This is a genomic window from Rhizobium sp. NPDC092011 (assembly GCF_044756305.1).
GTDB lineage: Bacteria > Pseudomonadota > Alphaproteobacteria > Rhizobiales > Rhizobiaceae > Rhizobium.
The window spans coordinates 1-57,671 of sequence record NZ_JBIVSO010000015.1 but is presented as its reverse complement, the minus strand read 5'-3'; the positions used below and the strand labels follow the sequence as shown (position 1 = coordinate 57,671).

50 protein-coding genes, 2 pseudogenes and 1 other annotated feature (1 of these 53 running past the window's edge) are annotated in these 57,671 nt (G+C 56.3%); of the genes and pseudogenes, 39 read left to right on the top strand and 13 right to left on the bottom strand.

From position 1 onward, the window contains the following. The 10 genes from ACIQJ2_RS32555 to ACIQJ2_RS32510 form a co-directional block, all read left to right on the top strand. On the top strand, positions 1-195 hold the final stretch of the coding sequence (locus ACIQJ2_RS32555; RefSeq protein WP_113347119.1) for a class I SAM-dependent methyltransferase. Its footprint begins 492 nt before the window's first position; 195 of the gene's 687 nt are visible here — the last part of the coding sequence; the start codon falls outside the window, past its left edge; its stop codon occupies positions 193-195. Between the two features lie 91 nt (positions 196-286). Beyond that, positions 287-1,093 (top strand): hypothetical protein, encoded by an 807-nt coding sequence (locus ACIQJ2_RS32550; protein ID WP_113347118.1) that lies wholly within the window; start codon positions 287-289, stop codon positions 1,091-1,093. 96 nt (positions 1,094-1,189) lie between these two features. Beyond that, positions 1,190-1,789, top strand: a complete 600-nt coding sequence (locus ACIQJ2_RS32545; RefSeq protein WP_400675330.1) for a hypothetical protein — start codon at positions 1,190-1,192, stop codon at positions 1,787-1,789. Between the two features lies 1 nt (position 1,790). Next, on the top strand, positions 1,791-2,453 hold the full coding sequence (locus ACIQJ2_RS32540; protein ID WP_113347116.1) for an ABC transporter ATP-binding protein: 663 nt from the start codon (positions 1,791-1,793) through the stop codon (positions 2,451-2,453). Next, entirely contained in the window at positions 2,446-3,129 is a 684-nt protein-coding gene (locus tag ACIQJ2_RS32535) for an ABC transporter ATP-binding protein (RefSeq protein ID WP_113347115.1), read from the top strand. Before ACIQJ2_RS32540 ends, ACIQJ2_RS32535 begins: the two co-directional genes overlap by 8 nt. A gap of 98 nt (positions 3,130-3,227) precedes the next feature. After that, positions 3,228-5,780 (top strand): FtsX-like permease family protein, encoded by a 2,553-nt coding sequence (locus ACIQJ2_RS32530; RefSeq protein WP_400675334.1) that lies wholly within the window; start codon positions 3,228-3,230, stop codon positions 5,778-5,780. Between the two features lie 747 nt (positions 5,781-6,527). Continuing rightward, on the top strand, positions 6,528-7,187 hold the full coding sequence (locus ACIQJ2_RS32525) for a response regulator transcription factor (protein WP_113347113.1): 660 nt from the start codon (positions 6,528-6,530) through the stop codon (positions 7,185-7,187). Further along, positions 7,184-8,485, top strand: coding sequence for an ATP-binding protein (locus tag ACIQJ2_RS32520; RefSeq protein WP_162747704.1), 1,302 nt, complete (start codon positions 7,184-7,186; stop codon positions 8,483-8,485). The genes ACIQJ2_RS32525 and ACIQJ2_RS32520 overlap by 4 nt, the downstream gene beginning before the upstream one ends. A 114-nt stretch (positions 8,486-8,599) precedes the next feature. Further along, positions 8,600-8,998: a response regulator gene (locus tag ACIQJ2_RS32515; RefSeq protein ID WP_162747703.1), complete on the top strand. Its 399-nt coding sequence runs from the start codon at positions 8,600-8,602 to the stop codon at positions 8,996-8,998. Positions 8,999-9,093: 95 nt separating this feature from the next. Next, a complete protein-coding gene (locus ACIQJ2_RS32510) occupies positions 9,094-9,699 on the top strand; it encodes a dual specificity protein phosphatase family protein (protein WP_400675338.1) in 606 nt (201 codons plus the stop codon). 388 nt (positions 9,700-10,087) lie between these two features. Here the strand turns inward: ACIQJ2_RS32510 and ACIQJ2_RS32505 are convergent, their stop codons facing one another. Beyond that, positions 10,088-10,426: a hypothetical protein gene (locus ACIQJ2_RS32505; RefSeq protein WP_400675340.1), complete on the bottom strand. Its 339-nt coding sequence runs from the start codon at positions 10,424-10,426 to the stop codon at positions 10,088-10,090. Positions 10,427-10,432: 6 nt separating this feature from the next. Between ACIQJ2_RS32505 and ACIQJ2_RS32500 the strand changes: the two genes are divergently transcribed. Both ACIQJ2_RS32500 and ACIQJ2_RS32495 read left to right on the top strand, forming a co-directional pair. Next, a complete protein-coding gene (locus ACIQJ2_RS32500) occupies positions 10,433-11,818 on the top strand; it encodes a glycosyltransferase family 39 protein (protein ID WP_400675341.1) in 1,386 nt (461 codons plus the stop codon). Positions 11,819-12,078: 260 nt separating this feature from the next. Beyond that, entirely contained in the window at positions 12,079-13,239 is a 1,161-nt protein-coding gene (locus tag ACIQJ2_RS32495) for a glycosyltransferase family 2 protein (protein WP_400675343.1), read from the top strand. Positions 13,240-13,660: 421 nt separating this feature from the next. Here the strand turns inward: ACIQJ2_RS32495 and ACIQJ2_RS32490 are convergent, their stop codons facing one another. Continuing rightward, positions 13,661-14,677: an ABC transporter substrate-binding protein gene (locus tag ACIQJ2_RS32490; protein WP_400675346.1), complete on the bottom strand. Its 1,017-nt coding sequence runs from the start codon at positions 14,675-14,677 to the stop codon at positions 13,661-13,663. A 718-nt stretch (positions 14,678-15,395) separates the two neighbouring features. Beyond that, positions 15,396-15,451: a sequence feature (sul1 is cis-regulatory element that is thought to sense ions involved in sulfur or methionine metabolism; They are found in Alphaproteobacteria), on the top strand. Positions 15,452-16,677: 1,226 nt separating this feature from the next. Here ACIQJ2_RS32490 and ACIQJ2_RS32485 point away from each other — a divergent pair. After that, positions 16,678-16,986 carry a hypothetical protein gene (locus tag ACIQJ2_RS32485; RefSeq protein ID WP_400675348.1) on the top strand — a complete coding sequence of 103 codons (309 nt, stop codon included), beginning with the start codon at positions 16,678-16,680 and terminating at the stop codon, positions 16,984-16,986. A 268-nt stretch (positions 16,987-17,254) separates the two neighbouring features. On the opposite strand, the gene ACIQJ2_RS32480 is transcribed toward ACIQJ2_RS32485, so the two are convergent. Genes ACIQJ2_RS32480 through ACIQJ2_RS32470 form a run of 3 tightly spaced genes read right to left on the bottom strand, consistent with a single transcriptional unit; the run spans position 17,255 to position 20,308 of the window. Then, a complete protein-coding gene (locus ACIQJ2_RS32480) occupies positions 17,255-18,208 on the bottom strand; it encodes an ABC transporter permease (protein WP_113349430.1) in 954 nt (317 codons plus the stop codon). After that, positions 18,198-19,130 carry an ABC transporter ATP-binding protein gene (locus ACIQJ2_RS32475; RefSeq protein WP_400675350.1) on the bottom strand — a complete coding sequence of 311 codons (933 nt, stop codon included), beginning with the start codon at positions 19,128-19,130 and terminating at the stop codon, positions 18,198-18,200. Before ACIQJ2_RS32475 ends, ACIQJ2_RS32480 begins: the two co-directional genes overlap by 11 nt. Continuing rightward, positions 19,127-20,308, bottom strand: a complete 1,182-nt coding sequence (locus tag ACIQJ2_RS32470; protein ID WP_113349432.1) for an NEW3 domain-containing protein — start codon at positions 20,306-20,308, stop codon at positions 19,127-19,129. Before ACIQJ2_RS32470 ends, ACIQJ2_RS32475 begins: the two co-directional genes overlap by 4 nt. A gap of 542 nt (positions 20,309-20,850) precedes the next feature. On the opposite strand from ACIQJ2_RS32470, the gene ACIQJ2_RS32465 reads away from it, so the two are divergent. Continuing rightward, positions 20,851-21,264, top strand: coding sequence for a response regulator (locus ACIQJ2_RS32465; RefSeq protein ID WP_113349434.1), 414 nt, complete (start codon positions 20,851-20,853; stop codon positions 21,262-21,264). Between the two features lie 17 nt (positions 21,265-21,281). After that, positions 21,282-21,578 (top strand): hypothetical protein, encoded by a 297-nt coding sequence (locus tag ACIQJ2_RS32460; protein ID WP_400675354.1) that lies wholly within the window; start codon positions 21,282-21,284, stop codon positions 21,576-21,578. 88 nt (positions 21,579-21,666) lie between these two features. Here ACIQJ2_RS32460 and ACIQJ2_RS32455 read toward each other — a convergent pair whose 3' ends face one another. Further along, positions 21,667-22,137 carry a MarR family winged helix-turn-helix transcriptional regulator gene (locus tag ACIQJ2_RS32455; protein WP_400675357.1) on the bottom strand — a complete coding sequence of 157 codons (471 nt, stop codon included), beginning with the start codon at positions 22,135-22,137 and terminating at the stop codon, positions 21,667-21,669. Between the two features lie 402 nt (positions 22,138-22,539). Here ACIQJ2_RS32455 and ACIQJ2_RS32450 point away from each other — a divergent pair, with 402 nt between their 5' ends. The 3 genes from ACIQJ2_RS32450 (at position 22,540) to ACIQJ2_RS32440 (ending at position 24,528) form a co-directional block, all read left to right on the top strand. Then, positions 22,540-23,889 carry a chloride channel protein gene (locus ACIQJ2_RS32450; RefSeq protein ID WP_400675359.1) on the top strand — a complete coding sequence of 450 codons (1,350 nt, stop codon included), beginning with the start codon at positions 22,540-22,542 and terminating at the stop codon, positions 23,887-23,889. Positions 23,890-23,989: 100 nt separating this feature from the next. Beyond that, complete coding sequence (locus ACIQJ2_RS32445; protein WP_400675361.1) at positions 23,990-24,238, top strand: hypothetical protein; 249 nt, start codon at positions 23,990-23,992, stop codon at positions 24,236-24,238. Positions 24,239-24,387: 149 nt separating this feature from the next. Beyond that, the gene (locus tag ACIQJ2_RS32440; RefSeq protein ID WP_400675363.1) at positions 24,388-24,528 is read left to right on the top strand and encodes a hypothetical protein; all 141 of its coding nucleotides are present in this window, start codon (positions 24,388-24,390) and stop codon (positions 24,526-24,528) included. A gap of 247 nt (positions 24,529-24,775) precedes the next feature. Here ACIQJ2_RS32440 and ACIQJ2_RS32435 read toward each other — a convergent pair whose 3' ends face one another. Then, entirely contained in the window at positions 24,776-25,273 is a 498-nt protein-coding gene (locus ACIQJ2_RS32435; protein ID WP_400675365.1) for an invasion associated locus B family protein, read from the bottom strand. Between the two features lie 280 nt (positions 25,274-25,553). On the opposite strand from ACIQJ2_RS32435, the gene ACIQJ2_RS32430 reads away from it, so the two are divergent. Next, positions 25,554-27,422 carry a chloride channel protein gene (locus ACIQJ2_RS32430; RefSeq protein WP_400675367.1) on the top strand — a complete coding sequence of 623 codons (1,869 nt, stop codon included), beginning with the start codon at positions 25,554-25,556 and terminating at the stop codon, positions 27,420-27,422. Positions 27,423-27,886: 464 nt separating this feature from the next. Here the strand turns inward: ACIQJ2_RS32430 and ACIQJ2_RS32425 are convergent, their stop codons facing one another. Continuing rightward, on the bottom strand, positions 27,887-28,192 hold the full coding sequence (locus ACIQJ2_RS32425; RefSeq protein ID WP_400675369.1) for a hypothetical protein: 306 nt from the start codon (positions 28,190-28,192) through the stop codon (positions 27,887-27,889). Between the two features lie 360 nt (positions 28,193-28,552). Between ACIQJ2_RS32425 and ACIQJ2_RS32420 the strand changes: the two genes are divergently transcribed. From ACIQJ2_RS32420 to ACIQJ2_RS32355, 14 genes are all read left to right on the top strand, one after another. Next, on the top strand, positions 28,553-28,903 hold the full coding sequence (locus tag ACIQJ2_RS32420; protein ID WP_400675371.1) for a hypothetical protein: 351 nt from the start codon (positions 28,553-28,555) through the stop codon (positions 28,901-28,903). Positions 28,904-29,041: 138 nt separating this feature from the next. Then, on the top strand, positions 29,042-29,788 hold the full coding sequence (locus ACIQJ2_RS32415) for a DUF4336 domain-containing protein (RefSeq protein ID WP_400675410.1): 747 nt from the start codon (positions 29,042-29,044) through the stop codon (positions 29,786-29,788). 350 nt (positions 29,789-30,138) lie between these two features. Continuing rightward, complete coding sequence (locus ACIQJ2_RS32410; RefSeq protein ID WP_400675373.1) at positions 30,139-30,465, top strand: phospholipase D-like domain-containing protein; 327 nt, start codon at positions 30,139-30,141, stop codon at positions 30,463-30,465. 540 nt (positions 30,466-31,005) lie between these two features. Then, positions 31,006-31,239: a helix-turn-helix domain-containing protein gene (locus ACIQJ2_RS32405; protein WP_400675375.1), complete on the top strand. Its 234-nt coding sequence runs from the start codon at positions 31,006-31,008 to the stop codon at positions 31,237-31,239. Positions 31,240-32,520: 1,281 nt separating this feature from the next. Further along, positions 32,521-33,315: a DeoR/GlpR family DNA-binding transcription regulator gene (locus tag ACIQJ2_RS32400; RefSeq protein ID WP_400675377.1), complete on the top strand. Its 795-nt coding sequence runs from the start codon at positions 32,521-32,523 to the stop codon at positions 33,313-33,315. Between the two features lie 35 nt (positions 33,316-33,350). After that, complete coding sequence (locus ACIQJ2_RS32395) at positions 33,351-34,415, top strand: ABC transporter ATP-binding protein (protein ID WP_400675379.1); 1,065 nt, start codon at positions 33,351-33,353, stop codon at positions 34,413-34,415. A gap of 12 nt (positions 34,416-34,427) precedes the next feature. Further along, positions 34,428-35,729, top strand: a complete 1,302-nt coding sequence (locus ACIQJ2_RS32390; protein ID WP_400675381.1) for an ABC transporter substrate-binding protein — start codon at positions 34,428-34,430, stop codon at positions 35,727-35,729. Positions 35,730-35,810: 81 nt separating this feature from the next. After that, positions 35,811-36,686 carry a carbohydrate ABC transporter permease gene (locus tag ACIQJ2_RS32385; RefSeq protein WP_400675383.1) on the top strand — a complete coding sequence of 292 codons (876 nt, stop codon included), beginning with the start codon at positions 35,811-35,813 and terminating at the stop codon, positions 36,684-36,686. Further along, positions 36,683-37,504 carry a carbohydrate ABC transporter permease gene (locus ACIQJ2_RS32380; RefSeq protein WP_400675385.1) on the top strand — a complete coding sequence of 274 codons (822 nt, stop codon included), beginning with the start codon at positions 36,683-36,685 and terminating at the stop codon, positions 37,502-37,504. The genes ACIQJ2_RS32385 and ACIQJ2_RS32380 overlap by 4 nt, the downstream gene beginning before the upstream one ends. Positions 37,505-37,540: 36 nt before the next feature. Further along, positions 37,541-38,326: a metallophosphoesterase gene (locus ACIQJ2_RS32375; RefSeq protein ID WP_400675386.1), complete on the top strand. Its 786-nt coding sequence runs from the start codon at positions 37,541-37,543 to the stop codon at positions 38,324-38,326. Positions 38,327-38,338: 12 nt separating this feature from the next. Continuing rightward, entirely contained in the window at positions 38,339-39,106 is a 768-nt protein-coding gene (locus ACIQJ2_RS32370; protein WP_400675388.1) for an inositol monophosphatase family protein, read from the top strand. A gap of 88 nt (positions 39,107-39,194) precedes the next feature. Further along, entirely contained in the window at positions 39,195-40,841 is a 1,647-nt protein-coding gene (locus tag ACIQJ2_RS32365) for a Na/Pi cotransporter family protein (protein WP_400675390.1), read from the top strand. Positions 40,842-41,074: 233 nt separating this feature from the next. Continuing rightward, on the top strand, positions 41,075-41,596 hold the full coding sequence (locus ACIQJ2_RS32360) for an NUDIX hydrolase (protein WP_400675391.1): 522 nt from the start codon (positions 41,075-41,077) through the stop codon (positions 41,594-41,596). Between the two features lie 9 nt (positions 41,597-41,605). Beyond that, entirely contained in the window at positions 41,606-41,788 is a 183-nt protein-coding gene (locus ACIQJ2_RS32355) for a hypothetical protein (protein WP_400675393.1), read from the top strand. Between the two features lie 572 nt (positions 41,789-42,360). On the opposite strand, the gene ACIQJ2_RS32350 is transcribed toward ACIQJ2_RS32355, so the two are convergent. Beyond that, positions 42,361-43,272, bottom strand: a complete 912-nt coding sequence (locus ACIQJ2_RS32350; protein ID WP_400675395.1) for a LysR family transcriptional regulator — start codon at positions 43,270-43,272, stop codon at positions 42,361-42,363. Between the two features lie 102 nt (positions 43,273-43,374). Here ACIQJ2_RS32350 and ilvD point away from each other — a divergent pair, with 102 nt between their 5' ends. The 3 genes from ilvD (at position 43,375) to ACIQJ2_RS32335 (ending at position 47,993) form a co-directional block, all read left to right on the top strand. Further along, entirely contained in the window at positions 43,375-45,246 is a 1,872-nt protein-coding gene (gene ilvD, locus ACIQJ2_RS32345; protein WP_400675397.1) for a dihydroxy-acid dehydratase, read from the top strand. Between the two features lie 121 nt (positions 45,247-45,367). Continuing rightward, positions 45,368-46,324 carry a bile acid:sodium symporter family protein gene (locus ACIQJ2_RS32340; protein WP_400675399.1) on the top strand — a complete coding sequence of 319 codons (957 nt, stop codon included), beginning with the start codon at positions 45,368-45,370 and terminating at the stop codon, positions 46,322-46,324. A gap of 610 nt (positions 46,325-46,934) precedes the next feature. After that, positions 46,935-47,993: a GSU2403 family nucleotidyltransferase fold protein gene (locus ACIQJ2_RS32335; RefSeq protein WP_400675412.1), complete on the top strand. Its 1,059-nt coding sequence runs from the start codon at positions 46,935-46,937 to the stop codon at positions 47,991-47,993. Between the two features lie 1,076 nt (positions 47,994-49,069). On the opposite strand, the gene ACIQJ2_RS32330 is transcribed toward ACIQJ2_RS32335, so the two are convergent. From ACIQJ2_RS32330 to ACIQJ2_RS32320, 3 genes and pseudogenes are all read right to left on the bottom strand, one after another. Continuing rightward, positions 49,070-49,672, bottom strand: a complete 603-nt coding sequence (locus ACIQJ2_RS32330) for a hypothetical protein (RefSeq protein ID WP_400675400.1) — start codon at positions 49,670-49,672, stop codon at positions 49,070-49,072. A gap of 141 nt (positions 49,673-49,813) precedes the next feature. Then, positions 49,814-50,227 carry a SyrB-like regulator gene (locus ACIQJ2_RS32325; protein ID WP_400675402.1) on the bottom strand — a complete coding sequence of 138 codons (414 nt, stop codon included), beginning with the start codon at positions 50,225-50,227 and terminating at the stop codon, positions 49,814-49,816. Between the two features lie 160 nt (positions 50,228-50,387). Beyond that, positions 50,388-51,554 (bottom strand): annotated as a pseudogene (locus ACIQJ2_RS32320) (IS3 family transposase). 1,275 nt (positions 51,555-52,829) lie between these two features. Here ACIQJ2_RS32320 and ACIQJ2_RS32315 point away from each other — a divergent pair. Both ACIQJ2_RS32315 and ACIQJ2_RS32310 read left to right on the top strand, forming a co-directional pair. Next, positions 52,830-54,023: an ImmA/IrrE family metallo-endopeptidase gene (locus ACIQJ2_RS32315; RefSeq protein ID WP_400675404.1), complete on the top strand. Its 1,194-nt coding sequence runs from the start codon at positions 52,830-52,832 to the stop codon at positions 54,021-54,023. 9 nt (positions 54,024-54,032) lie between these two features. Then, entirely contained in the window at positions 54,033-54,527 is a 495-nt protein-coding gene (locus tag ACIQJ2_RS32310; RefSeq protein WP_400675406.1) for a DUF4411 family protein, read from the top strand. 189 nt (positions 54,528-54,716) lie between these two features. Here the strand turns inward: ACIQJ2_RS32310 and ACIQJ2_RS32305 are convergent, their stop codons facing one another. Continuing rightward, on the bottom strand, positions 54,717-57,074 hold the full coding sequence (locus ACIQJ2_RS32305) for a hypothetical protein (RefSeq protein ID WP_400675408.1): 2,358 nt from the start codon (positions 57,072-57,074) through the stop codon (positions 54,717-54,719). A gap of 247 nt (positions 57,075-57,321) precedes the next feature. On the opposite strand from ACIQJ2_RS32305, the pseudogene ACIQJ2_RS32300 reads away from it, so the two are divergent. After that, a pseudogene (locus tag ACIQJ2_RS32300) lies at positions 57,322-57,576 on the top strand (Fic/DOC family N-terminal domain-containing protein); the annotation flags it as partial. Positions 57,577-57,671 lie beyond the last annotated feature (95 nt).

Below are 57,671 nucleotides of genomic sequence, written 5' to 3'. Positions count from 1 at the left end.
GTCTATGCGACGGATAAATCCCATATGTCGTGGCTGCAATTCGAAGGACGGGAGACCAAGCACACTTTCGACAAGAGAAGCCTTTATCGAATTCTTCAAGCCAGCGATTTCGGTGAGGATAAAATCGATATCCGAAGCGTGTGGCTTCCATTCCGGTTCAGAGGAATTCTCGCAAAAATCACGAAATCGGTCTGAATGTCGCATCTGCGCCGAGGGCCAAGGCGGATAAAGTCTCACAGCTTTCTCGAAGGGGGCACTGCCACCCAAAAGCAATTGGAGAGATCTCATGAAAACATTCTCCAGCGAGCCGTACGGGCATAATGATGCTGTTCGTCCCTGGCTTTCAAAGGTTCCCGAAGTCACCGCGATCTTCTGGGTCATCAAAATTCTGACGACCGGCATGGGTGAGACAACCTCCGACTATCTCGTGCATCGCATGGATCCGCCAATCGCTGTGGCCATTGGCGGTGTTTGTTTCCTGATTTCACTGGCGGTGCAATTTCTCAAATCGCGCTTCAACGTCTGGGTCTATTGGCTGGCAGTCGTCATGGTGTCAGTTTTCGGCACCATGGCCGCCGATGTCCTTCATGTTGGCCTTGGTGTTCCATATTGGATTTCAACAGCCTTCTTCGGCACATCTCTTTTAGTCATTTTTTCCGCTTGGTTCTGGGCCGAGCGGACGCTCTCGATCCACAGTATCTACACAAAGCGACGTGAATTCTTCTATTGGGCAACGGTCTTGACGACTTTCGCTCTTGGCACTGCTGCGGGTGATATGACCGCTAGCAACCTCGGACTCGGATATTTCTTTTCCGGGCTGATGTTCGCCCTCGTCATCGCCGTTCCGGCGCTTGCATATTGGAAGTTTCGCCTGCCGGAAGTTCCTGCCTTCTGGTTTGCCTATATCGTAACACGCCCGCTTGGAGCTTCGTTCGCCGATTGGATGGGTGTATCGCATGAGCGAGGAGGTCTCGATTGGGGCACGGGGCCGGTCAGTTTGACCCTTACCATCCTTATCTGCGTATTCGTCGGATACTCGGCTTTTGTCACTCGTCCTGATGCGGCGCTCGCGAGCGGTTCGTCAACCGCATGACCCTTTAACGAAGCTTACGAAAGTGTAAGGCTTCGGACCAGCGAATGTAAGATTTCCAGTGTTTGATCGGGTCATCAGGACGAAATGGAGTGTCCCATGACCCGCAAAGTATCAAATTTCCAAAGAACTCTTGCTCTTGCACTGGTCTCCACCTCAATCGTTGCGGCATCTGCGTCGTCGTTGCTCGTGGAGCCTGCCTTCGCATCGGAAAAAGCTGTTGCGCCGGAAAAAAACCCTCCGGGCGATATTCCCGACACGCAAGTCTTTGTCTCCTATGACGCCAAATCGGGCTACAGCCTAAAAGTGCCCGAGGGCTGGGCGCGGTCGGACCTCGGCAATGGCACAAGCTTCGTCGACAAGCTGGACGGCGTTGTTATCACTGAGCAGTCCGAGAATGCGGCTCCGACAATCGACACTGTGAAAACAAAATTCCTTCCGGACCTGGAGAAGCGTTCCCGAGCATTAAAGCTTGGCAAGGTTGAGCAGGTCAAGCTGCCGGCAGGTGAGGCGATCCGCATTGTCTTTACCTCGAATTCAGAGCCGAATGCCGTCACCAACAAGCAGGTGCGGCTGGAGAACGAAATCTACATCTATCACCGCGGTGGAAAGACCGTGTCGTTGCAGCTCTATGCTCCCTTTGGTGCCGACAACGTCGATCAGTGGAATCTGATGTCGCGCTCTTTCAGGTGGAAGTGACATGGCAGTCCTCGATGCAGTGGAAATCTACCGCTTCTTCCACATCGGTGACGATGAGACTGCCGCATTACGGGGGGTGAGCCTATCCGTCGATGCAGGTGAACTCGTCGCCCTTGTCGGCCCGTCCGGAAGCGGCAAGTCGACCCTGGTCGCCTGTCTGACGGGCCTGGACGAGCCCGATGGTGGCTGGGTCGCTGTCAATGGAAACCGATTGACGCGACGGAGCGAAAGTTTGCGTGCGCGTCTGCGCGCGCAGAACTTCGGCATCATGCTTCAAAGCGACAACCTGTTCCAACATTTGACGGTCGAAGAAAACATTCGGTTTCAGATGCAGGTCGTCGGAAAGCTGGATACTGCACGAATGGCATCGCTGCTCGAAGCCGTCGGCATGCAACACCGTGCAAAGTCCTATCCACGGAGCTTATCGGGTGGCGAAATCGCGCGCGCCGCACTGGCCACTGCCATCGCGGCCGATCCGCCGATCGTGATTGCAGACGAGCCCACCGCCGAAGTGGATGCCCAAACAGAGCAGCTCCTTTTCGAGCTCTTCGATAAACGCAAGCAAAATGGTAAGGCGACCCTGCTTTCAACACACAGCAAAGCGCTGGCTAGCCGGGCGGATCGAATAGTCAGGCTCAGAGACGGAAGAACCAGCGATGCGTGACCTCCTTGTTCAGGCCCTAAATGCCGGAATGGAGTTTACGCAGCCGGACGGTGAACGGGTCCGCGTTCTCACTGACATCAGTTGCGATATTGGAGAGGGCAATCGCATCGCTTTGGTCGGTCCCTCCGGTAGCGGCAAATCGACGTTGCTTCACATTCTCGGAGGCCTCGTTTCTCCCTCAGAGGGAACGGTGACGTGGCCGGCAATGGGCGACCGGATGGCGCTGCAACCTGGAAAAATTACCTATGTCTTCCAGGCTCCCAGCCTGTTTCCGGCATTGAACGTCCTCGAAAATGTCATGCTTCCTTTGAGACTGATGGGAAATGACCCGGAAAGTTCAAAGGCTGCACTGTCCATACTCGAGTTCTTGCGACTGGATGGACTGGCTTTGAAGCTGCCAGAAGAGCTCTCCGGTGGGCAAGCCCAAAGAGTGGCAATGGCTCGCGCTCTGGTCGTGGAACCAATGCTCGTTCTGGCCGATGAGCCAACGGGGCAATTGGATAGCGCGACTGCAACAGAATTTATCGAGCGGGTCCTCGAATTTGCAAATATCAAATGTGCAGCGCTGGTCGTAGCCACTCATGATCCGCTCGTCGCAGACTCGATGGAGACGCGCTGGTTGATCGAACATGGTCAATTGGCTTTGCCCCATAAGCTGGAAATGGATGAACGATGATAGGGCTTTGGGTATCAGGACTATTCAAGCGGCGCAGCGCGCGATTGGCGGGATCAGCTCTCGGGATAGCCGTGACAGTAGGCCTTCTCGGCGCTCTGTTGGTCTTTCTCATCAGCAGTTCTGCCACCATGACCACGCGTGCTGTCAAATCGGTTCCTATCGATTGGCAGGTCGAACTGGTGCCATTGGCGAACAAGGAAGACATTTTCAGTGTTCTTCATTCTTCCCCTGCCGTTAAGGCCATTTCCGAGGCGTATTATGCCAAGATCGACGGGTTTGAGGCGACGACGGGCAGTACCGTTCAAACGACCGGTCCGGGAATGGTCATCTCGTTTGCGGAAGGTTACGGCAAAATTTTCCCGAAGGAAGTTCGCTTGCTGGTTGGAACCGCGACCGGGGCGTTGCTTGCGCAACAAACGGCAGCCAATCTGCATGCAAGCCCAGGTGATATTATTACCGTGAAAAGGATTGGCTTGCCTCCAGTTCAGGTTCAGATTTCGGGCGTTGTGGACCTGCCCGACGCGGACTCGCTCTTCCAGGGAGTCGGCCTGCCGCCGCAGGCGTCACCGCAGGCTCCTCCAGACAACGTTCTCATCCTTCCACCTTCTCCGTGGCACGGCGATTTTGATCCGCAGACAACGGTACGGCCAGATACGACGCGCATTCAGTTCCATGCCCGGCTGGCACATGACGTTCTGCCGTCGAGCCCAACGGCGGCCTATCTGGCAGTTTTGCAGTCGGCCCGGAACCTGGAAGCGATGATTGCCGGTCAAGCGCTGGTTGCCAACAATATCGGTTCGCGTCTTGATGCCGTCAGAGGGGATTCACTCTACGTTTCGGTCCTCTTTCTTTTCCTGGGTATTCCCGGGATAGGCTTGGCGGTCATACTGACCTTGAGCGTCGCTGGAACTGCATCCGCACAAAGAAATGCGGAACTAGCTTTGCTGCGAGCGCGGGGCGCTTCGATCCGAAAGATCATGAGTCTGGCGACTGCTGAAGCGGCTGTAGTCGCCTTGATCGGCATCGCTCTGGGGATCTCGGCAGCAATTCTCCTGATAGGAAGGCTGTTTAATTTGTCAAGTTCTGGCAATGCTTCTTTTTGGCTATGGGCCGTGGTCGCGGCGGTTGGGATGCTTCTTTCACTAACGGCTATCGTTGTTCCTGTCTGGCGCACGACAAGCTTCAGCACGGTTTCAATGACAAAACGTCAAATTAAGCGCGACACTGTTTCTTGGTGGCAGCGTTATGGTATCGACTATATCCTGCTCGTCCTCTCAGGTCTGGCATTTTGGCAGCTCGCAAGCTCCGGTTATCAAATCGTGCTTGCCCCTGAGGGCGTTCCTGCCACGTCGGTGGACTATAAGGCGTTCTTTGCGCCTGCTCTCTTCTGGGTTGGCCTCGCTCTTCTCACGATCCGGTTGTCCGGTTTGATCATACGGACGAACGGCAGATTGCTTCGCATGCTTATATGGCCATTCACGGGAAATCTTGCCGACGTCGCAGGATCCTCGCTTTCAAACCAAACGGCGCGCTTGACAACCGGGATCGCGATGACGGCACTTGCGATATCTTTCGCAACGTCAACGTCAATATTCAATACGACCTACAATGCACAGGCGAGAGTCGACGCCGAATTGACCAACGGCTCCGACGTCACGGTCTTTGGCACGGCTTCACATCCGGCGTCACCCTATATCGATAGGCTTTCCAGTTTGCCCGGTGTCACCTCGGTCATTCCCATGCAGCACCGCTTCGCTTACGTCGGTTCTGACCTGCAAGACATTTATGGAATTGATCCGCGTACAATAGGCAAAGCCACGCACATGTCCGATGCGTTCTTCAGTGGTGGCACCGCGAGCGAGATATTGAGCCGGCTTGCCAAGACCCCGGACGGTGTTCTGGTCTCCGAAGAGACCGTGAACGACTTCCAGCTCAAGCAGGGCGATACGATCAATCTCAGGCTGACGAACGCATCGGATCATCAATATCACCTTGTTCCGTTCAAGCTTATCGGAGTGGCACGCGAATTTCCCACAGCGCCGAAGGACTCGTTTCTGGTCGCCAACGCGAACTACATCGCCAAGATGACCGGGGCGCCGGCTGCGGAATATGCCTTGATCCGCGCAGGTGGCGACGCAAACAAGGTGGCGGGTGAAGTTCGATCTGCATTGGCTGACGCCCCGGCGCTGCAGGTCAAAGACATTGGCAGCGTTTCGCATATCATCGGTTCAAGCTTGACTGCGATCGACATGTCGTCCCTGACGAAAATCGAGCTCTCATTCGCCATCTTGATGGCTGCGTCGGCCGCTGGTTTGATACTGTTTCTCGGCTTTGCCGACCGCAACCGGAACTTCGTGATCCTCAAGGTTATTGGTGCAAAACCAAGGCAAATCGCCGGCTTCCTTTGGGCTGAAGGTGCGTTGATATCAGTCGGCGGGCTGCTATTCGGACTTCTATCGGGCGTGTCGATTTCTTGGATGCTCGTGAAACTGCTGACCGGCGTCTTCGACCCGTCTCCGGAAACGCTTTCCATCCCCTGGACTTACGTGTTGGCGACCCTGACGACCGTTCTGGTTTCAATATTTGCGGCTGTGACGGTCGCCATTCGGAAATCGGGCGACAATACGGTCTTCGGCCTTCGTGATTTGTGAAATAGCAATAAGGCTTGAAAGCCGGCAATCAACAACCGTGCGAAGGTCGGACATGGTGGATGTGGGCATGAGATCTAGCTCAGTCCTTGCCCTTATCTGTTTTCGCAAGCTGAAGCCGTCAGGCCTAACCGATTGCGTTACTTCGTGTTGCCTGCGAGCTTATGAACGGCTGTCGGGGGAGATCCTGATGGCAGCACGAACCTCCAGCAGCTCGCAAAAATGCTATTATCCTTTATCTCGTCACATACGGCTAGCGTGTGTTTTGCGGCTGCCGCTACCGGCGCGATCGTTCATCGATGAGGGAAAACATAGTCGATTGCGGCGCGAAACGAATTGTACTCAACATAAATTATCGTTCGCGCCGCTTGCTCGTGCCCAATCTTTGGAGAATATGCGCGCTTCCTCTCGGCGCTTCGGCCGGGGCATCGCCCAATCGATGCATAAGTATCCAACAGCGTTCTGCCGCATGGCGTCGGCCCTGAACTTCCGTCACCTTTTGACCTCAAGGCGTGTGATTCACCGCGGTGATCGCGGTGCGTGCGATTTTCTGCCACTAAGCCGTTGCCAACAACGATACCATCTGCTGCTGACGTCCGGATCGTTGTGGGCTCAAGCCGTAAAAGGGTTTCAAGCCGCTGGAATTTTGCAGCGGATTCTTAGATACGACTTAGCGATTTTGCCTGTCGCTAATTCTATACTAAATTTTCAGTTCTACGGGCTGTCGAAAATGACGCGAGGTTAGGGCCGATGAGAATTCTCGTGGTCGAAGATGATCCTATGTTGGCGCTCGGTCTCCGCCGGGCTCTGATGGACGTCGGAATGACCGTCGACTGGATTGCCGATGGCCATTTGGCCGAAGAAGCAATGCGTGATGACGCCCATGCGGCGGTTTTACTGGATCTGTCACTTCCGCCTCCCGACGGCCTGACTTTGCTGAAAGATGCGCGTCTGCGGGGGGCCAGTGTACCCATTGTTATTATCACAGCGCGCGACGATCTAGACGTCCGATTAAAGGGTCTAGACCTCGGAGCCGATGATTTCGTGCTTAAGCCGTTTGAGCCGTCGGAGATTATTGCGCGCCTTCGAGCCGTTATTCGACGCCACGCAGGCCATGCTACCTCCAAGATCGGTACAGCCCAGGCCGTTCTCGATCTCGCGACACACGAACTTTCCTACGGCGGCGTGACCGAGATCCTTCCTTATCGCGAGTTTGCACTGATGCGGGCTCTTGTCGAGCGCCCGGGCGTCATATTATCGCGCTCGCAATTGGAGGAGAAGATCTACGGCTGGGGCGATGAGATTGAAAGCAACGCCGTCGAGGTGCTGATCTTCTACATTCGAAGGCGTTTTGACAAACAGATAATACGCAACGTCCGCGGCGCCGGATGGATGGTTCCGAAGTCATGATTTCGCTTCAGACCGCAACCGCGAGCTCTCTTTCGATATTGTTCACGTTTATCGCCATCGTCGGTGGCGCGGCATCATACGCCTTCACATTGAACGAGAGCAGCGAGTTTCTCGACCTCCAGCAACGCCAGATCGCGCGTTATGTGGGCGATCTCTCCTTCCTCGCACCGGATCGTGCTGCCTTGCCTCCACATGACAGCGAAGACGACTACCTCATAGAGGTTAGCTATTCGGACGGCCGTGCCACCAAGTCTTTGGACCCAACCATTGCAATTCCCGACAGAAAAGAAACGGGGTTTTCCGAATTTTCTGACGGAAAGCGAGATTGGCGTGTCTTTTCAATGGTCGCACCTGAAAGAACCGTGCAGGTGGCACAGCAAATGGTGGTGCGAAGAGAACTTGCCAGAGACGCGGCTGCAAGAGCCACAATTCCGTTTCTCGCGGCAATTCCTCTCTCGTGGTTGCTCGTTGCCTTCGTAACGAGGCGGATTTTTCGTGACCTCGAGAAGCACGGAAAAGAGCTGTCGCAAAAGGCAACCGTCGAGGTCGTGCCCGTCGATCTTACCACGATGCCGCGGGAAGTTTGGCCATTTGCACGCTCCATGAACGGCTTGATCGACCGCCTCGGCATTGCCTTGCGTCAACAGCAGATGTTTCTGTCCGATGCGGCCCATGAGTTGAGAACGCCTCTTTCGGCACTCACGCTCCAGATCGGCAATCTTTCCAATCACGAGGGATCCGATCTCGAGGAGCGTATTTCCGAGCTGCGCGCCGGCGCCAGACGGGTATCTGGTCTCACCGACAAGCTTCTGAAGCTTAGCCGATACGAAGGGGGGCAGCCTTCGATGCCCAGTGAAGTCCTCGATCTATCGGAGATTGTCAAAGATGTGATCTTCGGCCTGCTCATTGCAGCTGAAGAAAAGCTGATCGACTTCGGCTTTGCTGAATTGTCCGATGGCGCGCTGGTTCGTATCAATCCCGACGACTTGAAGACGCTCATCGAAACGATCGTCGACAACGCCGTTCGATACACACCGAGCGGAGGTTCAGTCGACATTTCCGTCAAAGGTGGTGCCGAGACGCTCCTGATCGTGAGCGACAACGGTCCGGGTGTGGCCGAACACGAATTGCCACGCCTTGCTGAGCGCTTCTACCGTGGATCGGGTGCCGGGGAGGGCACGGGACTTGGACTTGCGATCGTTGAGGCTATTTGCGCCCGTTACGGACTTGCGCTCCGATGGATGAACCGCCTCGAACGCACCGGGTTCGTCGTCACGGTCTCATTTCCGACGCCATAGCCAACAGCCAGTCTACCTGTCCGGCGATCGCCGGCGACCTAACGCTATGTTCTCCCAGAGTTCATGTGGCTGTCAGTAAATGAGAGCATGGGTATCCGCGACTGGAGAAATGGCTTGCGGGTACTCCTTGTAGAAGACAACATTCTGTTCGGCGACGCTCTTTGCGACCATCTGCGGTCGACGGGATGCTGCGTGACTTGGGTCAAGGGGTATCGCGTGGCGGTCGATACGCTACGCGGCGAGAGGTTTGACATCCTATGTCTCGATCGGCAGCTTGGCGATGGAGATGGCTTTGATCTTCTGCGAAACGAAAAGCCCCGGTGTCCCACCATCATCATGTCCGCCTTTGATCAGCTCACGGATCGGCTGGAAGCAAAGCGGCTTGGGGCGGCAGATTATCTTACCAAGCCCTTTCGGATGGAGCAGTTGACACATCGAATCCATCTGATCTTGCCGCAATTCTCCGGCGGGAGCCGCGCAACCTCGAAACCATCGCGTTTCGAGGCGCCTTAGCAAGCTTTCACTAACGTTGACGGCGATTGTTCAGGCGCATGTCAGTTTCTTCCGGCATGTGATTGAGCCATCACGCGAGAAACGGCCGGAGAACAATGACTAGACTTCGCAAGATGGTTCTTTCAATGCTTGGCGTTATCGGACTCGTCGGCGCCAGCTGCGGAGCCTATGCCGGATTGCTTCAGGTTACCGGCAATTTCCATCCTGTCATCGATGGTCAGGTTTACCGCTCTGCCCAGCCTACAGGCGCGGATCTTGCTGCCTACGTGCAAACTCACGGGATCAAGACCGTTATCAACCTGCGGGGCGCCCATCCGGGCATGTCCTGGTATGATGAAGAGGTGAAGTCCTCTCGCGAGCTTGGCCTCACTCACATTGACTTCGGCATGTCGTCTTCGAAAATGGTGTCGCCGGCCAAGGCAGAGCGTCTGGTGCAGCTGATGGCCGCCGCACCCAAGCCCATACTTATTCACTGCCAGGCGGGCGCGGACCGCAGCGGTTTGGCATCCGCGCTTTTTGTGAGGAAGCTTGCAGGTCTCGACGAGACGAAAGCAGAAGGTCAGCTTTCGTTTTATTACGGCCACGTCGGTATTCCTATTGTGTCTCGCGCCTATGCCATGGATCGTAGCTGGGAGGTTATCGAGGCTGAGGATCGGCGGCAGGCGAAGGCTGATCTCGTAACTGGTGCCGCTGTTCGCTAACTTAAAACCGCGACGTCTGCGCTGTCATCTCCGAACCTAAATTGATCGCTGTTGTTTGCGCGATGTTTTCCCATCGCCTTGATGTCCCGTCAGCGCCTGTGGCCGCCTTTAATATCGGCATCAGTCCTTAATCCACTAACAATCAAAAGAATGTAGATCGGAATACATCGTGTGGCAGCTTCAGGCCATTCAAGCCAAACATAAGCGCAGGCCTGCAAGCCTTTATGCAGTTGTAGCAGCAAGCATCATCCTCGATATTGTCGGATTTCTCGGTTTCGCGCAGATCGGATTTAGTCCGATACAGGCGCATGTTCTAAGCTTCTTCTGTAGCTGTATCCCGTATCTGATAGCGATAAATTCCTGGATTGCGGCACCGGAAACTGGCCGCTCAACGTCGGCGCAGATCGCTCTTTTTCTTTTTCTTCGCCTCCTCGTCCTTTGTCTCAGAGGAGGATTTGTCGCGACGGCTTCCTTCTCTCTCCATTTTCCGTCGCTCGTCATAGCGGTTCTTGCCGCCTCGTTGACTCTGGCTATGAATTTTCTCGCCGATCGCATCTTCTTGAGATCGGAAATATCGAGGCACACAGATGCGCTCGCCGTGGCGGCAGGTATTATTGTCTACCTTCTCGTCCTTCGCTTTCTGTTTCTCGGCTATTCCAATCTGCTCCCTGAAGAAGCTTATTATTGGAATTATGCGCAACACCTCGACATCGGTTATCTCGATCATCCGCCAATGGTCGCCTGGTTGATCTGGATCGGCACGCATCTCTTCGGAGATCATGAATTCGGTGTTCGCATCGGTGCCTATCTTTGCTGGTTCGTGACCGCAGGGTTTTCCTATGCATACGCCAGAAACCTCTTCGATAAGCCGGCCGCCATCGGCTGCACATTGCTGGTTGCTGTAGCGCCATTTTACTTCTCAACCGGCTTTTTCATGATGCCGGATGCGCCTTTGACCGCTGCCTGGGCCGCCACACTTTATTTTCTGGAACGAGCGCTTTTGGGTGAAAAGCGTGGAGCCTGGTTTGGCGCCGGCCTTTCCATGGGATTGGGCCTGTTGTCGAAATACACGATCGTATTGTTAGGCCCCGCAGCATTTCTTTTCATGCTCATGGATCCGAAATCGCGTCGCTGGCTCGGCCAGGTGGAGCCGTATCTCGCGGCAGCGCTCTCGATCCTCTTGTTTTCGCCGGTGATCTATTGGAATGCTACGCACCAATGGATGTCCTTCGCTTTCCAGGGATCTCGGCGCGTCAATGCTGAGTTTCAGTTTACCCTGCCATCTTTGATCATCAGCGCAGCCGTTCTTCTAACGCCTCCTGGTCTCGTTGCTGCCGTCGTCAGTCTGAAGTCCAACTTCGTGGCTATACGGCAACGGCTGGGCGATGGACGGCCTCTTTTCGTATTTCTGTTCACCTTTATCCCGTTGATAGTTTTCGTTGTTTTCAGCCTCTCGCACGAAAACAAACCAAACTGGACCGGTCCCCTTTGGCTTGCCGTCCTACCGTCAATCGCCTCCATGCTGGTGGGGCCGACCGCTGGAACCTCGTTCTGGGACAGCAGGCTGAAGCGCGCATGGCCTGCAACAATTGCAATCGCGATGGCGGTCTACGCGCTGCTGTTTCACTACGTCGCGCTGGGCTTTCCCGGGGTGGGCTACGTTCATAACATTCGCACCCTACCGGTGGCTTGGAGCGAGTTCGGCAAGGCAGTGGGTGAGATCGAGGCAGAGATCGCGAAAGACAGTGCCAAACCCGTGGTTTTGATCGGAACGGATAAGTATTTCCTCGCGAGCGAGATGGCCTTTTACACGCGTCAGGCAGGCTTCCTCCGGCCGAATTCCGTTGGGCAAAGCGCCATTGGCAGCGACAGTCTGATGTACGACGTCTGGTATCCGCCGGAAACGGTTCGCGGAAGTACCGCAATCCTCGTTTCCTTGAAGCGAAACGAGCTGCAACAAAGCGATCTGGCTCGCTATTTCTCACGCCTCGACGACATTCAAGAACGAGTAGTGCTTAAGAACGGCGCCGTCGCCGGCACATTTTATTATCGTGTTGGCTACAATCTCGGTGCTTGCCAGGGGGAAGCGCCCGCCTGTGCCGCCTTGATGTCCAGATAGGAATTTCCTTTGCCGGCAATATGTTGGGCATTGGGACAAGTGTCGAGTTTCCTCGAGAATTCAGAGTATTGTCAGGTGCCCGTGAAATAGTGCCGGGATCAAAGTCGCTTCAGGCGTCATGGCGAGCCGGCAAGCGACGAAGAGCAGTGAAATGGCGACTGGCTGTTTGGACCGTTGAGACGATCCATCCCGCCGGTGCGTGGTTTCGTGCAGATTCGTCGACAGAACTCGTCCGTCCCATCATGGAACAATCAACGCCTATGAATTCAGCTCAACTAATTGCCCTGGATGAACCCCAGGGAGATTCAACGGTCTCGTGGACCGGACCAGCGCTGGGCGGCAAGATAGAGCTTTCGGTTGTGGTGCCGACCTTCAATGAGCGGGAAAACGTCATCCCGCTTGTCGACCGGCTCCGCAAGGCGCTCGCGGGAATTTCCTGGGAGGTGATATTCGTCGACGATGACTCCGGCGACAGGACCGTCGATGTCGTAAGGGGACTGTCTATCAACGACCATCGCATCCGGGCCATCAGGCGTGTCCATCGACGTGGATTGGCGGGCGCGTGTTTGGAGGGCATTCTTTCGACATCAGCTCCAATCGTAGCAGTCATGGATGCTGATCTTCAACATGATGAGACGCGCCTGATGGCAATGCTTTCCATGATGCGCAGCGGTCCGACCGACCTCGTCATCGCGACGCGATATAGCCGCGACGGCTCCTCGGGCCAGGGATTCAGCCGTATTCGCCAAGCCGGCAGTCAGATGGCTATCGGCATGGCAAAACGTCTTTTGAAAGTTGACACATCCGATCCGATGAGCGGCTTCTTCATGGTGAGACGCACGTTGATCGAGGAGCTCGCGCCGAAGCTCTCGCAGCAAGGTTTCAAGATTTTGCTCGATATCATTGCGTCGTCGCCGAGACCCTTGAGAATCGGAGAGATTTCATACGTATTTAGACCAAGGATCCACGGCGAAAGCAAACTCGACGCATCGGTTGTGCTTGAGTATTTAGGGCTGCTCGTTGCGAAACGGTCCGGCGATCTCATTTCGCCGCGCATGGTCTTGTTCGGCATGGTCGGCCTGAGCGGGGTCGCCGTTCATTTGACAGTTCTCCGGTCTCTCCTGACCGCGGGCTTGCCGTTTGCGACCGCTCAGGCTATCGCAATGCTTTCTGCGGTGGTATCCAACTACACGCTCAACAATGCCTTGACCTATCGCGACCGTCGCCGGCGCGGCATGCGGTTTCTGACCGGCTTGATGATGTTCTCAGCACTCTGCAGCCTGGGCGTTCTTGCCGGGACGGGAGTGTCGTCGCTTTTCTACAGTGAGGGACCGCAATGGTGGCTTGCCGGTCTCGCGGGGGCTGTCATCGGCGCTGGCTGGAACTACATCACCAGTTCCATGATCACCTGGCGGCGTTAAACGTGATCGCGACATGGCTCACGGATAGCAGCACAAGTGCAACTCAGCGGTGAAGCGAGCCGCTGATCGGCGCAGCGCAGATCACTTCGCAACCCAATTGAAGTGCTTGACCGGATATCGAATTCCTTGCCGGCCGCCGAAACGAGCTGCAACCAAGAGATTATTTGGCAGATAGTTTGTCCGAGATGAACCCATCCCGGTTGTGTGCCGCACGTGCGCGATCGGTCACAAGATCTGCTAGATTTTGGAAGGTCGGCAAACTTTCGGTCTTCTCGATCGTTATTGCACTCAAGTGCCAGTGAAATCGAAGGCAGCAAGCGATAATGTCATTCGGATTCGCACGCTTGTTTGGGGGCGTCGGGAGATCCAACGAAAGTGCCACCTCCAAGATGTCGATCCCGAAGGTGGCTGTATCGGTCGCTTACTTGGCGTTCTTGACGAACTCGGTCGTATAGGTCTTCGACAGATCGATCGACTTGCCTTGCACATTCTTCGAGAATTCGGAAAGTACGGCAAGAACGGTTTTCGGGCCATCTTCGGGCATCACGCCGTCGGCGGTGAACATGGCCTTACCATTTTCGAGCGCCTTCACATAACCTTCCTTGTCGCCGACATAGAAGTCTTTCGGCATCTTGTCGGCGATCTCGGCGGCCGAATGGGTGTTGATGAAATGCAGCGTCTTGACGAAAGCGTTCGCAAGCTTCTGCACCTCCGCCTTGTGATCCTTGACCCACGACTCCTGCATATAGAGGGACGCGGCAGGATAGGTCCCACCCAGAGCGGCTCTTGTTCCGTCCATCGTGCGCATATCGATCAAAACCTTGGCCTCGCCGGTCTTCAGGAGACGCGAGACTGTCGGCTCCGTCGTCATGCCGGCCTGGATGGCATCCTGCTGCATGGCGGCAATGAAGGTCTGGCCGGCGCCGACCGGAACGGAGGTGAATTCTCCGAGCTTCAGACCGGCCTTGACGGCCAGATACTGCGTCAGGAAATTGGTCGAGGAACCGAGGCCGGTGACGCCGAGGCTCTTGCCCTTGAAATCGGCAGGGGATTTGATTTCCGGATGCTTGGCCGACACCAGCTCGACTTCGCCCGGCGCCTGGCTGAACTGCACGACGGATTCGACGAACTTGCCCTTGCCCTGAAGGTCGATGCAATGGTCGTAGAAGCCGACGACGCCCTGGACGGCGCCTGCGAGCATTTCGTTTTCCGCATCAACGCCTGCAGGCTCATTGAGAAGTTCGACGTTGAGACCTTCTTCCTTGAAATACCCAAGCCCTTCGGCAAGCTTAGCCGGCAGATAGATCTGCTTTTCGTAACCGCCCACCATGATGGAAATCTTGTCGGCTGCCTGTGCGGCCGTTGCCGCCGCCAGCGAGCCAGCGGTCATAATGAGGGAAAGGGCTACGGTATGAAAAAGCGCGCGGGATGAACGCATTAAAGTCTCCTCCTGTTTGAATGCCGCGGCAACGCTTCGTCACCGCCTTGGCATAAGCTTCCTCCACGAAGCCAGACAGGCTTGCACGAGCAACCTTTCAATCAGCTTTCAGTGTGCGGGAATCTTTACAAGGCGATTTTGCGTCTTTGTTTCGTTGCCGCGAACGAGACTGCTGGTCATGATTGCAGTCAATATTTCGATCGTAAAGGTCAGTCGGATGCTTGCTGTACTGCTATAGTGACGCAATCTGAACGGCGCTGCTGAATGAGATCTCTTAGCAAACTATAAGATCATGGTTCCTTCAAAAACCTGTTTCGTGCCCTTACTATTTGCATGCTCCTGGTCCTTCTTCAGGTCCTCGCATCGCTCCACTGGGCGCTATTGTGTCTGCTTCTGCCGTTCCAGCGGCTGGAAGCCGCGGCTTTTTCCGACGATGAAAGTATACGACGCTTTCCTACTCAGTCTCATTGGCTCTCCGTCCTTGGTTGCTTATGCGGGACCTCATTGACATGCGCCGCGAATAACAGGCTTGGAGCTCGATGACCGACGAGGAGAGGTGCGGCCAGGCCGCGCAATGGGCACCTTTCGCTCAGATGGCCGAGCTTGATGGCGACCGGCTCCAGTTGCCGTATTGCAGAACGGTTCCATCACTTGGCAACTGAAATGCAGTGCAGATATTTCCCTTTTATCAAAAGCCGCGCCTATAAGGGCGCACTCGACTGGACCCGGTGAGAATCCGGGTGGCTATTCCGGCCGCCGATCCACCGGACCACGCAAAACCTGTTTGCCGACTTGCGGCCTCCTCACCGAGGGCAGGCTTCCTTTGCGAGAATTCACCCGATGCTACGGCCTTTTGTCCGACGGGAGTGGCTTGCCAATCCACCCCAGAGGTGCTCGCGAGCCGTCGCCACCTTTACCTAAATTCCCGAGGTTAGGCGCTAGGTTCGACAGATAAAGGACGCCGAGGATATGGCTTTCATCACGATCCTGCTGCGTAGCTTGAGCCAAAGGGGCATTGTCATCTGATCGAGCCGACCTTGCATGATTCATGCCCGGAATTTCACTTTTTGCCATAAGCAAAGAGCGCCTTTTGGGCGCCTCGAAATGTGGGTTCTGATTTCCTAGCGAGCTGAGACCAATGCAAATGTGAGCCGACGACGCGACACATCCGTTGGACGCATATGCATGACATAAAACCTAAAGGATGAAAAGGATGCTGAGATCAATCAAGCTGAATTGGTACACGCCAGTCTCGCGATCATGCTTGGGGAATGAGGGATCCTTGCTGGATGGCCATTGACAATTTGTCTGAGGTGCATCTTTCAACATAGTCGAATCACTTTCCTCAGCATGGCTATTCTATAGCCCACCATTGACCTTTGATCTCTGAAAACTTTCGCCTCCCAGTGAAGGTGCGAGGACCAATGTGAAACGAATAGCTGCACCAGTAGCCAGAGTTTTGTCTGGCTGCCGTACAGTGCGCATCAGTCGCATTCACATCTATCGCCGCTGAGATTTCATCGACCGATGGGCCTGCCGAAAATGGCCGCCAATCATGCCAAATAAATATAACTGCAATGGCAGCTACAATACCGATCGTAATGCGGCGTAGCTTCATCATCCTTCCAATCACATTGCCGGACAAGTCTTGCGCCGCCAAGCTATGACGGGACAATACTGCGTCGGTTTAGCGGAGCGAGATTGCGACAAGAAGGACTGCGAATTTGCTCCAGAATTATTTGTCGCTGTCCACATTCGTTTGAAGACTTTATATCAGAACATGATATATATCGGTTAAATTTGCTGGCCAGTTCTGGGATGTTGTTGGACTGCGATTTTAATGCTGCTGATGACAGGGGATCGACAATTCCCTTAGGGTCAAGCGGCTCGCAGGAGGGGTGGGTCGAGCTTGGAAGTGGCGGTAGGTTGAGTTCTGATTGTCGGAGCGGTGTCCGCAATGAAGAGGAGATGGTGTTTGATGGAGCGCCATAGATGATGCAATGGGCGATGTCGTAAAATTCAAATCTGACAGGATTGGCGGTCAACGCCTGATGCGAACGGCGAAGCTTGAAGAGGAACTGAGACTAAGCTTTCCTTCGGCACCAACGTCAGCTCACAACGATCGCAACGCGCTGATCGCAAAGTATCATCAGAGATCGGCGGAACAAGAGGTCGGGTTTCCGCTGCTTGGTATCGCAATCATGATCCTGGCGATCGCGGTCTATGCGCTGGCTGCATTTCATCTCACGGACCAGCCGCACTACTCCGCCCGAGCCAATCTTCTTCCGCCGCTTATGGCTCAGCAATAGCGCGCGAATCCTCTCAGCAGGCGCGAAAGTCCGCTCCCCGGTCGTGTTGGTGCGAGTGGTTGGGGAGCGTCACAAGGCCAGTTGGTATGAGGGCGTGTCAATTGCCGCCGATTTAAATGAGATAGTGCGATAAAGAAACACGTCCGTCGGCGGGGGAATGTTCCTTCGCTCTCAGCCATCACCGTCGTATTGAAACGGATCAGTGGCTGCAATCGAGGTCGAATGGTTTTTCTCACTCGACAACTGCCGAGTTGATTGTGGCATCTGCCTATGCCCTTATCTCCTGCCTTTGGAACACGACATAGGCGATCGTGTAGACGAGCAACATGGCGGCAATCAGCCCCGAGAATTGCGGCCAGATCAAGAGGATGCTTTGATCGAAGGGCAGCGGCGCTCCAAGCAGGGCTCCCTGGAGCTGACTGACGAATATCAGGCCCAGCGCCCTGGTTGCCGGATTAAGAAGCGCAAGCGTCGCCTCGCCGAACAGCGTGTTGGGAGACAGTCGCGCAATGGCATGCGCGATTTCCGCCTGATGCACGGCCGTCATCGGATCGAGGGGATCGACAGGCGCTATCGCTCCAGCAAGAAGCGGCCCGATCATGCTCCAGAAGATCGTGAAGACGAGCCAGAGCGTCAACCCGGCAAGCGCCGACGTCGCGGGAGCTCGGAAGATCGTCGAAAACAGCATCGAGATCGCCAGCCAAACGCCGGCATAGGCAAGCGAAGCAATCAGGAAGGCCACGCCTCGCATGATTTCCTCGCCCGACGGCGGCAGGCCGAGCATCAGAATCCCCATGCCGGTGACGAGCAGCCAGAGCGTGACCAGGCAGATCCCTATGACCAGAAGCCCCCCGATGAATTTTCCGGCGAGCAGCGCATCGCGATAGATCGGCTGGGACAGGATACGGCTCATCGTGCGGCGGTTATACTCGCCGTTGATCGCGTCGAAGCCAAGCGCTATTGCCACAAGCGGCAACAGGAAGCCCAGGAAGGCGACGAAGGACGGCAGCGGCTCGCGGGCCGTTGTGAAGATGCGAAGGAAAAGGAACTGATCTTCGCTAAGGGTATTCTTGATCTCGCCGATTGCCGCATAGATCGAGCCGAAGGCGGTGAGGAGCACGAGCAGCATCACAAGATGCATACGCGGGCTCGTCATGTGATCGGCTGCCTCCTTCATGGCGACAGTGGAGAGACCGGCAAAGGGAGAGCCTTCACGCTGCATGATCCACCTGTTCGAAATAACGCACATAGACTTCATCGAGGCTCGAGCGATCCATCGACAGTCGCTTGAGACGGCCGCCGGCCGAAACGATCCTGCTGGCGATTTCGGGGCGAACATCCGTCTCCGCGTCGATACGGGTGACGTCCGATGCTATTGCGGTCATCCGCGTAATCCGTGGGACATCCGCAACTATCTTGGCGGTATCGCATCTTTCCGCTTCGACCTCGATGATGTACGACCCGCCAAGGACCTGGCTTGCGAGATCCGCAACGCGGCCGACCAAACCGACCCTGCCGCGATGGAAAAGCGCCACCCTGGAACAGATCGCCTGGACCATCGACAAGAGATGCGACGACAGGACGATCGTCATGCCTTCACCGGCGAGCTGTACGATGAGATCGAGGAGTTCCTGCGTCGACTGCGGATCGAGACCCGAGGTCGGCTCGTCCAGAATGGCGACTTCGCTTCCCTTTGCCAGCAGATCGGCAATACCGAGCCGCTGTCGCATGCCGCGGGAGAAGGTACATACACGGCGGTCGGCAACCTCCGTGAGGCGCACGCGCGCCAAGGCGCCTGCAATGTGCTGCTCCGCATCGGCAATGCCGGCCAGGCGCATGGTGTAGCGCAGATTCTCCCAGGCGCTCATGCTGTCGTAGAATCCGACGGCATCCGGCAAATAGCCAACCCTTCGCTTGACCTCCAACGGCTCGCGCAAGGGATCATGACCCAGCACGCGTACGCTGCCGCCATCGGCTTCGGTCAGTCCGAGCAAAAGCAGGATCGTCGTCGTCTTGCCGGAGCCGTTCGGCCCGAGCAGCCCAAAAATCTCTCCCTTATTGACCACCAGATCGAGACTTTCGACCGCAACAGCGCGGCCATAGTGTTTGGTGAGGCCCTTTGCCTCGATGACAGGCGTATTCATCGGCGTCCATACCTCGTGACTGCCATGGCGAGCACGATGACGGCGGCGCCGATCACGCCGAGACCGGCGGCTCCCCAAATGGTTGACGTTGTCACGGTGACACGGAAGTCCGCATTGTCGGATGCACCACTACCGTCCGCCCTTATGCTGACCATGTAATCGCCTGCAATGGCATTGTTCGATGGCGTCATGTGCACGGCAACCGTCTGCTGTGCACCGGGTGCGATGGTATCGAGCGCCTTCGGGTCAAGCTGAACATTCCAGCCACTGGGAGCATTTGCCGAAAGCTTGACCTCCGTCGCAGGTGCCGTTCCGGAATTGTTGATGGTGAAGTTGAACACCTGTTCTCTGCCGGCCACGGCCCTGCCGGAAAGCCGGCCATCCGGGCCTGACAGGGACATCGACGGCTGACCGGTGACATCGAGCACCAGCTGCGTCTTGCCCTGAACCTTCGGGCTGGACGCTTCCACCATGACTGGATACTTGCCGGCGGCAACATTCTGTGGCGGCTTTACGGATACCTTTACGGTCTTGGTTTCACCTGGCTTGAAGGGAAGGCTGGTCAGTTCCTGGCTGCCGTATTGTTCTTTGAACGTCGCGGCAAAGCCGGACGGAGCATCCGAAACGAGATTGAGGGTCTCGTTCTCCTGGCTGTCATTCTTGATGGCGACATCGAAATCGAAGTTCGAACGAGGCGTTCCCCTGAGCGCCGGCAGGCTCGGCGTCAGCGTCACCTTGTCTGGCTCCGCGGCAGCCAGCGTCATCGAAATTGGCAGTTGCAGTGTCTCGTTCGTGTCGGAGGTGCCGCGAACGGTAAAGTTATAGGTTCCGGGCTTGATGGAACCGGGTGTCGTAATCTTCAAGGTCAGCCTCTGGCTGTCATCGGAACCGACGATCGCGGCGCTGACGGGCTTGCCCGCACCATCCAGCTCCCATTTCCAGTTATCCGGCAGACCGTTGACTGAAAAGGCAATACGAGCCGGCGGCAGGTTTGAATTCGAAAGGGTCAAGGACAGGCTGGTATCTTCACCGATACGTTCGGTCAGAACCGGAAAATCCGTCGTCAACCACAAGCCCGTGGGTTTGGCTGGCGCCATTTGCGCGCAACCGACAGAGGCATACGAAACCATCCCGCCGGCAAGCACCATGGCCGGCAGGAAATGACGAAAGCGAGTCATCGCATCACTCCCAAATCAATAATGGCACGCTTGGCTCGGCAGCATTTGATGCGCCAAGACACTCGGACGATCCGGCGCAATTGCGACAAGAATCGGGCAAAGACATTAAATCTTCTTAATATGATCGCTTGTCATGGAAGCCCCGCAACAGAGCATTGCAGCGATCCTTGACGGACTTAACGGAGGAGACATTCCTCGTAGATGATCTGAAATTGAAGAAAATGCAAATTAGAATCAGATGTTTAATATGCATAGAGGCAGCGCGGAATTTTGATCGAGCGCTTTTCGAAAGGAATTTGGCATTGTTTCCGGGCCTGCGATCGGTCATCTTCTTCTTGCTCGTATTTTATATCACTTCATGATATTTTGAATGGAATTGACGAGGTGTGATTCTGAATAGGGGATGAATAAATGGAAGATTTTGAAGTTTTTATGAGGCCATATTAGCGTTTTTATTTGCCTTGGAGCATTGGCGCCGTACCCAGAGGCTGCGGACGCAAGGATTTTGGCAAGGCTGTAGTTGATAGTTGGGGGATTGATTGATGAAACGCGTTCTGATTGTTGAGGATGATCCGTTGATCGCGATAGATCTTCAACATGTCATCCATGATCTCGGGTATGAGACCTCGGGAATTGCCAACAGCTTTGAAAGCGCAAAGCGGCTCGCGCCGCATTCTGACCTCGCCCTGGTGGACGTCAATCTGGTCGACGGCGCCACCGGACCCCGCATCGGGCAATTTCTCGCCGGCGAATTTGGTATCTCGGTCGTCATGGTGACGGCCAATCCAGAAGCCCTCGCCGATGGGATTTCCGGGGTTATCGGCGTCATCTCCAAGCCCGCGCAACCGGCTACAATCAAGCAGGTGCTGGAGTTCATGTTGAATTACAAGAACCAACAGTTGCCCCATCCTCCGGCACTACGCCTGCTTTCGTTCGAAAGACGTGACCGCATCTAGAGAGGTGAAGCAGCATCATGGAAACGCGCGAGCCCCTCTGCCTTCTGTCATTGCGCCTGGAAAAGCTGCTGCAGCGTCATGGTGTCCTCGACGATCAAGGCCAGATGGAAACCTCAAAAACCGGTGAAATACCGGCTGAGCTTCAACAGAGACTGTCCGGGCTCATTGAAAACATGGCTGAGCTTAGAGGGCTGATCGACGTCGGCCAGGATGCTCGCCGTGGCAAATCGCTCTCCCTGGCGGTGATGCACGCCGCCTACGTCATGATGGAGGAAGTCTGCGGCGCATTGGAACGCAGCGAAGAAAAGCAATAGAAGTGCTTCCCGTTGCACGCCCGAAGGCGTGGATGTTGCGCTCCGCCGGAGCGAAACTATCGAGCACAGATCTCGATTTTCGCTGCGATCAGTCGGATCGCGACAGGCGCCGGAGCCGCCTCAAGGATTCGACCAGGAGTTTCTCATTCTCGAACATTCCGTTGAGATGGATCCTCGCCAACTGCTCCAGCAGTTCTTCGCCCACCTCAGTCAGGCCGATCAACACGCTGCGCTTGTCTTCCGGAGAAGGCGTGCGCACTGCCAAGCCCGCAGCCTCCAGCCGATTTACCAGCTGGACTGCACCATTGTGCTGTAACAGCATCTGTTCAGCCAACTCTCGCATCATGACCTGCCGCGCTGGCGCGACCTTGATCACAAGCAGGGCTTGATACTGCTGTGACGTTACACCAACTTCGGAAAGCGCGGCCTCGCTAAAGGAAAGAAACCGCCGCATGGCGAGGCGCACCCCCGCCAGACCGTGATAGACATCAGGATCCAGAGGCTCGGTCACGTCAAATTCACGTCTGTGAGATCGTCTGGGCCGCTTGTCCGGGTGCATTCACATCATCCTCTATCTCTAGCGAGACGATATATTTTAGACACGCCCCGACTGGCAAGCATTTAGGGTAGACGTGACATTTGGCCTGCGTGCGGATGCCGTTTGCATTGCTTTCAGGAAAGCCCCCGACCTGCTTCTCGACAACTTAACGCCATTCGTCATGCGTCTGAGGCGGATGAGCGATACGAGTCGCCTCCTTTGGCAACATTCATCATTCCCCTAAAAGGCGATTCACTCGTCGGAATATTTCTACTTATGCTCCGGTTCGCATTTGCGATCCTTCGATCGGACAACTTGGCGAGACTAGGTCGATGTGCTTTCGGCAGCTCAATTAAATCTCGTATTTTATATCACTACATGACATATAGCGTTAGGAGATTTTCACTATCACTTAGGCAAATGATGTCATCGCGCTTCCGTAAACCAAAATTACTCCGTCGCTCCCGCGTTGTCTTGGGCTCGATCAATCTATGGCGGCCGCGGCTGGTGTTCTGGACGGGGGCGCTGGCGATCGGCGTGATTAGTGTCGGCTTTGCCAAGCTTGCCGATCTAGCACAACGCGCCTTTGCCGGAGTAACGAGTTCTGGGGAGTGGGGCTGGCTGCTGCCGCTTGCACTGACGCCGCTCGGCTTCATGCTTTCTGCCTATCTGGCGGCGACCTTGTTTCCGAATTCTCAAGGAAGCGGCATTCCCCAGGCGATTGCGGCGCGGCATCTGCATCATGACGAAGATCGCACGAAACTGTTGTCGCTAAAGGTCGCTCTCGGCAAGATCGTGCTAACCACACTGGGGCTCTTTTGTGGCGCCTCGATCGGCCGCGAGGGGCCGACGGTGCAGGTCGGCGCGTCCTTCATGCTGGCGGTTGCCCGGCTCAGTGGCATGGCACAGGCGAAGGGATTGATCCTGGCGGGTTCCGCCGCAGGCATCGCGGCCGCATTCAACACGCCTCTTGCCGGCATCGTCTTTGCCATCGAGGAAATGAGCCGCGCCTATGAATCGCGCGCCAATGGCCTGGTACTGATGGCCGTCATTCTCTCCGGTCTCGCAGCACTCGGCCTTTCCGGCAGCTACAATTATTTTGGCACGGCCGATGTTGCGCCGATAGTGCTCAGGGACTGGATCGCCATGCTGATCTGTGGCGTCGGCGGTGGTACGCTCGGGGCTGCCTTCAGCGGCCTTGTCCTTTACAGCGGTATTCGCATCCGCCGCTGGGCTTTGCCGCAGCCTCTGGCACGCGTCGTCATGTTTGCTGGCCTATGCGGTCTTGCCATTGCCATTATTGGCGTCGTGTCGGGTGGCAACACTTTCGGCACCGGCTATGAACAGGCACGTGGTGCAGTCGAGGGCTATGCCCTGCCCGTGTTGTTCTTCGCCGAAAAGCTGCTGGCGAGTTTCCTATCGATGATCTCGGGTATTCCGGGTGGCATCTTCGCGCCGTCTTTGGCCGTTGGCGCCGGTCTCGGCAGTACGGTTGGCTCATTGCTCGGCACTAGTATCGCGCTGGCGGCGATCCTTGGCATGGCGGGCTACTTCGCGGGCGTCGTACAGGCGCCGATGACCGCCTTCGTCATCATATTGGAAATGACTGGCGACCATCAGGCTGTCATCCCGATCATGGCCGTGTCGATGATCGGCTATGTGACATCGCGCTTGCTATCGCGCGAGCCCTTGTATCACGGGCTGTCGCGCGTCTTCATCGCCGCAGCGATCCGCGCACGGCGTAGCACGGAAAGAAATCTATCCCACACCTAGTTGGCTCGGAAGGGCCATCGAGCGAGACCCTGCAAACGACAAGCGTCAACGCACCTCGGGAATGGAGCTCAACGATATGACCTCATTCTGGAATGCAACCGTGATCTTCCCGGTCATGGCGATCTCGTCGCACATTGAAGCGCCCCAGGCGATTTTCGTTTCGGATCAACCGTCCGATTGCGCAGACGTCGTTGAAAAGGTTCTGATCAAGACCAAAGGCCGGCTCCTGTCGTTTAGCTCAACCAAGGATAAATGCACGGTTGTTTTTCTTCTGGATAAGGACGGGGAGCGTCCCGAAAAAGTTATCATAAAGGTCGATAGAAACAAGATTTTCGACAAGATCGAATAGTTTCTCGTACTGCAAGGATACAATCATAGATTGCCATCTTCACGCAACTGAGTATCTCTCGCACTGAAGATGAAACTGAAAATACAATATTGAAGCCCTCGGCGGCTTTCAGTTGATGGTTTGGTTCCAATGGAAGTGGATGATCGTTCATGACAGGCAAGATCACGCGCAGAATGATATTTCTAGTATGCGCGTTTCTCATCGTGCTGACGGCACTTGGTCTTCTGATGCGATTGTATGGCCCGATGGCAGAAAGTCATCAAAAATACGGCGAGATTACCAAGGTTTAGGGCGATCTCGTTAATCGCCAGGTCGGCGGCAAATTGACTTGGGGCCGTTTCTTGTGTGTTTGGATTTTCGGCGCGCCAGCTCAATGCGAGCCTGTCGGCTCGGAGCCCAGATCCGCGTGACATGATAGCGATCGAGAGCTGGGCTCCATTACATGAACGGGCGTGGTGGATCACGTTTGTGCCGGTCTAAGTGAGGCGGAAGCCACAATCAGCCCGGCCGCTCTCAAGTGAGAGAAATTACCAGGCGTCAATTGCAGGCATCGATCCGTTTCAACGCGGCGGTGATGCCTGAGAGGGAATAGGAATAGCTGGTGGCGGTTCCCCGCTTCGAAGTAGCGTGCAGTTCCAATTTGTCGCCCGACTTCAGCGCCTGGATCATGGACGGCTGGTCAGCTTCGTTCTGAACCCAGCCGTGCCTGTCCTGGGTGAACATCGCAAAGGTTTTGCCGCCAATCACGGCGGTCATCGGCGCACCTTGCCTGAGATCGTAACCCACCATTGCCTCCGGGACGTAGTCCTTTCCCGATGGGTGCGCGACCATAAAGAAGTTGTCGCCATGATCCACATTGGCGGGCATCTGCGCCGTCGGCGTCGATAGGATATAGCAACTCGTGCCGCCGTCGGACTTATAGGAAAATGCGCCCCATGCACCGAATTGATCGAGGCGGACGGGCGGTGCGGCGTGAGCTGCGGTGATTGCGGACATGGTGAGTACGAGAGAGGCTGCGAGAATTTTGACAGTCATCGTTTCCTATCATTTCTTCTGTCAAGGAAGCCCGGCGCGAACATGCACGTAGACATCTCGTCATGCTTTCAAGCTTGCCGCTACTGATCGGCCCGCTGCGGGCAATTTCCTTCGAGATTGATCTGGACCCGATCCGCCGATCGCGAATCGGTCGCTTTTCATAACGCGGATTTTGTGTCATGTCATGATATATATGGAGGCCAGTGATTTGCCTATCGGCGCGTAGGCTTGCATAGGTCTCGAAGCAGCCAATAAGCACAATCCACCAAGGGGCATGTTCATGGCAGACGCCGAGAGGTCGAACCTCGATCATGGAAAGGCTCGCGGCCCGACGGAAGATGGCCCTGCTCGGCGTGTCGCAAATAACGGTACGGCGGAGCACGACCAAGACTTGCGGTTGGGCTTACTTTTGCTGTCGGCTCTGGCACTCGGCCTCGGCATCGTGACAGGCCTGGGGGCGGTCCTGTTCCGCGATTTGATTGCACTTCTTCACAACCTGTTCTTCAACGGCACTCTCTCGATCGCCTATGACGCAAACGTGTTCACCGCACCCAGTCGATGGGGTGTGTTCATTATAGCCGCGCCGGTTATCGGAGGGATCATCGTCACTTTTGTCGTCAGCAATTTTGCGCCGGAGGCCAAGGGACACGGCGTCCCCGAGGTCATGAACGCCATCTATCATCATGAGGGTCGCATCCGGCCGATTGTCGCGGTCGTGAAATCTCTCGCTTCTGCCGTCGCAATCGGTAGCGGCTCGTCGGTCGGTCGCGAGGGGCCCATCATTCAGATCGGTTCGGCACTGGGATCAACCCTTGGACAGATCATTCGCATGCCGATCGGCCAGCGCATCGTCATGGTTGCGGCCGGCGCCGGCGCGGGCATCGCCGCGACTTTCAACACGCCGATTGGCGGCGTCATGTTTGCCATCGAACTGATGATGCCGGAAGTCAGTGTCAGCACCTTCCTGCCGGTCGCAATCGCCACGGGAGCCGCAACGTTCGTCGGCCGATGGTTCATCGGCCAGCAGCCTGCATTCCTCGTGCCCCCCCTGCAGGCGCTGACGACCGATGGAAGTGCCGTCATACTACTGTTTCTCTACACCGCGCTCGGCGCCGTGGCCGGCGTCGCGGCCGCCGCCTTCATTCACGGCTTGCATCTGGCCGAAGACTGTTTTGAGAAAATTCCAGGCCGCTACACGCGCCATATCCTCGGCATGTGGCTTCTTGGCCTTCTCATGTACGTTCTCTTTGACCGTTTCGGCCAGTACTATGTCGATGGTGTCGGGTACGCCACGATCGAGAGCATTTTGGTCGGTCACACGACGACCCTTGGGCTCCTGGCCTTGCTGTTCGCATGCAAGTTGATCGCAACATCGACCAGCCTGGGTGCGGGATCTTCCGGCGGCATCTTCTCGCCATCGCTCTTCATGGGCGCGACGCTCGGTGGAGGCTTTGCAGCTGTTCTCCAGGCGCTCGGAGTTCCGCTTCCGATCAGCATCCCGGCCTTTGCCATGGTCGGCATGGGTGCGATGGTCGGCGGTGGCACCGGCGCGGTGATGACGGCCATCACCATGACATTCGAGATGACCCGGGAATATGACATCGTCATGCCGATGATACTCGCGGTCGCCACCAGTGTCGGTGTCCGGCGACTGCTTTCCCGCGAGAATATCTACACGCTCAAGCTGGTCCGCCGGGGCCGGCCGATACCTAAGGCGTTGCATGCCAACATGTTTCTGGTGCGCCATGCCCACGAAGTCATGGACAGCGACATCCTTATATTGCCGGCGGAACAGAGCTTCGACGAGTTTCTACGTCAGCACGAAGAGGAGGGACGGCTTCGCCACGTCGTCGTGATTAAGGGCAGCCATGTGTTTGGCGTCATACGCATCAACACGGGCCTGCGTCGCGGTCTGGAGGATCGTCATACCGGCATAAGCCTCGGCGATATCGCCAGCCGCGATTTTACCATCGTCGGCACAGAAATGATCGCCTCCGACGTCATTCAGCGGATATGGCGAAAGAACGCGTTCATGGCCGTGGTTGTTCGCGGGCACGGAGTTCCGCGAGAGGCCGATGTTGTCGGCGTCATCACCAGGGAGCACGTCGCCAATTCGGTGGCTGATGGTCTCAAGATCTATCCCAGGTGAGGGAGCGCTCGCAATTCATTGTAGGATCTTGCCAATTATTCGACCAATGTGGGAGGCGATGCGTTGCTTCTCGCTGAATAGCTCGGCTGTCCGCTTAAATGCATGATGAAGACGGCGAAGGCCGCGATTGAACAAAGCAGGATAACGAGCGGAATGATCACCGTGTTCAGAACGCCCATGAGGGACGGCATTGTCTCAGGATTTCTCCTTACGATATCGGAATCGGCACGCGCTGTCGCCGGAGTACGCAATTCGGGCAGTCGAGCGTTTACCCGCCCGCGAGGCACTTCGACACGGTGTCGTCGGGACCGCGTTTTAAATGCTTTGAAGTGCACTATCTCAGCCATGGTCATGTCCTCGGAAGGTTGAAAGTAAATCCCGGATACATCTCGGATCGCATAAGCTGTCTCTGCGATATTGGCGCCTGCCGCCGAGTCATCCTAATCGAGAATGGAAGGCAGGGATCACCGGCTTTGCGCCGTAGCGGTATGGGCGGACAGATGCGTTGGACTTTTTGCATCATAATCCAACACAGATCCAACCTCACCGAAAACGTGAACGTTGCCTCCATGGTTTTTAAGCGTGCCGGCAACAGAGCCATGGATCGTCACGATCGCGCCGGCTTCCACGATCAGATCGTGACAAATCGTTCCGTAAAGCTCAAAGGTTCTTCCTCGCGCAATCGTGACACTTCCGATAATGACACCATGAAACTCCACATCGCGATCTAGCCGTACCGAGCCATCAATTCTGACATCAAGCCTTTCCACCCCAGTTTCCTCCATGGCTTACGTGTCGTTGTTATTGCAAAGGACCAGTTGGCGGCTCCGCCATAGGGTCCATTGGTCCAATATATGTCACGTCATGATATAATTAAATGGGAGATCGACGAGATCCGAGAGAAAATCGGCTGAATCTGCGCAATCTTCTGTCCGGCTGCAGGCGGCGGCTGGACGAGCGGCGCATGGCAGGCTGCAGCCAAGGACGTCACCGTTGTTGGCAATCCGCCTGGAATTTGGGGCATGGTATAAATTTCATTAAGAGAAAAATGCGCCCGGTCTGTACAATCTATATCATGCCGTGATATAAAACGCCCCTCTCCACTCGTGGAATTGACGGGTCTGCTACCGATGGCGCCAAAGCAAAAGACAAACGCAATAACGGCGCTTTTCGATGACCTTGCCAGCGCGAACGAGGCGATTGAGCGTCTGGTTTCCGTTGGCATCCCTCCGACAAAGATCGAGGTGCTGACGGGACCCGATGCCATCGCATTTGCGGCCAACGAAGACAATGGGTTTTGGCAAAAGCTGGCAACATTGCTATTCGAGGACGACGACAGGACCGCGCTCCTGCGAGACTTGCGTCACGGAAGCCACCTGCTTGTTCTCAGTGATCTGGAATTCGGTGAGGATGATCTCGCGCTCGACATTCTCGACAATGATGATCTTTGGGATGCTCGTGACAGCCGTCTTGAGAAGTGAAACTACGTTGCTTGCAATTGGATAGACGATCCTCGTTTGGCGCCGGTTGTCCGGCTGCGCTGTGAGGCAGCGTCGGCCTGCGCCACCGTCTCCAGGCAACGTCAAAGCCGATCGTCGATCTCCAACGAAGGAGTCACCTTGTCTTGTGAACCCCGAGGCACATACCCGCCGATTGGTGTTCTGAAGCCGGTTGCGGAGAATGTCTGGCTTGTCGACGGTCCGCTTATTCGGTTTGGCATGCCATGGCCGAGGATGTCGTTCCCGACGCGAATGACCGTGATCAGGCTTGCCGGTGGCCTTTTCATTCATTCACCGATTGCACTTTCGTCCAATTTAAAAAGGCATCTGCAAGAATTGGGCTCCCCGCGTTGGATCGTGGGGCCGAACCGTATCCATTATTGGTGGATCCCCGATTGGAAAGACGCCTATCCCGACGCGGACATCTATCTTGCCCCGCGCATTCGCGAACAATCCAAGGGGCGCATCACTTTTGCTGCGAAGGACCTGTCGAGGACGACCGGCTATCCGTGGGATGACGAACTCGCAACCTTGCCCGTAGAAGGCAGCTTCATGACTGAGATAGAGTTTTTTCATCCTGAGAGTCGTACATTGCTGCTCACCGACCTCATCGAGAATTTTGAACCCTCCCGGCTCGATGGCTTCCTTATGCGCTGTCTTACATGGCTTGGCGGAGTGCAGGACCCGCATGGAAGCATGCCCCGGGACATGAGAGTGACGTTCATGCGAAATCCCCTAAGCCTCAAGGCTGCCGTCGAAAAGATGATCGAATGGGATCCCGAGCGGATTATCCTGGCCCACGGTCGCTGGTACGAAACGGACGGCACCCGGGAATTGCGTCGCGCTTTTGGTTGGTTGCTTGGCTAGGCTTGCACCCTGTCCAATGTCAGGTGCCCTGACTTTGCCCGTCGCCGGACGTTTTTCATCGCAAATGGAACCTTGAGCGTTCGAAATTGCCAGCAGTCGATCTCCTGCAATCGTCCAGTCCTGTACATGGAAGGCTCGACGAACACGCGCGATCGTATCCACTCGCATTAACTCCCCCTCCATCCGCCCGTAAAGGACAGATGGTCACACGCAACAGGAGGGGTCAAAATTGAAAATTGGACGCCGGTCACCCCGCCACAGGGGTCAATATTCACGCCGAAATACAGTCGGAGCCTCGAAGCATATCTGGGTCCACGATCAACTGGGAGGTCTGGAGGTTTTTTCGCAAAATGGCATCGATGTTACTGCGGTGGGGCAGGGGCGTTGAAGTCCTGGCGATCCTCGACAAGACAAACGAGCGGAAATATTCGGGCGCTACATTGCTCGACGCGGCCACCACTCCGGTCTGGATCGATTTCGAGCCGCCGATTGCGCATAACAAGATCATGGCAATTGATGAGCGGCTAGCGATCGGCGCGTCGTACAACTGCACGGCCTTGGCTCAGAAACGGGATGTGGAGAACGCGACCGTCTTGGAGAGTCGAGAACTGGCGCGAGAGTATTTGGCGAGTTGTGATAGCCGGCTGAAGGGTTCTCGTCCGTTCGAAGCATCCTGAGAAAATCGGTGATCGAATGGCCGCAGTCAAAAAGTTCTGTCCCTAGTGCGAGGCAGAGCGTGATTGCCTTGCGGCACTTCATGCGAAACGTCGATTGGGGTGCCAATTTCGCACGGCGCGCCGTAAAGGAGCCGTCTCACAGAAACCTGAACGACGTCATGTAGCGTACGAAAAATAGTCAGCAAACTCTACTTTGGCGCGCGAATTTCACTTTCTTAAATATAAGCAATGTCTATCATATATATATGCGATATTATCTGCACCAGGATGATGATGGCGACTATTCCATTCTGGACATGCGCACCTTCGAGGTTGTGACGCGCTCCGGTGTGACGCTAGACCGACTGCACCTTGAAGCCGCAAAGACGTTGCTTAGCCTTCTAGAAGAACTAGACCGTCGCAGAGAGCTGCCAAATTAACAGATCGCTGCATCGCAGCTGCCTAATGGGCTGAGTTCGTATACCGCTAATATCTGAATTTACTCGGTCGTTGACGGGTCTCATTCTCCCGGTAAGTCGCGATCCAAGGGAGGATGCCACGATGCCTGTTGAAGCGGGATCTTTCGAAAAGTCGGCCGAAAAGGGTGCTGTCGTTGTGGGGGCGATCCAAACCCATCCCCATCCCACCGTCGAAGTGACGAGGCACAGGTCCGAAACCGTGTTGCGGTTGAAAGCTGATGGTCGATCAATCGATGACATAGCACGGGAAGCCGATGTTAGCCGATCTACGGTGATCAGAATTCTACGCTATGTTGAAAGAGCCGCGGCAGGTTAGCCTACCGCGCAGGACCGTTTGAACGCGCGACAAGCTAGCACTTTTGCGAGTACACAGCTAGGCGAAGCCGCAGCCTTGTCAGCCACCGAACGCGGAGAAAAACCAAGAAAGTCAATACAAAGGCTCTCGATCAACTGCGCTGACTGCAGGATCGGGTGCTGTTGCCCGAAATGGCGACCATATCCATTCACGATCAAGGGCAGGTTGCGGTGTTGCGGGAAGGGCTTTACCAGATCCAGCAGGCCATCAATGAGCTTGGGGACATGCTGGGTGGACCGAACACGGCCTAAGCCAGTCCTTGCTTTGGATCGGCACCCTCCGGTTTCCGGTTGTTTGATAGGCTGCGTTGTGCGCCTTATAAAAACCGCAGTGCCTTTCTGTTTTCCTCGGGACAGCGGTCGCTAAAGTGGAGGGCTGCCGTCAATCGAGTAAGATCGTGAAGCTTATCGGGATAGGTCAACCCGCAGCGATAGAGCTTGATCAGCTTTGTAAAACGAATATTCGGATTTCCAACCCTCTGACGTTTCCAAGAGTTCGCGTGAGATCGATGCGAAAACAGCGGAGTCGAGGGTCCGGATTGGCTCAAGATCAAAAGGTAATCTCAACATCAACCGCCTTCGGCCGATGCTGGTCGCGGTCGCGGTTTTTGTGACGAAACGGATGGTCCGGCCAAATTTGTCCTGGCGCAGGAGAGTTCAAATCGTTCAGATGACTAAACTGCGCAACCAATGGCGATGGTATCGTTGATGAGTGCGGCCGTTGGGTCCTCGCCGGATGTGGTCACCATTGACGCCCTCTGATTAGCCAGGGGGCCAAGCAAACAAACAGGACCTGTAAGTATCGGTAGTTTCGCGTCACCGGCCCGATGGCCGCGCGAAGCCGGATCGCTGTATTTCGACCCAAGTATGATTTCCTTCCAGCGCGCCAATAGGTCGTCGGCGTTCGATAGTCTGAATGATCTGGAAACTTGGCGAGGTTCCTGCGTTGGTCACCGCGAGGGCTGTGCATTGGCAGCCAGTTTCCAAGGGCTGGATCTTAATTCTGAACTCCCCATCAGATCGCCGATCTGACAAGCCAGCCTCTCTCGGCCTCCCTCTCGTCTTGGGTTCCAAATGAAGTGAATTATGATCGAAAGCAATCATTTATGATTTCCCCCGGTCGTGACCGGGGTTTTATGCGTTAGAACTAACGCATTAGCTGTTAATTTTTCTTGACAAGATCGTAAAAGATCATAGAAAGATCGAAATCGATCATATCTTGAGGTTTGGAGGAGGCCTTCTGGTGAGTGAGATCTTGTCCGAAAACGAATTCAAATCCGCGGCCGTGCGCCAGGCTCGGCTGCTCGACCACTTGCGCGAGGAGGTTTTCGCCGACGCGCAGAAGCTGAAGGATGTGCTCGGCGTGTCGATTGCGACCGTCAGGCGTGACCTCAATGAGCTTGAGACGCGCGGGCTTTTGAAGCGCATGCACGGTGGTGCCGCCCTTATCAATCAAACGACGCGCGACTACACGACTCCGGTTCGCGAGTTGACCAATGCTGAGGAAAAGGCGCGGATTGGTGCGGCTGCGGCAGAGCTTGTCGTCGAGGGGGATGCCGTCCTGATCGACAGCGGTACGACCTCCCTTCAGGTTGCCAAGCGCCTTGCGGGGCGTCAGTCTCTGACCTTTGTCACCAATGGCACCGACACCTTGGCTCAGCTGGTTGCCGGCGGAGCTCGCAGCCTGCATTTCATCGGCGGAGAATATATCGATCTCAACCACTCGCTGGGCGGCCCCATGGCGGTTGATGCCGTACGCCGCTTCAGCGTGGACAAGGCAATTCTAAGTGTTACCGCCGTCGATCTTGAGAGGGGTCTGATCGCTACGCTTAATCCGCAGATTGGCGCAGTCCAGCAGGCAATGATCGAAGTGGCAAGGACCGTGATCGTCGTTGCCGATCATTCCAAGTTTCAACGTAGCGCGCTCTCGGTCATCGCTCCGCTGCGCGATGTCGATCACATCGTCACCGATGAGGAGACGCGCCCGCTTACGCGGTCGATGCCGGGTGATCTGCGTTCCAAGTTCATTTTTGTCTGACCCCCAGGTCAGCTTTGCCCGACGGGAGGGTCGTTTTGGTCGGAATATCTGTCAAGAACCTGGTGAAGCACTGGGGCGATTTCAAAGCCGTCGATAATGTCAGCTTTCAAACGGACAAGGCGGAGTTCGTCGCGCTCCTCGGTCCGTCCGGTTGTGGCAAGTCGACGACACTCAGGCTTATTGCTGGTCTTGATAGCGTGACGTCGGGAAGCATCTGCATCGATAATCGCGATATAACGGAATTGGCACCGGCAAAGCGCAATCTTTCGATGGTCTTCCAATCCTACGCGCTGTTCCCGCATCTCAACGTTGCCGAGAACATTCTTTTCGGCTTGTCCGTCCGCGGTGTGCCCAAGACAGAGCAGCAGGCACGCCTCAAACGAACGGTCGATCTTCTGGGTCTTGGACATCTCCTCGAGCGCAGGCCAAGCCAGATGTCCGGCGGTCAGCAGCAGCGGGTTGCGCTCGGACGCGCCCTGATATCCGAAACGCCGGTCTGCCTGCTCGATGAGCCGCTTTCCAATCTCGACGCCAAACTCAGAGCAGGCATGCGCAGCGAGATACGCGCTCTCCAGAAGAGGCTTGGCATTACGATGATCTACGTTACGCATGACCAGACCGAGGCCATGAGCATGGCCGATCGGGTCATTCTGCTCAACAAGGGGCAGGTCGAACATGCCGGCCCGCCTGCGGAGCTTTACGAAAAGCCGGCCTCGGTCTTTGTCGCCCAATTCATCGGCACTCCGCCCATGAATATTCTCGATATGGCGACCGCAGGAAATGGCTCCGTCATTGCCGGCGGATCAAGAAAATTGACGCAGGTGCCCCCGGAAACTTTGCGCTTCGGCATTCGGCCGGAGCATCTGCGGCTGGCGGAAAGGGGCGAGCCGGCGAAGGTGGTTTCCAGCGAGTATTTCGGGGCAGATACCATTTTTCTATGCCGCATTGGCAGCCAGACCTTACAGGTGAAGGTGCCGGGCAGACCCGGAATGAATGAGGGGGATGCCGTCAATCTCGATTGGGACGCGTCTGCCATGCACTTTTTCGACAAAACAAGCGGGCTCAGGCGTGAAGATGTCTCGCCTGCGAACGGTAATTAGTGGAGGACGCAAATGACACTTTTCAGCAAACGGACGACCCTGAAACTCGCCGCCGCCGGTCTTTCCTATCTCGCTCTCGGCGTGGGAATAGCATTGGCGCAAACAAGAATCGATTTCTATTATCCGGTGCAGGTTGGCGGCCCCGTCACCAAGATTATTGATGGCTATGTGCAGAAGTTCATGGCGGCAAATCCTGATATTGTCGTTGCCCCGATCTATGCAGGTAACTATAACGATACGACCACCAAGGCACTGACGGCGGCAAAGGCCGGGACGCCGCCTGCCGTTGCCGTTTTGCTCGCCACGGACGTCTTTACCCTGATAGACGAGGACGTTGTCGAACCCGTCGACGATTTCATCAAGACCGACGATGACAAAGCCTGGGTGAAGGGGTTCATGCCCGCCTTTATGAAGAGCGCCCAGACCGAGGATCATCTCTGGTCGATCCCGTTCCAGCGCTCCACCGCCGTTATGTATTACAACAAAAAGGCCTTCAAGGACGCGGGCCTCGATCCGGAAAAGTACCCAACCACCTGGGAAGAGATGGTGACCGCCGGCAAGGCGGTTACCACGAAGGATTCTTCCGGCCAGATCAGCCGCTGGGGTGTCGGCATCGCCGGCAATATCGGTTCCGCACAATGGCTCTTCGGCGCGTTGGTTGCCGAAAACGGTGCCAAGCTTGTCAATGACGAGGGGACTGAAACCTATCTGACGGACCCAAAAGTCGTTGAAGCCCTGCAATACTGGGTCGATCTGTCGAAGAAGGATGCCATCCATCCGCCCGGCATTTTCGAATGGGGCACGGCGCCCGCCGATTTCCTGGCAGGTCGCGTCGCCATGATCTGGCACACAACCGGCAATCTCGCCAACATCCGCAAGAATGCGACGTTTGACTTCGGCGTCGCCCCGTTCCCGGGACATCCGACGCCAGCCTCGGTTCTGGGCGGCGGCAATCTCTATCTTTTCAAGGATGCGTCCGATGATCAGAAGGCTGCCGCGTTCAAGTTCGTCAAATTCCTGACGTCGGACGAGATCCTCGCCGACTGGGCGGTCCAGACGGGCTATGTGGCTCCCAGAGATGGTTCCTGGGCAACCGACGTGATGAAGAAGTATGTTGCCGAGACGCCGCAAGCCCTCGTCGCGCTCAAGCAGATTCCAGCATCGGTCCCGGAGTTTTCCACCCATGAAAACGCGCGCACGACCAAGATTCTGAACGACGCGCTGGCTGCGGCCCTGACCGGCAGCAAGGCGCCTGCGGCAGCAATGGCTGACGCCCAGAAGGAAATTGACCTCATCCTCAAGCAATATCGCTGATCTGCTGTGACGGCACGTTGCCAGTTCCGCAGCGTGCTTTCCTCCTTCAGCGATGGAAAACTCCGGCCGACAGGATTAACGATGAACAAATCTCGCAATGTCCTTTTCGGGAGCTTGCTGCTGTTGCCGGCCGCGGTTCTCCTTTGGGTGTTCACATACCAGCCGATCGTGGCAACGATCTATCACAGCTTCTTCTCCACACCGAAAGGCAAGAGAGCAGCCGTCTTCGTCGGAACCGATCAGTACGCCCGCATGGTGGCTGATCCCGTTTTCTGGCAGGCTCTTGTCAACAACATCGTCTACGCCGCGGTGACGATTCCCGTTTCCATGGCGCTCGCGCTTGCCATGGCTCTCTTCGTCAACAGCCGGATAACCGGCCAGGGCTTTGTCCGCATGGCATACTTCACGCCGACGGTGCTCCCAATGGTCGCCGTCGCGAACATCTGGCTATTCTTCTACGCTCCGGGCTATGGGCCGATCGATCGCCTGCTCTCGATTGTTGGGCTCGGCCATAACAATTTGCTGGGTATGCCGAGCACGGCGCTTGGGGCATTGATCGTTATCACGATCTGGAAAGAAGCCGGATTCTTCATGATCTTTTATCTGGCCGCCTTACAGCAGATATCACCGACGCTCATCGAAGCGGCTCGACTGGAAGGTGCATCACCTGCGCAGATCTTTCGTCGTGTCACGGTACCCTTAATCATGCCAACGACGCTCTTCGTCCTCGTTAATGCGATGATAGGCGCCTTTCGGCTCGTCGATCATGTGATTGCCCTCACAAAAGGTGGCCCGGACAACGCAACGACGCTGCTCTTGTATTACATCTACGAAGTCGGATTCCAATATTGGGATACAGGCTATGCGGCTGCCCTTACCGCCTTCCTGCTTGCTCTTCTAGCAATCATTGCTCTTTTCCAGTTCGGCTATCTCGACAAGAAGGTTCACTATCGATGAGCAACGCGATATCTCTTCGCGCTTCCGGCGCAACGACTATCGGTGCCTGGCTTCTGGCACTGGTGTGGATATCGCCGATGCTATTTGCGCTCTGGGCTGCATTTCATCCGTCCACGGGCTCCAGCAATTTTGACCTGACCGCGCCCTTGACCCTGGACAATTTTCGCCAGGTGCTCTCCGCCGCGCCATTTCCCCGTTACTTCCTGAACACATTCATGCTGGTGACATTGATCCTGGTCAGCCAGATCGTTGTGTGCACCCTGGCGGCCTATGCATTCGTATGTTTTCCGTTCCGCGGATCCGGTGTTCTGTTCATGCTGGTGTTGGTTCAGTTGATGATCATGCCGGAAATCCTGTTGGTCGAAAATTATCGCACCCTTGCGAGCCTTGGTTTGCGCGATACGATCGTTGGCATGGGGATGCCCTATCTTGCCTCCGCATTCGGGATATTTTTGTTCCGTCAGACATTCAAGAGCGTCCCGAAGGAACTCGAAGAGGCCGCAAGGCTTGAAGGCGCGAACGCGTTGCAGGTTCTTTGGCGCGTCTTCGTGCCTCTCGCCAAGCCGACCTATGTCGCCTTCGGCCTCGTAACCGTCAGCTATCATTGGAACAATTTCCTTTGGCCGCTTGTGGTCACCAACTCGGTCGAGACCCGGCCGATTACCGTGGGATTGCAGGTCTTCGCAACCGTCGAGCAGGGTGTCGACTGGAGTCGCGTAACGGCAGCGACACTGCTTTCCGTCGCGCCGCTTCTCGTCGCCTTCATCATTTTCCAAAGGCAGTTTGTCCAGAGCTTCATGCGGGCGGGCATCCGCTAGTCACATCCGGCAATCCCGCAGAAAGGAACGTACGTTATGTTGATAGCGCATATCTCCGATTTCCACGTCTTTGCTGAGAGACCTGAGACCCGGCAGGTTCGGCTTGACATTGCAGTGGTCGCGCGCCGGGTCGTCGAGGATCTGGCGAGTTTTGCGCCTGCCCTTGATGCTATTGCTTTCACGGGGGATTTGACGGATGGCGGCTCGCTCGAGGACTATGCCCTGTTGAAGGAGATACTCTCGCCGCTGCGCATCCCGGTCCTGATGGTTCCGGGTAATCACGACAAGCGCCGGGCATTTCGCGCAGCCTTTGCAGACAGGCTCCCTTTCGAAGATGGCGCTTTCCTCAACTATGAGAGCCGGATCGGAGATTTGAGGGTGCTTGCGCTCGACACGCTGATCGAGGGCCGGGGCGAGGGGGCTCTCGCGCCGGAAAGCCTGAACTGGCTCGCCGGAAAGCTCGCTCATGCCACGTCGGACCCGACAATGATCCTGCTGCATCACCCGCCATTCCCATCCGGCATGGCATCGCTCGACGGCGCTTCGCTGGGTGAGGGGCGCGATGAACTGGCCGCAATGCTGCTTGCCCACAAGAACCCGTTGATCGTTCTGGCCGGCCATATTCATCGGCCGTATCAGGCGATCTGGAGCGGCGCCTATTGCGCCGTCGGTGGGAGCCCGGCCTTCCAGGTGGCGCTCGATCTGGAGGCGGATCGCCATGAGCCCGACTGCATATCCCAACCCTACGCTTACTACGTCTATCGCATCGGCCAAGACGGGGAGTTCACGGTTCACTCCCGCTTTGTCCCTCTTGATCGCTAAAGGAATGAAAAATTGAATAACGAATATGAGCGCGTAAAGGTCATTGCCATTGAAGCGGGTGAAATCGCCATGCGGCACTTCAGTGGCCTATCCACGCTTGATGTGGAGGCCAAGGGACCCCTTGATCTCGTCACGGCCGCCGACCGCGACGTGGAACGTTTCATTTGTGAGCGGTTGGCTGCGGAATTTCCTGAGGATGGCATATTCGGCGAGGAAGGTAGTGCGGTCGCAGGCCGCTCGGGGCGAGTATGGGTTATCGATCCCATAGACGGGACCTTCAATTTCGTGCGCGGTAGCGATGGTTGGGGCATATCGATCGGCTTGGTCGACGGCAACGTTCCCAAGTTCGGTGTCGTCAATACACCGGCAAGGGGTGAGCTATTTGCCGGAGGGGAAGGACATCCGCCGTCACTGAATGGCGAAGCCCTGCCCCGCCTGCGCCCGTTCAATCCAAGCTGCGCCGCCGTGGGTGTGGGGATTCATCCGAAGGTCCCAAACGCGAAGGGACTGAAACTGATCGATCAGATCGTTGTGGACCTGAACCTCGCTTTCCGGGTCACCGGTTCGTCGGTCATATCTCTGATCGATATCGCGAAGGGGTCCGTTGACGGTTACATCGGTCGGGGAATTCCGAGCTGGGACATTCTCGGCATGCTCCCTTGCCTTCATGGACTCGGCATTGAGACCACGATCAACTGGCAGGAAGAGGGGCTCGCTACGGAGCTCGATTTCGTCTGCGGCACCCCTGAGATCATAGATATGGTGCAAGCGCTGGATTGATCGGACCGCAGTTCACCCCTGTTCGTCGATGACAAGGTCTTCTGTCTGCTTCCCTTCCGGGGCAAGACAGCGAGATCGAGGAAAAAAGATGGCCTCCACGATCGTCATGATCAATCTGTTTGGCGCGATTGCCTTGCTGCTATTCGGGCTTGCCCAGGTCAAGGAAGGAACATCGCGCGCCTTCGGAGCAAGATTGCGAACCGGTCTTGCAACCGGTACTCGCAACGGGTCGCGTTCTTTCGCCTCGGGTTTTGTCGCGACGATCGCCCTGCAGAGCTCGACGGCCACCGCGCTGATGACGTCGTCCTTTGTAGAGCGTCAACTGATCGAGCCGCGTATGGCCCAGATCGTATTGCTGGGCGCCAATGTGGGAACCGCGGTCACCGCATGGATCGTCGCAGCAGGGATCGACTGGCTGTCGCCACTGGTAATTCTCGTCGGTATCGTGCTTTACAAGGGGGGCTCGACCAGTCGGCAGGGTGGCGGTCTCGGCCTGATCGGTATTGGTCTGATGTTGCTTTCGCTACATCTTCTTGGCAATGCGACGGAGCCGATGCGACAGTCGCCGGCTCTCGCCGCTTTCATTGGTCTGCTTGACAACGCTTGGCCGGTTGCTCTCCTGCTGAGTGCTGTCGTTGCCTTCATCTCATCCTCGAGCCTGGCCGCGGTCGTCCTGATCCTGTCGCTGACCTCGACCGGCATCCTCTCCACGGGGCTGATTGTCGTGTTGGTGCTTGGTGCCAATCTGGGCGGGGCCATTCCACCCGTGATCGCATCGTTGCGTGCCGCCCCGTCGGCGAAGCGTGTCACTTTGGGTAATCTGATCGTGCGTGCGGTCGGGTGTGCCATTGCTCTTCCACTTGCCGGATGGAGTGGCGGACTGCTGGCGACGTTGCCGCTTGGACCGATGCGGTTGCCGGTCGATGCCCATCTGGGATTCAACCTCATCCTGGCATGTCTCGCATCGCCATTCTCACGAGCGCTGTCCAAGCTCATGTTACGCCTGGTTCCGGACGAGCCCGAGGCCGACAAGGGTCCAAAGTATCTTGACCAACGCGAGCTTTCGACACCGGTTGTCGCGCTTGCGAGCGCCACGCGTGAAACGCTTGGCGTCGGAGATCTCATCGAACGAATGCTCATGCGCGTTTCCGATGCCTTTGAACGGAACGACATGGCCAAGATCGCGGAGATCGTCGGACTGGAGCAGGAGGTCGACAATCTTCAGCGGGAAATCAAGGTCTATCTGTCAAAACTCAGCCGGCAGGGCCTGACGCAAGACAATGCAAATCGTTCGATCGCCATTATCGACTATGCCATCAATCTCGAGCATATCGGCGACATTGTCGAAAAGGGCCTCATGCCTCAGGTTGCCAAAAAGGTCAGCCAGGGCCTGAAGTTTTCCGACGATGGGTATGAAGAGCTCACAAAGCTGTTCCATCTGACGATCGATAATCTGCGAATGGCACAGACGATCTTTGTCACGCGCGATTTCATTCTCGCGAAACAGATGATGGAGGTGAAAGTCGAGGTCCGACGCATGGAAAAACAGTCATCGGGCCGGCATCTCGAGCGGCTGCGTGACGGGCGCGTCGAAAGTCTGCAGACGAGTTCGCTCCATCTCGACATTCTGCGCGACCTTAAGCGTATCAACGCCCATATTGTCTCCGTCGCTCATCCAATCCTCGACGAGAGCGGCCTGCTGGTGGAGAGCCGGCTGCGGCCGGAGCTGGAGTAGGCGTTTTTCTCGCGGGTCCCCGCGTGTTTGATAAATGAGGCTGGCATCTCGGCTGGGCTGACGTCGAAATTGGACGTTGGCTTGGGGTGCAGTGTGCTCAAGCCACTTCGAGGCGGCGGAGCCCAGGCTGCATTCGCCGGTATCGCGCCTTTTGAGGGTATGATTGGCGCGGCATTACGCAAATTCGCAACGATGGTTGAGGCCGCGACAAGAATCTGAAAGTCTTGAATACAATGAAGTCGAAAAAAGATGCCGGCAAGTCTGTATCACCAAAGCCAGCGCACTTGCTGCAGCAACTCGCGCGCGCGCCGGAACAATTGTTCGCCGAGGCGTTCCGCAACCAGTACGGCGCAGTTTGCTTTCGTTACATCGATGGCGGTGGCGAGCTCGAAATACTGGTAGTCACATCGCGCGACAGCGGACGCTGGATCCTGCCCAAGGGGTGGCCGATGAAGGGCAAGGAACCCTACGAAACTGCCGAGATCGAGGCCCGGCAAGAGGCTGGAGCTTGCGGAAAGGTCTGGAGAACGCCAATCGGCCGATATACCTATCTGAAGGATCTCGACGATGGCAGGGTCGTCCCGTGCGTGGTGGAAATGTTTCAGCTTGAAGTGAACGAGGTCAAGACCAACTTCAAGGAACGCGGACAGCGCCGGGTGGAGTGGGTTAGTCCCGACGAGGCGGCCCGGCGTGTGCGCGAGATCGAGCTCAAGTCGCTGCTTGTCAATTTCAAACCTCGCAGAGATGGCGAGTGAGGCGGCGTCTTGGCAAGTGGCCCTGATTGGGAGTCTATCGATTGCGAAGCTCTCATCCGCGCCGACTATGAGAGATGCCATCCCGGCGACACCCTAGATTTTCTCAAGCATCGGGCAAAGTTTCTGGTCGAAGACAAGGGCTTGCTGCTCCAATGGATGGAGGTTGCCGCCCGTAAGGCAAGCGAGCTGTAGTCCGAGATCATTGAAGAGATCGTCGTTTTGGTGAAAGGTTAGTCTTTACGTGCCCCAGATTTGACGCGACTTGCTGACGAACCTGAAGAATTTCGGGTGTCAGCTGGCGAAGTGCTGGGGTCGACCTGCCAATATGCAACAAGAAAGGGAATCGAAGGATTGCTGGTTCGGCTTACTTACCTCGGCGCGAATCGCATTTTTGTAGGTATGCGCGATGGGCGTTCCGAAGACACATTCCACTCACCTTACACGTAAGTACCAGGAAGCGGCAGAACAAGTGAGTTTTGCGCAACATATTGTTGATGAGTAGTCAATGGAGCAGGCCGGCCCAGATAGTGTAGTCCATCTGGACAGACCTGACGAAAAGGGGAACAGGTTTCCGCCTGATGTTTTGCGACCGCGCTCTGTAACGCCGCCATGTCCCTCTCTTCGGGCAAAGCCACGCTGATGGGTTACCCGGGGCTAAAAAAAGTTTCGATTCCGGAGGCCTGCTGGTCTCGATCCCATTCCGAATAGGCGCACCGGATGCGCCGCGCTGCCGGAAAACATGGGTCTTAAACCCAGTGCGGATACTAGTCGGATCCAAATAATTGCGTGACCACGCGAAGGAAATTGCGCAGTGTCGGCGTCTCATCGTCCCGGCGCCAGACTATTCCGGTTTCAAGTTGCGGTGGATCCTTCTCCAAGTCGAGATAGCGAACGCCTGGCCGCGCAAGATTTCGGAGTGACTCCGGTACAAGAGCGATGCCCATGCCAGCCGAAACGAGACTGATGATGGTCTGCATCTGAATCGCATGTTGGGCGATGCGGACCGAGCCGCCACAGGCGGCGTAGTACCCCGTGACCAGATCGTAGAAGGATGGAGCAGCTCTGCGGGGAAAGACAACAAGCGGCGACGAAATCACGGCGTCAGCACAAAGCCGTCCATCGAGGGGAAGAATACGTGCTTCCCTGATCCAGCTCTCCGGCACCGCCGCAATCAGCGGTTCGCAAACGAGAGTGCGATAGCAGAGGCCGGCAGGAAGCGGTGCTTCGCGGTGCGGAATGATGATTCCCGCATGGCCCTTGCCGTCCTGCAATGCGGCGATCTGTATATCGCTCGTTGCCTCCGTCAGGGCGAGTTCCACGTCCGGATAAAGTTCACGGAAGCGCTGAACCACATCGGGAAGCAGCCCATAATCGGCGGTACTGACAAAAGAAAAGTCAAACCGGCCCGCATCGCCCATACGGATGCGTCTGGCTATGCCCGCAAGCATGTCGACACCGGCAAGCGCCTCCTGCACATGCGGCAGCCATTGTGTGCCGAACGGCGTCATTGCAACGCTGCGCTTGCTGCGGGCAAAGAGCGGCGCACCTAGATCCTCCTCAAGTGCGCGGATCGACTGGCTGAGCGGCGGCTGCGTCATGCCGAGCCGTGCCGCAGCCTTTCCAAAATGCAGCGTTTCCGCCACGGCGGCGAAATGCCGGAGTTGACGAATATCCATTTTCTCATATCTCTAGCGACCTAATGGCGGTTCAATAATATATTTTACGAAAATCTTCCAGCGACATAGTCTTCGCCGAATTGACATTCGGGAGGAAAGCCTATGCCGCCTTACAGGTCGAGAACCAGCACGCATGGCCGAAATATGGCCGGCGCCAGAAGTCTGTGGCGCGCCACCGGCATGCAGGATTCCGATTTCGGAAAACCGATCATCGCCATTGCCAACAGTTTCACGCAGTTCGTGCCGGGGCACATTCACCTGAAGGATCTCGGGCAGCTCGTCGCCGGGCAGGTGGAAGCTGCCGGCGGGGTGGCAAAAGAATTCAACACGATAGCTGTCGACGACGGTATCGCAATGGGCCATGGAGGCATGCTCTATTCGCTGCCCTCGCGTGACCTGATCGCCGATAGCGTCGAATACATGGTCAACGCGCATTGCGCCGATGCGCTCGTCTGCATTTCGAATTGCGACAAGATCACGCCTGGAATGCTGATGGCGGCGATGCGGCTCAATATTCCGACCGTTTTTGTTTCCGGCGGTCCAATGGAAGCCGGAAAGGCCGTCGTGAAAGGGCGCAAGCGGGCATTCGATCTGATCGATGCGATGGTCGTTGCAGCCGATGAGAGCTATAGCGACGAGGAGGTGGCGATAGTCGAACGGGCGGCATGTCCGACTTGCGGATCCTGCTCCGGCATGTTCACCGCAAATTCGATGAACTGTCTGACCGAGGCGCTCGGCCTGGCGCTACCCGGCAATGGCACTATCGTCGCCACCCACGCGGATCGCGAGCGCCTTTTCCGGCGCTCGGGAGAACTCGTCGTCAATCTGGCCAGGCGTTACTACGAGAGCGGCGACGACAGCGCCTTGCCGCGCGGTATTGCGACACGCGCGGCCTTCGAGAACGCAATGAGCCTCGACATCGCCATGGGTGGGTCCACCAACACCGTGCTGCATTTGTTGGCGGCCGCGCGCGAGGGCAATATCGATTTCACCATGGCCGACATAGACCGCCTGTCGCGTCGCGTGCCGGTATTATGCAAGGTCGCGCCTGCGGTAAGCGACGTGCATGTCGAGGATGTGCACCGCGCCGGCGGCATCATGGCCATCATGGGTGAACTCGATCGGGCAGGATTGATCGATACTTCGCTGCCCACCGTCCATGCCCCCACCCTCGACGACGCGCTGGCGCGATGGGACATCATGGAGACACGCGACGAGAAGGTCCTCACGCTGTTTCGCGCCGCTCCGGGCAACGTTCCATCGCAAACGGCGTTCAGCCAGTCGGTGCGATGGGAGGATCTGGACACCGATCGCAAACAAGGCGTCATCCGCTCGATAGAGCACCCTTTCAGCCGAGATGGCGGGCTGGCTGTGCTCTTTGGCAATCTCGCTCCAGAGGGCTGTATCGTGAAGACCGCCAGTGTCGATGCGTCGATTTTGGTCTTTGAAGGACGAGCGGTCGTGTTTGAAAGCCAGGAAGAAGCCGTCTCCGGGATACTGGGAAACAAGGTTGTCGCGGGCGACGTCGTGATCGTGCGCTATGAAGGCCCCAGAGGTGGCCCGGGCATGCAGGAAATGCTTTACCCGACCAGCTATCTCAAATCAAAGGGGCTGGCCAAGTCATGCGCCCTGCTGACCGATGGGCGTTTTTCCGGCGGCAGTTCCGGCCTCTCGATCGGGCATGTTTCCCCGGAAGCAGCAGAGGGTGGTCTGATAGCGCTCGTGGAAACCGGCGATGTGATCAAGATCGATATTCCGGGCCGGTCCATTCATCTCGACGTGGCGCAGGACATACTGGAGGCGCGCCGCATGGCCATGAATGCGCGTGGCGCAGCGGCCTGGTCGCCCATCTGTCGCGAGCGCACGGTCTCTTCCGCATTGCAGGCCTATGCGGCCCTGACATCCAATGCGGCGCATGGGGCAGTCCGAGATCTCAGCCGCCTTGGCGTTCCTTTCTCGCAGAAAGGCGCATGAATTCACTGAAAGTGTTGTGGACCCGCGGACGCCCTGGGCGCGAACGCTTCCCTTGCGTTCATGTGCCTGATTGCGAGGCCATGGGGACTATTGGCATCTATCCACCTCTGAGGAGATCATCGTGAAAGCGCTCGCATCATTCTCGGCCTTCGTCGGCAAGACGTTCGCCCTATGGGTCATCTTGTTTGCCGTTCTCGGTTTCCTTTTGCCCGACGTCTTCAAGCAGGTCGCGCCTTACATCGTCATCCTGCTTGGTATCATCATGTTTGGCATGGGATTGACGATCTCCCTCGACGATTTCAGGGAGCTCGGCAGGCGGCCCGTTGAAGTCGCCATTGGCGTTGTCGCCCATTTCGTCATCATGCCGGCTTTGGCGCTCCTGCTGACACGCATCATTCCCATGCCGCCGGAAGTCGCAGCCGGCGTCATCCTCGTCGGCTGCTGCCCCGGTGGCACGTCCAGCAATGTCATGACCTATCTTGCCAAGGGTGACGTGGCGCTCAGCGTTGCCTGCACCAGCGTCACGACACTCGCGGCCCCGATCGTCACCCCCTTCCTCGTCTGGATGTTTGCCAGCCAGTATCTGCCGGTCAACGCGTGGGCCATGTTCGTCGGTATCCTGCAGGTCATCATCCTGCCGCTGGCTCTCGGCTTCCTGGCGCAGAAGCTTCTGCCTCGCCTGGTCCGGACAGCCACTCCGATACTCCCTCTCGTCAGCGTTGTTGGCATCGTGCTGATCGTTGCGGCGGTCGTCGGCGTCAGCAAAGGCGCGATCGCCCAGTCCGGCCTGCTCATCTTTGCAGTCGTCGTCCTGCACAACGGTCTCGGCTATCTCCTCGGCTTCTTTGCCGCCAAGGCTTTCGGCCTCAACCTCTACAAGCGCAAGGCGCTGGCGATCGAGGTCGGGATGCAGAACAGCGGATTGGGAGCGGCGCTTGCCACGGCCTATTTTTCGCCGCTCGCGGCCGTGCCCAGCGCAATTTTCAGCGTCTGGCACAACATTTCAGGCGCATTGATCGCCAACTATTTTTCCGGACGTGAGGAAATTGCCGAAGAAGGGCTAATCATTGGGGAGTAACAAAAGGCCGATTGCGAAAACACGGTACTCCGTCGCATCGGCCGCATCAAAGCTTGTGAAGATTCAAGGGGTTGGCACCGATCATCATCATCATCATCATCATCATCATCATCAGCCATGCCAAAATGGCGGCGGTCAGGCATCTGATGCAATCCGCAAAGGTCTGGCCCCCTCAACATGGTCAATCGCAACCGAGATACTAGAACGGTAACTATTTCTTGTGCTCTTCATCGGACGTAAACCGAACATGCAGCTGCCGCAAGTGGAGGGGATATCGGACTTGAGGATACTACACGGCTCTGTCGGAAACAACGCCAGCTTAGCTCTCCGCGGAAATCAACAGCCGGGTACAACAGCTTCGATTCTTCACAACAGGGCGCTATGAAAGTCTAATTGCCCTAGGTCGCCGGTTCTGATCCCCTCAAGAGCGGGGCTTCCCGACAGCGATGCTATACTATATTCACGAAAATAATATAATTAGGATCAGCGTCGCTATTGACTGGTATTGGAGGAGTGGAGGCGCGGCAGGGCCCACTGGGTAAAAGCAGCCAAGCTTGCTTAAAGGTTGTAGCTATACTAGATTTGCAAAAACGATATAAAGGCCGCCTCGATTAAGCAGATTGATCTCATGTTCCGCACCATGGTCGCGGAGCTCCAGCAACGGGCATTTGATGATGATTGGGCGGAAGACTTCCCCCCATCGGGTAGATTCGTGCCGGTGGCAGTCGATGGTCGGCGTTATTGGTATTTCGACCAACCCGATGGTGAGGGTGGGCAGAAGCGCCGGTACGTCGGGCCTGCCGACGATCCCTTGATTTCGGAACGGGTCGAAACCTTCAAGGGTGAGAAGTCAGACTTTAAGGCTCGCCGCAAGTTCGTTTCCACGCTAACGCGCGAGGCCGGTTTGATTGCCGCTGATCGCTTTACCGGGGATATTGTACAGGTGCTTGCCAAGGCCGGTCTGTTCCGGTTGCGTGGTGTTCTGATCGGCACGGTCGCTTTTCAATGCTACTCGGCATATCTTGGCATCCGTCTGCCTTCGGCGGCGATCCTAACAGGTGATGCAGACTTAGCCCAGGATTTCGCGATTTCCGCCGAGGTGGCGGATTCGCTGCCGCCGATCCTCGATCTCCTAAAAGGGCTTGATCCGACGTTCCGCGCAGTGCCGCATATCAGCGGTAGCTCTCGATCTCATGCCTTTCGGAATCAAAGCGGTTACAGGGTCGAGTTCATGACGACAAACAGGGGAGCCGAAGAATATTCCAACAAACCCGCCAACATGCCCGCTCTCGGCGGCGCGTCAGCCGAACCGCTAAGATTCATGGATTTCTTGATCCGCGATCCCGTTCGTTCGATCTTGCTACATGGTGCCGGTATCTCAGTTGTCATCCCTGATCCTTGCAGGTACGCGGTGCACAAGCTTATCATTGCCGGTCGCCGCCAAAACGACGCCGGCGGCCAAGCCAAACGGGATAAAGACCTTAGACAGGCAGGAATACTATTCGACGCCCTGCCGGTCACGGGCCATGGGCCTTCACTGGCTGACGCTCTGGAGGAGGCATGGGATCGTGGGCCTGCTTGGAAGCTGGCGATCTCGGAAGCGGCCGAAACCATGCACAAGGAGTATTGGGACGCTATCAATCGAATGGTTGGCACTCTCAAGCGATAAAGGTGGGCTCTATGACAACGCTCATTCGCATCAGGTTGCGCTGAGCCTAAGCCTTGTCTGATTCAGCTCTCTGTGCCGCTTCGAAGACCTGCTTCAAAATCTTGGCGGCCAATGCTGCCTTGTCCTGCGGAAGAAAGCGACCATAGTGCTGTTGCACGATATCAGGCGCACTTACGCGTGAGAAGCGTGCAGGTCGCCAGTTCGAATCCCATCACATCATTACCGATCCGAGTTTGTTGGCTGTGGGTTGTAGTCTTCAAAAAGTGAGGTTGCAGCCAAGCGCGGGACGACTGCTTTACACCCTCTTGCACGAACCCGCTCCGCGGGAGGGCCTGCGCGGTGAGGTCGGTGTGATCATCTGAGGCGCCAGGCAGGCTGCTGGTGTTGTCAGACCATTGTATTCCATTCAACAGGAGGAACGTTCAACGCCAGTTTTCAATAGGATGTCCCGGTGACACCGCTTCGCCAGCGCATGCGGGAAGACATGATAGTGCAAGGTCTGGGATCTCACACGCGGCAGGCCCTAATCACTGCGCTGATTCACACGGCGCCGTAGCGCGTGCGATATATTTGGTAGCCGGGGCAGGGATTCGAACCCCGCGTCACAGCTCGAAGGCTGGAAGCAACCTCGGATTTCCGAGGGTAGGAGAGCGCCACACTCCGATTACGCTCACGCCCGACTGCTCGTTACAACGTTTCACCTACTGCGATTGTTCCTAGAAATTTGGATAACGTCCCTGACCCCGGCCGGCCAAGGGCAGGGCCACCGGCATCTTCAACGCCGACACTCCGTTTGCCAAGCTTCGCCTCGCGGATCAAGTGATCACCAGTACCGACGTCATCGTTGCAAGCTACCAGCCTGCATAGGATCGACCATCCGCTTCGGCTGGGAACTGCCCTCATGATTTTTAGGGGGGCGACGACCGCTGTGAATCGGCGCGGTGATTAGAGGCAGATTGGCGTCAACAGGCATTGATATTTCAAACATGAGCGGGGTCATTCGGCGACGCCGATTCACAGATCACGAGGCTCCGCCATCGGCGGAGCCTTACCTCGATCGGAATAGCGGCGCGCGATTAGCTCGCCTCGAACCTCGCGAGCATCTTGCGCAATTGCGCATTCTGCTCGGTAAGCTTCTTTGCAAGCTGACGTCTCAACGCAGAGATTTCCGCATCGAGGTCGGCCATTTCATCCGTGAGGGGTCTCGGGCCTGCTGCGACGGCAGGAGCTTCCTCTAACGCTGTTCCGATCGAAGCCGTCGACTGCGCTATCGCCTCAACCCTCTTTCGGCGTACTGGCGCTGGCTTCCCCAGTGTTTCCGCAGCTTTGGCTGCAGCGGAAGTAGGTGAGGTTTGCTCGGCCCGCTGCGTGGTGGCGAGGGTTGCGGTCTCCTCGCTACTGACTGCGGCGGCAGAGGCTTCCGCTGCAACTGGCACCGCCGCTCCGGCTTCAGTCCGGTCGGTTTCAGGTTCGGGTCGGCTGGCTTCGACTTGCGCCTCGGAGTCAGGCGCTGCGGAGCGGTCGATTGCCGTCGCACCGAAACCAGGTTGTTCCTCTTCGGGGATGGTCTTGTATTCTAGAACAATTGTCTTCGGTTCGACCGTAGGGCTGTTGCCATGAGTATGTGGTTTCGATTTACGCGACACCAGGTCGGCCACAAATCTCCATGGTGTTTTCATGACATGGAACCTTCAAAGTATAGCGGCGGGACATTGCCGCGGTCATTTATTGTCACCCAGGTCGCATTGATCCCGACCAATCGGACGAAAGATCGGCGGCGCCATCGCATGGAAATACATGACGCCGCTCCAAGCCAGAAATCACACCTTGCCGAGCCGCTCGCGCAGATCCGCATTTTCTGCGCGTAGCTTTTCGGAGAGCTCTTTACGAAGCTGCTTGTTCTCTTCCTCAAGCTTGATGAGATCGGCGATATCATCAATGACGTTAGCAGTGGTAGAGACCGGAGCGGAACCAGCAGCTTGAACCCGGCGTGCGCGAGTGACGGCCACCTTCGGTGCGACAACCGACTTTTCGGCCTTCACCGGAACCGCTTTGGAGCCACCCTTTGCGCGCGTCTTCTTCGCCGGCTTTTCAGCAGGTGCGACGGCAGCATCGACGTTGCTGGCTTCGGCGGCAGCTTTCGGCGTGCGCGTCTTGCGTGTCTTCTTCTCGGCGGGTGCTGCAGTTGACGCCTCGGTCGTCGCAGTAGTCTCAATCGTAGGTTCGTCGGCCATCAGTGTTCTCCTCTGTTAGGCCGCCAAGCATTTGATTCGTCGTTACTTAAAGTCAATCCAGGGAGAGGCGATTTTGCGTGCAATCGATGTTTGACGAGGTGCCATGTGGGAATTCCTTTTCATTGTCTGAATAGTCCCGAGTTCCGTAGACACCCTCGGGTTAGATTTTCTGCTGCTTCTCGAACTCTACGGGCGACAGCATCCCGTTCCCGACGTGTTTGCGTTTCGGGTTGTAGAACATTTCGATGTAGTCGAACACGTCCTGGCGAGCTTCATCGCGTGAACGATAGACCCTGCGACGTATCCGCTCTCGCTTCAGAAGATTGAAGAAGCTCTCGGCCACCGCATTGTCGTGGCAGTTGCCGCGTCGGCTCATCGAGTGAACCAGATTGTGGTGCTTCAGGAACGAGGCCCAGTCCATGCTGGTGAACTGTGAGCCCTGATCCGAGTGGATCAGCACCTTTTCCTTCGGCTTGCGTCGCCAAACAGCCATAAGCAGGGCCTGCGATACGACGTCCGTGGTTTGACGGCTCTGCATCGCCCAGCCGATGACACGGCGGGAATAGAGGTCGATGACGACCGCAAGGTGAGCGAAGCCCTCGCAAGTTCGGATGTAGGTGATGTCCGTGACCCAGGCCTTGTCCGGGGCCGCAACGTCAAATTGCCGGTCGAGCGTATTATCGACGACGACAGACGGTCTGCCACCATAGATGCCGGGGCGGCGCTTATAACCGATCTGTGCCTTGATCCCGGCGAGACGGGTCAGACGCGCAACCCGGTTCGGGCAGCACATCTCTCCCTGATCGAGAAGGTCGTCGTGCAGCTTGCGCCTCTCGGCAATTGCCTTGCAATTGCCTGCTGGCCAAAGGGATAACCGTAGACCTTGCCGCTTTCTTCCCACGCCTTCAGGAGCAGATCGATCTGTCGCTTGTCCTCATTGGCTCGCCTGCTCAGCGGGTTCTTCAGCCAGGTGTAAAATCCACTGGGATGAACCCGCAGGAGGCGGCACATCGTCCGCACCGAAAACTACAAGCGATGCAGAGCAATGAACGCGTACTTCACTTTGCATCCTTGGCGAAATACGCGGCCGCTTTTTTAGGATATCTCGCTCCTCGGTGACGCGAGCCAGTTCCTTCTTCAGCCGCCTGATCTCCTCGGCCTCATCGTTGTCCTTGGCGTTAGACGCCGCAAACTTCTTCTTCCATTCATACAGGGAATGCTGGCTCACGCCGAGGTGCTGAGAAACCTCCGCAACCGGATAGCCTCGCTCCGTGATCTGACGCACGGCGTCGCGCCTAAAATCTTCGCTGAAATTCGATTTGCTCATGATGCTCTTCTTGCCTCAAAATTAGGAAAGAAGGCGTCTACAAATCTAGGGGCTATTCAGCTAGCATTTGGGTCGCGTCTATCACGCGGAGGGTGGGTAGGCCGAGAATGGTCCTCTGATTGGAGGCAAAGAGTGGGAAATTAGGCATCGGTTTATTGCTGGCCACAGGCAATCGACCTAGATTGACTTGACGACTTATCGCCGGACAAATCGTTCAAGTGCAACTAGAGCACGGTCGCCGCAACTGGCTGGAGCTCCAATGGGTGGCGGCGCTCAGAGGACCTGCCATGCGCCAGCGATTTTCTGTCGGGCGACATTCGTGTCCTTCGTACGTGTTCTATGAATCAAGGATACTCGCTGTCGTAGTCAAGTCGCATCACTGTTTCGTGGAGCTTCTCTGAAAGATCGTACTTCATTGAATGTACGAATACGGTATTATGATGTAAAAATTAGCGCTGGTGGTAAAATGAACTCTAGAGTTAGTATTATATTCTGCATATTATTCCTGATTTGTGGAATGTTTTATTTTTCTGAAGATTTCTTTATAAATTATATTGGCGATATTTATGCGAAATACGTATTCAGAATTCTATTGTTGCCATTCATTGTTTCAATAATACTTGGGCCTATGAGCGCCTCTATTACTGCTTCTGTCAAAAGAAGAATGGGAGATAAGGACGATATCGCTTTTTTTAAGGCGAACCTCCTGATTTGGCCAATGGTTTGGCGCGAGGTTAGAGAGGAGATTGATCGTGGTTAGCATTGGAAGAAGTAACCCGAGTCCAAATGCAGTTAGCTTGAACGAAGTAGGATTTTATGGCCAGGGACCGGATGGATACGGATGGTCTATCGGATACAACGCAAAAAACGGATTCACTGCCGGCTATTTTTCGCAAAGAGCGGATAAATTTGGGGTTGCAGCTTCCAATTCTATTTCATGGAGCGCCAAAACTGAAGGGCCAAGCCTAAGCAGAGGCATAGGTATCGGTGTGACTTCGGGCACCCAGGGCACGGTCGTGAGAAGCGCAAGACCGGCTGTCTCCAACAAAATCATATGGATACATCATTTCAATGATGCCGAGACTACGGGTCTTAGGTCCGTGTCCTTTCAAGGCAATCGAGCCGCTAGAGGCCAGCCGTGGCACGAGCGGAATGCGCGAGATTGCTGTTCGGCGGTGTATTTCATAGATGTGCCCCACTCCACGACTATATCTTTCGTAATGATTGCATGATCAAATCAAACGAAGTATCGGCCTGTCCGAACAGAGGTGAAAGGTGCCAAAGGTCAATCCATCGATCCTGCGTTGGGCGCGCGAGACCGCGGGGTTCAGTGTAGAAGATGCTGCCGAAAAGCTCGGTATCGGCGATGCACGCGGTGTTGCGGGCATCGATCGCCTTGCCATGCTTGAAGACGGCCAGGTTGAGCCGACCCGTCCACAGTTGATCAAGATGTCCACACAATACCGGCGCCCGCTGCTCACCTTCTATCTTGCCGAGCCGCCGGTAACCGCGGCGCGCGGCGAGGATTTCCGGACCCTTCCCGATGAATATGCGCAGCGCGATGCAGCGCTTGTAGATACGCTGTTGCGCGAAGTTCGCGCTCGTCAGGAAATGGTGCGTTCATTGCTCGAGAGCGAGGAAGAGGCCGAACCACTCGATTTCGTGGCATCTTATGACATTCGCCGTGGAGCGGAAGAACTGGCCACGGTGATCAGCGAGCGTCTGGGTTTCAGCCTCCAGTCTTTCCGATCCGGTAATGGTCGAGGCACGCCCAAAGGGTTTGCCCATCTGCGCGAACGCGCAGAGGCCGCAGGGATTTTCGTGCTTTTGATCGGAAATCTGGGAAGTCACCACAGCGCTCTCAATGTTGAGTTGTTCAGGGGGGTCGCCCTTTCCGACAAGGTCGCGCCCTTCGTTGTGATCAACGACCAGGACAGCGAGCAGGCTTGGTCGTTCACTTTGCTGCACGAACTTGCCCATATCTGGCTCGGCCAGACAGGTGTGAGCGGCGGCCGGCCGACATCGGATATCGAAACCTTCTGCAACGATGTGGCGGGGCGTATTCTGCTGCCTTCGGCCGAGATCGCCGGCGAGGTCGCGTTGCGCGGAGCGCGCCAGGACGTGGTGATTGCGCGTATCGGCGAAATCGCGGAGCTACGCCAGATCAGCCATTCGATGGTTGCCTATAAGCTCTATCGCGAAGGGATCATCGACCACGCCATATGGTCGTCAGTGACGGCTGTCTTCCGGCAGCAGTGGCTGAACAATAAGGCAGCTCAAAGAGCACGCGCGCGTGAAAACGAAGGTGGGCCGAGCTACTATCTCGTTCGTCGCCACAGGCTTGGCAATCGCCTTCTGAGCCTTTCGAAACGGATGCTTACAGACGGAGCCCTGTCGCCTTCCAAGGCGGCGGCGATCCTCGGCGTGAAGCCGAACAACGTCTTCTCGCTGACCGACGGCGTGGCTTAAGGGGGCGGCGTGCATCTTCTCGACGCAAATGTCCTCATTACGGCGCATAATCTTTACTACCCGATCCAGCGCGTGCCCGAATTTTGGGACTGGCTCGTTCATATGGGCGAGACCGGCGCGCTGAAAATCCCGGTCGAAATCCTCGACGAGGTCACCGAAGGTTCGGAACTGGCGCAATGGTTGAATGAGGGGGACAATTGTGACGCCCTCAAGCTAAATCAGGATGTCGATCCGGCTCTCATTCAGATCGTCATCGAAAAATATGCGCCCGATCTCAACGACGCCGAGATTATCGAAGTCGGCCGCGATCCATTCTTGATTGCCCATGCCCTGGCACATCGCGCCGACCGGATCGTCGTGACGGTCGAGGCGTCTAAGCCGAGTACCAAACGGGCAAATCGCAGGATACCGGATGTCTGCAACGATCTCGAAGTGCGCTGGTGCAGCAGCTTCCAAATGCTGACGGATTTGAATTTCAGGACCGGCTGGCGCTCGCAGCTCTGATCGCAAATAAGAGGAGATGTTCGGCCATTCGCGGTAATTGTCCGATCTCCAAGTAATTGGCGTGGATTCAGCCAGTTGACCATCTGAGAGATGGTGGCCGTAAGTTCGATTCCGCTCAAGAGCGAGACGGAGGTGTTCCGCTCGGATGCGATATTCTTTTCACACCCGAGCCGGGCGGTTCAGCCGACCCTATGCCGTTTCCCAAACTTGGTTGAGAATCTTGGCGGCTAGAGCAGCCTTGTCCTGCGGGAGGAAGCGACCATAGTGCTGTTGCACCACATCGGGCGTATCCTGGATTGCATAGCTCGCTTGTTCGTAGGAACCGGTCTCTTTCAGAATATGTGTCGCAAGGATGTCTCGAAGATTATGCGGTCCGTGGGGTAACAGGCCCTTGATGGCACCGCGCCCGGTATATGGATTGTAGATCCCGTACCTTTGGATAACGGTCCTCCAAGCCTCATAGAAGGTAGTGGAGTTGTAAGCTGCATCGATGCTGGTGGTCTTCACCGTTTTGACGAAGAGCGTACCAGGATCTTTGGCGCCGCGAAGCAGCACGCCACGATGCTTATCGATATAGGCCTCGAGATATTTGTAGAGGTTGAGCAGATTCGGGAGGATCAGCCGAAACGGCTTCTGGCCGAAAAAAGATGAGCCAGAGTTTTTGAATGCGACAGACGGAATAAGGACCTCCCATCCCTGTTCGCGATCGCTCCAGCGCATTTCGCCGCATTTAAGATCTGCGAGCCGGCGTTCTGATGTGGGAAAATGCCCGCGCGGGCAGACACGTAGTTGGCGAAGGTTCTTCTGCCGGAGCCCGAGATGCAGGCCAAGGCGTAGCAGCAAAAAGGAGCGAACAGCCTCCGCCGCCTGTCGTGGATACCGATCCTCGTCCGGCATGCATTTTAGAATCTCGTCGGTGATCTTGCGATATTCCGCCAGCGGGCTCTCCGCTTCAAGGACGCACATAATTGGCTCGAACGGGTCGCGATGGACACGCATGACTCGCTGGATTTCCTTGGATCGGTTGGCGGCATGTCGGTGAAACGCATCGCATGCGCCGTGCCAGTCGCGTGCGGCGAAATTGATCTCTTCTTGCTCAATCAAGCCTTCAATGGGCCTGACATTTCTCAGCAATTCCGGATGCTGACGGATCCAGCCAACATCGGCGCGGGTAAGGGCTTGTGCCACCATGAGCATATCTTCCTCCCATTTGGTGTAGAAGCCCCTTCGTTGCTCTCGCCACTGTAGATACCAGTCCCAGACACCAGGGAAGACGAGAAGACCAAAGCTCAATTGGCCGGGTTGTACGCCACGGCCCTTCACCGCACCGTTCGGCGACGCGGCTAGCGCTCCGAACATCAAACCGAGGTGTTCGATCTTTTGTGACGCAGTCTCCTCACCCCAAACACCGTTGCGCTGAAAACCGATAGCCGTCAGCGTCGATGTTTTGAAACGGATAAGATCGGCCATCTCCATAGCAAGGCGAGGCGGCGCATCGATTACGCCAGAGAGCAGGTCGGGATCGTCGCACTCCTCGGTTGAGCTCTGGTTGGCGCCAGTCGCCGACGCCAAAGATCGCGGTGAAAGCGAACCGCCGCCATAGGTGAGGCCTGGAAATCGGATGGCGTAACGCTGCTTGCTGGCTGCGGCCTGATAGCGGCGGTACTCGGTGGAACCGGAAATGATCACCCGACGAACCCAATCGAGGATCTCCTCCCTCTTCGTGAAAGGCAAGCTGCTGAAATCATCTGGCAGATGCAAAGAAATCCGCCGCCGCTCAGCCGAGCCAATATCGCCGAGATCATGACCATAAAGCGAGCGCGCCTGATTTGGCAGCTTCTCTTTGAAGTATCCGTCTGGCAAGCGGTAGCGCCTTTCAATACGGCGCAGGATGTCGAAGCTCACAACTGAACGCGGCACCCGCTCCCCTTGGATCCAGGATAGCAGTGTCTTGTTGTCGAAGGTCTCATTGAGACGAATGACGGCGCGGTAAAGCTGGCAATAGCTGTCACCGAACCGGCGCATGTGGTAGACCAGTGCATCCTGAAGACTCGCCGGATCCTCGGTCGCCTCGAATAACGGTTCCGGAAACGGGCTGATCGGCTTCGGTGTAGGTCCGCGCGGAGCGGAAGCAGGCTGAGCAAGGGAACCGTCGGTCGCAGCGCGCCTCGGTTTTCTGGCGGGGGGTGCGGTAGCTACCTTTTTGACCGATCCCATCTTGCTCGCTCGGGCAGGCGTCTTTGGTTGTCGCGCATCTTCAGCGGCGGGTGGAGCGCCGAGCCATCGGATGATAGCGTCTATCCCTGGCCGCAGTTGCTTTTTCAGTTCTGCCGTCAACTCGGCTTCGATCCCGCAGGCTTGTCCAATCGCCAGCCAATCGATGTGACCATTCAGGATTGGCGGCGACTTTCTGTAGATGATCAGGCTGACAAGATAAGGGCGGATATTCTCCAGCACTCGCTTTGATGCGATCGGAGCGATGCGCACCTCGCAGAACTCCGATAGTTTTCGCTGGAAATGACGTGATGAAAGATCTTGTTTGGCCATACTCATTCCGTTTCTCTCGGCGCCAATGCCGAGGGCAAGCGGAAATAGGGGCGCAGCTTTAAGAAAGCATGTATCGGAGTGGGCACGTTGAATGCTGGCAAACCCATTAAATATAAAGCAGTTTGCTCTGTATCCGCGCCTGGGAGATCGACGGTAGCCTCGTTAATTAAGCTTGCTTATCTAAGCTGGACGCTTATTTAAATAAAACGTCTCTTGCTTAAATAACGGCCGAGATGGACATTAGGGCATGTCCGATTCCAATCCACGCCTCGGTCGCTTCGTCGATACAATAGTCGCCAGCGAAACAGTCCGGGCGTTCGTGCCTCCGCCATTGCCGCCCGAGCCGACAATCGACGTGCTTTCCCTACTAGAGCGTCTCAGTCTGGCAGAGCGTGCGCTCGGGCGTCTGGATGGTATCACAATGCTGCTCCCGCGACAGGAGCTGTTCCTTTATATGTATGTAAGAAAAGAAGCCGTTCTTTCCTCGCAGATTGAAGGCACACTATAGCGCGGCAATCAGGATGAGACGCTTGCGACAATCTGGATGAGATTCTTAGGTCGCGGTCGGGATCAAGTTATCATGCTGATTGCCGCTGA

Bases quoted from the DNA above. Each gene is read 5' to 3' on its own strand.
- ACIQJ2_RS32550 (WP_113347118.1), top strand. From the start codon at position 287: ATGAAAACATTCTCCAGCGAGCCGTACGGGCATAATGATGCTGTTCGT.
- ACIQJ2_RS32545 (WP_400675330.1), top strand. From the start codon at position 1,190: ATGACCCGCAAAGTATCAAATTTCCAAAGAACTCTTGCTCTTGCACTG.
- ACIQJ2_RS32540 (WP_113347116.1), top strand. From the start codon at position 1,791: ATGGCAGTCCTCGATGCAGTGGAAATCTACCGCTTCTTCCACATCGGT.
- ACIQJ2_RS32535 (WP_113347115.1), top strand. From the start codon at position 2,446: ATGCGTGACCTCCTTGTTCAGGCCCTAAATGCCGGAATGGAGTTTACG.
- ACIQJ2_RS32525 (WP_113347113.1), top strand. From the start codon at position 6,528: ATGAGAATTCTCGTGGTCGAAGATGATCCTATGTTGGCGCTCGGTCTC.
- ACIQJ2_RS32520 (WP_162747704.1), top strand. From the start codon at position 7,184: ATGATTTCGCTTCAGACCGCAACCGCGAGCTCTCTTTCGATATTGTTC.
- ACIQJ2_RS32510 (WP_400675338.1), top strand. From the start codon at position 9,094: ATGACTAGACTTCGCAAGATGGTTCTTTCAATGCTTGGCGTTATCGGA.
- ACIQJ2_RS32505 (WP_400675340.1), bottom strand. From the start codon at position 10,426: ATGATCGAGATAACCGATGTCGAGGTGTTGCGCATAATTCCAATAATA.
- ACIQJ2_RS32500 (WP_400675341.1), top strand. From the start codon at position 10,433: ATGGTCGCCTGGTTGATCTGGATCGGCACGCATCTCTTCGGAGATCAT.
- ACIQJ2_RS32495 (WP_400675343.1), top strand. From the start codon at position 12,079: ATGAATTCAGCTCAACTAATTGCCCTGGATGAACCCCAGGGAGATTCA.
- ACIQJ2_RS32490 (WP_400675346.1), bottom strand. From the start codon at position 14,677: ATGCGTTCATCCCGCGCGCTTTTTCATACCGTAGCCCTTTCCCTCATT.
- ACIQJ2_RS32485 (WP_400675348.1), top strand. From the start codon at position 16,678: ATGGGCGATGTCGTAAAATTCAAATCTGACAGGATTGGCGGTCAACGC.
- ACIQJ2_RS32480 (WP_113349430.1), bottom strand. From the start codon at position 18,208: ATGCAGCGTGAAGGCTCTCCCTTTGCCGGTCTCTCCACTGTCGCCATG.
- ACIQJ2_RS32475 (WP_400675350.1), bottom strand. From the start codon at position 19,130: ATGAATACGCCTGTCATCGAGGCAAAGGGCCTCACCAAACACTATGGC.
- ACIQJ2_RS32470 (WP_113349432.1), bottom strand. From the start codon at position 20,308: ATGACTCGCTTTCGTCATTTCCTGCCGGCCATGGTGCTTGCCGGCGGG.
- ACIQJ2_RS32465 (WP_113349434.1), top strand. From the start codon at position 20,851: ATGAAACGCGTTCTGATTGTTGAGGATGATCCGTTGATCGCGATAGAT.
- ACIQJ2_RS32460 (WP_400675354.1), top strand. From the start codon at position 21,282: ATGGAAACGCGCGAGCCCCTCTGCCTTCTGTCATTGCGCCTGGAAAAG.
- ACIQJ2_RS32455 (WP_400675357.1), bottom strand. From the start codon at position 22,137: ATGCACCCGGACAAGCGGCCCAGACGATCTCACAGACGTGAATTTGAC.
- ACIQJ2_RS32450 (WP_400675359.1), top strand. From the start codon at position 22,540: ATGTCATCGCGCTTCCGTAAACCAAAATTACTCCGTCGCTCCCGCGTT.
- ACIQJ2_RS32440 (WP_400675363.1), top strand. From the start codon at position 24,388: ATGACAGGCAAGATCACGCGCAGAATGATATTTCTAGTATGCGCGTTT.
- ACIQJ2_RS32435 (WP_400675365.1), bottom strand. From the start codon at position 25,273: ATGACTGTCAAAATTCTCGCAGCCTCTCTCGTACTCACCATGTCCGCA.
- ACIQJ2_RS32430 (WP_400675367.1), top strand. From the start codon at position 25,554: ATGGCAGACGCCGAGAGGTCGAACCTCGATCATGGAAAGGCTCGCGGC.
- ACIQJ2_RS32420 (WP_400675371.1), top strand. From the start codon at position 28,553: ATGGCGCCAAAGCAAAAGACAAACGCAATAACGGCGCTTTTCGATGAC.
- ACIQJ2_RS32410 (WP_400675373.1), top strand. From the start codon at position 30,139: ATGGCATCGATGTTACTGCGGTGGGGCAGGGGCGTTGAAGTCCTGGCG.
- ACIQJ2_RS32405 (WP_400675375.1), top strand. From the start codon at position 31,006: ATGCCTGTTGAAGCGGGATCTTTCGAAAAGTCGGCCGAAAAGGGTGCT.
- ACIQJ2_RS32390 (WP_400675381.1), top strand. From the start codon at position 34,428: ATGACACTTTTCAGCAAACGGACGACCCTGAAACTCGCCGCCGCCGGT.
- ACIQJ2_RS32385 (WP_400675383.1), top strand. From the start codon at position 35,811: ATGAACAAATCTCGCAATGTCCTTTTCGGGAGCTTGCTGCTGTTGCCG.
- ACIQJ2_RS32380 (WP_400675385.1), top strand. From the start codon at position 36,683: ATGAGCAACGCGATATCTCTTCGCGCTTCCGGCGCAACGACTATCGGT.
- ACIQJ2_RS32375 (WP_400675386.1), top strand. From the start codon at position 37,541: ATGTTGATAGCGCATATCTCCGATTTCCACGTCTTTGCTGAGAGACCT.
- ACIQJ2_RS32365 (WP_400675390.1), top strand. From the start codon at position 39,195: ATGGCCTCCACGATCGTCATGATCAATCTGTTTGGCGCGATTGCCTTG.
- ACIQJ2_RS32360 (WP_400675391.1), top strand. From the start codon at position 41,075: ATGAAGTCGAAAAAAGATGCCGGCAAGTCTGTATCACCAAAGCCAGCG.
- ACIQJ2_RS32350 (WP_400675395.1), bottom strand. From the start codon at position 43,272: ATGGATATTCGTCAACTCCGGCATTTCGCCGCCGTGGCGGAAACGCTG.
- ilvD (WP_400675397.1), top strand. From the start codon at position 43,375: ATGCCGCCTTACAGGTCGAGAACCAGCACGCATGGCCGAAATATGGCC.
- ACIQJ2_RS32330 (WP_400675400.1), bottom strand. From the start codon at position 49,672: ATGAAAACACCATGGAGATTTGTGGCCGACCTGGTGTCGCGTAAATCG.
- ACIQJ2_RS32325 (WP_400675402.1), bottom strand. From the start codon at position 50,227: ATGGCCGACGAACCTACGATTGAGACTACTGCGACGACCGAGGCGTCA.
- ACIQJ2_RS32305 (WP_400675408.1), bottom strand. From the start codon at position 57,074: ATGGCCAAACAAGATCTTTCATCACGTCATTTCCAGCGAAAACTATCG.